The organism is Enterobacter cloacae complex sp. S1 (genome assembly GCF_014930525.1).
GTDB classification, from domain to species: domain Bacteria; phylum Pseudomonadota; class Gammaproteobacteria; order Enterobacterales; family Enterobacteriaceae; genus Enterobacter; species Enterobacter hormaechei_C.
Genome location: NZ_JADBRE010000020.1, coordinates 166,703 through 223,306 on the forward strand (window position 1 = coordinate 166,703; position 56,604 = coordinate 223,306).

General features: G+C 54.2%; 58 protein-coding genes, 3 tRNA genes and 3 pseudogenes (1 of these 64 running past the window's edge). 35 read left to right on the forward strand and 29 right to left on the reverse strand.

Translation table 11 applies throughout. From position 1 onward, the window contains the following. Window positions 1-206 precede the first annotated feature (206 nt). Window positions 207-1,550 carry an anaerobic C4-dicarboxylate transporter gene (locus tag IM290_RS14690; RefSeq protein WP_193041511.1) on the forward strand — a complete coding sequence of 448 codons (1,344 nt, stop codon included), beginning with the start codon at window positions 207-209 and terminating at the stop codon, window positions 1,548-1,550. A gap of 80 nt (window positions 1,551-1,630) precedes the next feature. On the opposite strand, the gene IM290_RS14695 is transcribed toward IM290_RS14690, so the two are convergent. Then, window positions 1,631-1,882, reverse strand: coding sequence for a DUF2766 family protein (locus IM290_RS14695; protein WP_003859683.1), 252 nt, complete (start codon window positions 1,880-1,882; stop codon window positions 1,631-1,633). A gap of 106 nt (window positions 1,883-1,988) precedes the next feature. Then, window positions 1,989-2,072 carry a stress response protein AzuC gene (gene azuC / locus IM290_RS14700; RefSeq protein ID WP_003859682.1) on the reverse strand — a complete coding sequence of 28 codons (84 nt, stop codon included), beginning with the start codon at window positions 2,070-2,072 and terminating at the stop codon, window positions 1,989-1,991. A 214-nt stretch (window positions 2,073-2,286) separates the two neighbouring features. Here azuC and IM290_RS14705 point away from each other — a divergent pair, with 214 nt between their 5' ends. Further along, window positions 2,287-3,705, forward strand: coding sequence for an MFS transporter (locus IM290_RS14705; protein ID WP_047728064.1), 1,419 nt, complete (start codon window positions 2,287-2,289; stop codon window positions 3,703-3,705). 42 nt (window positions 3,706-3,747) lie between these two features. Here IM290_RS14705 and IM290_RS14710 read toward each other — a convergent pair whose 3' ends face one another. Then, complete coding sequence (locus IM290_RS14710) at window positions 3,748-4,386, reverse strand: RpiB/LacA/LacB family sugar-phosphate isomerase (protein ID WP_003859680.1); 639 nt, start codon at window positions 4,384-4,386, stop codon at window positions 3,748-3,750. A 245-nt stretch (window positions 4,387-4,631) separates the two neighbouring features. Between IM290_RS14710 and yecR the strand changes: the two genes are divergently transcribed. Next, on the forward strand, window positions 4,632-4,970 hold the full coding sequence (gene yecR, locus IM290_RS14715; protein WP_015570249.1) for a YecR family lipoprotein: 339 nt from the start codon (window positions 4,632-4,634) through the stop codon (window positions 4,968-4,970). A gap of 200 nt (window positions 4,971-5,170) precedes the next feature. Then, window positions 5,171-5,668 carry a non-heme ferritin gene (gene ftnA / locus IM290_RS14720; protein WP_003859676.1) on the forward strand — a complete coding sequence of 166 codons (498 nt, stop codon included), beginning with the start codon at window positions 5,171-5,173 and terminating at the stop codon, window positions 5,666-5,668. 36 nt (window positions 5,669-5,704) lie between these two features. Here ftnA and IM290_RS14725 read toward each other — a convergent pair whose 3' ends face one another. Continuing rightward, a complete protein-coding gene (locus tag IM290_RS14725) occupies window positions 5,705-5,941 on the reverse strand; it encodes a YecH family metal-binding protein (protein WP_193041510.1) in 237 nt (78 codons plus the stop codon). A gap of 191 nt (window positions 5,942-6,132) precedes the next feature. On the opposite strand from IM290_RS14725, the gene tyrP reads away from it, so the two are divergent. Continuing rightward, window positions 6,133-7,344: a tyrosine transporter TyrP gene (gene tyrP, locus IM290_RS14730; RefSeq protein WP_193041509.1), complete on the forward strand. Its 1,212-nt coding sequence runs from the start codon at window positions 6,133-6,135 to the stop codon at window positions 7,342-7,344. A gap of 316 nt (window positions 7,345-7,660) precedes the next feature. Here tyrP and IM290_RS14735 read toward each other — a convergent pair whose 3' ends face one another. After that, complete coding sequence (locus IM290_RS14735; protein ID WP_003859671.1) at window positions 7,661-8,329, reverse strand: YecA family protein; 669 nt, start codon at window positions 8,327-8,329, stop codon at window positions 7,661-7,663. 411 nt (window positions 8,330-8,740) lie between these two features. On the opposite strand from IM290_RS14735, the gene IM290_RS14740 reads away from it, so the two are divergent. The 7 genes from IM290_RS14740 to IM290_RS14770 all read left to right on the forward strand — a co-directional run bounded on the left by IM290_RS14740 (window position 8,741) and on the right by IM290_RS14770 (window position 15,129). Next, a complete protein-coding gene (locus IM290_RS14740) occupies window positions 8,741-9,862 on the forward strand; it encodes a branched-chain amino acid ABC transporter substrate-binding protein (protein ID WP_192972367.1) in 1,122 nt (373 codons plus the stop codon). Between the two features lie 68 nt (window positions 9,863-9,930). Next, window positions 9,931-10,845 (forward strand): branched-chain amino acid ABC transporter permease, encoded by a 915-nt coding sequence (locus tag IM290_RS14745; RefSeq protein ID WP_003859667.1) that lies wholly within the window; start codon window positions 9,931-9,933, stop codon window positions 10,843-10,845. An 11-nt stretch (window positions 10,846-10,856) separates the two neighbouring features. Beyond that, window positions 10,857-12,131: a high-affinity branched-chain amino acid ABC transporter permease LivM gene (gene livM / locus IM290_RS14750; protein WP_193041508.1), complete on the forward strand. Its 1,275-nt coding sequence runs from the start codon at window positions 10,857-10,859 to the stop codon at window positions 12,129-12,131. Further along, a complete protein-coding gene (locus tag IM290_RS14755; RefSeq protein ID WP_193041507.1) occupies window positions 12,128-13,003 on the forward strand; it encodes an ABC transporter ATP-binding protein in 876 nt (291 codons plus the stop codon). Before livM ends, IM290_RS14755 begins: the two co-directional genes overlap by 4 nt. After that, window positions 13,000-13,716, forward strand: coding sequence for an ABC transporter ATP-binding protein (locus tag IM290_RS14760; RefSeq protein WP_017384431.1), 717 nt, complete (start codon window positions 13,000-13,002; stop codon window positions 13,714-13,716). The genes IM290_RS14755 and IM290_RS14760 overlap by 4 nt, the downstream gene beginning before the upstream one ends. A 285-nt stretch (window positions 13,717-14,001) precedes the next feature. After that, a complete protein-coding gene (locus tag IM290_RS14765) occupies window positions 14,002-14,355 on the forward strand; it encodes a DUF4156 domain-containing protein (protein WP_071993550.1) in 354 nt (117 codons plus the stop codon). 117 nt (window positions 14,356-14,472) lie between these two features. Then, complete coding sequence (locus tag IM290_RS14770) at window positions 14,473-15,129, forward strand: class I SAM-dependent methyltransferase (protein ID WP_032669608.1); 657 nt, start codon at window positions 14,473-14,475, stop codon at window positions 15,127-15,129. A 44-nt stretch (window positions 15,130-15,173) separates the two neighbouring features. On the opposite strand, the pseudogene IM290_RS14775 reads toward IM290_RS14770, so the two are convergent. Further along, window positions 15,174-15,443, reverse strand: a pseudogene (locus IM290_RS14775) (recombinase family protein); the annotation flags it as partial. A 64-nt stretch (window positions 15,444-15,507) separates the two neighbouring features. Here IM290_RS14775 and IM290_RS21650 point away from each other — a divergent pair. Together IM290_RS21650 and IM290_RS14780 are read left to right on the forward strand one after the other, a co-directional pair. Continuing rightward, window positions 15,508-15,591, forward strand: a pseudogene (locus tag IM290_RS21650) (SOS response-associated peptidase); the annotation flags it as partial. A 464-nt stretch (window positions 15,592-16,055) separates the two neighbouring features. Continuing rightward, entirely contained in the window at window positions 16,056-16,886 is an 831-nt protein-coding gene (locus IM290_RS14780; protein ID WP_032669606.1) for an alpha/beta fold hydrolase, read from the forward strand. 158 nt (window positions 16,887-17,044) lie between these two features. Here the strand turns inward: IM290_RS14780 and IM290_RS14785 are convergent, their stop codons facing one another. Continuing rightward, a complete protein-coding gene (locus IM290_RS14785) occupies window positions 17,045-17,473 on the reverse strand; it encodes a MerR family transcriptional regulator (RefSeq protein WP_193041506.1) in 429 nt (142 codons plus the stop codon). Between the two features lie 106 nt (window positions 17,474-17,579). Between IM290_RS14785 and IM290_RS14790 the strand changes: the two genes are divergently transcribed. The 3 genes from IM290_RS14790 to IM290_RS14800 all read left to right on the forward strand — a co-directional run bounded on the left by IM290_RS14790 (window position 17,580) and on the right by IM290_RS14800 (window position 20,409). After that, window positions 17,580-18,533, forward strand: coding sequence for an NAD-dependent epimerase/dehydratase family protein (locus IM290_RS14790; RefSeq protein ID WP_193041505.1), 954 nt, complete (start codon window positions 17,580-17,582; stop codon window positions 18,531-18,533). A 54-nt stretch (window positions 18,534-18,587) separates the two neighbouring features. Further along, the gene (locus IM290_RS14795) at window positions 18,588-19,277 is read left to right on the forward strand and encodes a type 1 glutamine amidotransferase domain-containing protein (RefSeq protein WP_193041504.1); all 690 of its coding nucleotides are present in this window, start codon (window positions 18,588-18,590) and stop codon (window positions 19,275-19,277) included. A gap of 154 nt (window positions 19,278-19,431) precedes the next feature. Next, on the forward strand, window positions 19,432-20,409 hold the full coding sequence (locus tag IM290_RS14800) for an NAD(P)H-quinone oxidoreductase (RefSeq protein ID WP_198421954.1): 978 nt from the start codon (window positions 19,432-19,434) through the stop codon (window positions 20,407-20,409). Between the two features lie 332 nt (window positions 20,410-20,741). Here the strand turns inward: IM290_RS14800 and IM290_RS14805 are convergent. The 6 genes from IM290_RS14805 to uvrY form a co-directional block, all read right to left on the reverse strand. Beyond that, window positions 20,742-20,828 (reverse strand) — tRNA-Leu (locus tag IM290_RS14805). An 11-nt stretch (window positions 20,829-20,839) separates the two neighbouring features. Beyond that, a tRNA-Cys gene (locus tag IM290_RS14810) sits at window positions 20,840-20,913 on the reverse strand. 51 nt (window positions 20,914-20,964) lie between these two features. After that, window positions 20,965-21,040, reverse strand: a tRNA-Gly gene (locus tag IM290_RS14815). Window positions 21,041-21,203: 163 nt separating this feature from the next. Further along, window positions 21,204-21,752, reverse strand: a complete 549-nt coding sequence (gene pgsA / locus IM290_RS14820) for a CDP-diacylglycerol--glycerol-3-phosphate 3-phosphatidyltransferase (protein ID WP_003859652.1) — start codon at window positions 21,750-21,752, stop codon at window positions 21,204-21,206. A gap of 56 nt (window positions 21,753-21,808) precedes the next feature. Then, window positions 21,809-23,641, reverse strand: coding sequence for an excinuclease ABC subunit UvrC (uvrC, locus tag IM290_RS14825; protein ID WP_017384477.1), 1,833 nt, complete (start codon window positions 23,639-23,641; stop codon window positions 21,809-21,811). Continuing rightward, window positions 23,638-24,294: a UvrY/SirA/GacA family response regulator transcription factor gene (gene uvrY / locus IM290_RS14830; RefSeq protein WP_017384478.1), complete on the reverse strand. Its 657-nt coding sequence runs from the start codon at window positions 24,292-24,294 to the stop codon at window positions 23,638-23,640. Before uvrY ends, uvrC begins: the two co-directional genes overlap by 4 nt. A gap of 464 nt (window positions 24,295-24,758) precedes the next feature. Here uvrY and IM290_RS14835 point away from each other — a divergent pair, with 464 nt between their 5' ends. Further along, window positions 24,759-24,983, forward strand: coding sequence for a DUF2594 family protein (locus tag IM290_RS14835; protein WP_003859644.1), 225 nt, complete (start codon window positions 24,759-24,761; stop codon window positions 24,981-24,983). A 64-nt stretch (window positions 24,984-25,047) separates the two neighbouring features. Here IM290_RS14835 and sdiA read toward each other — a convergent pair whose 3' ends face one another. From sdiA to IM290_RS14905, 14 genes are all read right to left on the reverse strand, one after another. Beyond that, a complete protein-coding gene (gene sdiA, locus IM290_RS14840) occupies window positions 25,048-25,770 on the reverse strand; it encodes a transcriptional regulator SdiA (protein ID WP_017384479.1) in 723 nt (240 codons plus the stop codon). Between the two features lie 223 nt (window positions 25,771-25,993). Beyond that, complete coding sequence (gene tcyN, locus IM290_RS14845) at window positions 25,994-26,746, reverse strand: L-cystine ABC transporter ATP-binding protein TcyN (protein WP_003859634.1); 753 nt, start codon at window positions 26,744-26,746, stop codon at window positions 25,994-25,996. Continuing rightward, window positions 26,743-27,411: a cystine ABC transporter permease gene (tcyL, locus tag IM290_RS14850; protein WP_003859632.1), complete on the reverse strand. Its 669-nt coding sequence runs from the start codon at window positions 27,409-27,411 to the stop codon at window positions 26,743-26,745. The genes tcyN and tcyL overlap by 4 nt, the downstream gene beginning before the upstream one ends. Window positions 27,412-27,432: 21 nt before the next feature. After that, window positions 27,433-28,419: a D-cysteine desulfhydrase gene (gene dcyD, locus IM290_RS14855; RefSeq protein ID WP_017693220.1), complete on the reverse strand. Its 987-nt coding sequence runs from the start codon at window positions 28,417-28,419 to the stop codon at window positions 27,433-27,435. Window positions 28,420-28,522: 103 nt separating this feature from the next. Next, window positions 28,523-29,323, reverse strand: a complete 801-nt coding sequence (gene tcyJ / locus IM290_RS14860; RefSeq protein ID WP_003859627.1) for a cystine ABC transporter substrate-binding protein — start codon at window positions 29,321-29,323, stop codon at window positions 28,523-28,525. 86 nt (window positions 29,324-29,409) lie between these two features. Beyond that, on the reverse strand, window positions 29,410-29,961 hold the full coding sequence (gene fliZ / locus IM290_RS14865) for a flagella biosynthesis regulatory protein FliZ (protein WP_015570235.1): 552 nt from the start codon (window positions 29,959-29,961) through the stop codon (window positions 29,410-29,412). Window positions 29,962-30,015: 54 nt separating this feature from the next. Continuing rightward, the gene (locus IM290_RS14870) at window positions 30,016-30,735 is read right to left on the reverse strand and encodes an RNA polymerase sigma factor FliA (RefSeq protein WP_003859623.1); all 720 of its coding nucleotides are present in this window, start codon (window positions 30,733-30,735) and stop codon (window positions 30,016-30,018) included. A 101-nt stretch (window positions 30,736-30,836) separates the two neighbouring features. Next, entirely contained in the window at window positions 30,837-31,961 is a 1,125-nt protein-coding gene (locus tag IM290_RS14875; RefSeq protein ID WP_193041503.1) for an FkbM family methyltransferase, read from the reverse strand. Between the two features lie 22 nt (window positions 31,962-31,983). Beyond that, complete coding sequence (locus tag IM290_RS14880) at window positions 31,984-33,099, reverse strand: Gfo/Idh/MocA family protein (protein WP_148418137.1); 1,116 nt, start codon at window positions 33,097-33,099, stop codon at window positions 31,984-31,986. 10 nt (window positions 33,100-33,109) lie between these two features. Continuing rightward, window positions 33,110-34,270 (reverse strand): acetyl-CoA carboxylase biotin carboxylase subunit family protein, encoded by a 1,161-nt coding sequence (locus IM290_RS14885; RefSeq protein ID WP_370532101.1) that lies wholly within the window; start codon window positions 34,268-34,270, stop codon window positions 33,110-33,112. A gap of 2 nt (window positions 34,271-34,272) precedes the next feature. Then, a complete protein-coding gene (locus IM290_RS14890; protein ID WP_148418139.1) occupies window positions 34,273-35,433 on the reverse strand; it encodes a DegT/DnrJ/EryC1/StrS aminotransferase family protein in 1,161 nt (386 codons plus the stop codon). A gap of 65 nt (window positions 35,434-35,498) precedes the next feature. Next, on the reverse strand, window positions 35,499-38,849 hold the full coding sequence (locus IM290_RS14895; protein WP_370532102.1) for a methyltransferase domain-containing protein: 3,351 nt from the start codon (window positions 38,847-38,849) through the stop codon (window positions 35,499-35,501). Between the two features lie 34 nt (window positions 38,850-38,883). Continuing rightward, complete coding sequence (locus tag IM290_RS14900; protein ID WP_193041501.1) at window positions 38,884-40,278, reverse strand: hypothetical protein; 1,395 nt, start codon at window positions 40,276-40,278, stop codon at window positions 38,884-38,886. 203 nt (window positions 40,279-40,481) lie between these two features. Then, a complete protein-coding gene (locus IM290_RS14905) occupies window positions 40,482-41,318 on the reverse strand; it encodes a flagellin (protein WP_047652381.1) in 837 nt (278 codons plus the stop codon). Between the two features lie 310 nt (window positions 41,319-41,628). On the opposite strand from IM290_RS14905, the gene fliD reads away from it, so the two are divergent. From fliD to amyA, 4 genes are all read left to right on the forward strand, one after another. Further along, window positions 41,629-43,047 (forward strand): flagellar filament capping protein FliD, encoded by a 1,419-nt coding sequence (fliD, locus tag IM290_RS14910; RefSeq protein ID WP_193041500.1) that lies wholly within the window; start codon window positions 41,629-41,631, stop codon window positions 43,045-43,047. Between the two features lie 13 nt (window positions 43,048-43,060). Then, window positions 43,061-43,465 (forward strand): flagellar export chaperone FliS, encoded by a 405-nt coding sequence (gene fliS / locus IM290_RS14915; RefSeq protein ID WP_148418143.1) that lies wholly within the window; start codon window positions 43,061-43,063, stop codon window positions 43,463-43,465. 5 nt (window positions 43,466-43,470) lie between these two features. Further along, window positions 43,471-43,833, forward strand: a complete 363-nt coding sequence (fliT, locus tag IM290_RS14920; RefSeq protein WP_193041499.1) for a flagella biosynthesis regulatory protein FliT — start codon at window positions 43,471-43,473, stop codon at window positions 43,831-43,833. 64 nt (window positions 43,834-43,897) lie between these two features. Then, complete coding sequence (amyA, locus tag IM290_RS14925) at window positions 43,898-45,385, forward strand: alpha-amylase (protein WP_193041498.1); 1,488 nt, start codon at window positions 43,898-43,900, stop codon at window positions 45,383-45,385. A gap of 103 nt (window positions 45,386-45,488) precedes the next feature. On the opposite strand, the gene yedD is transcribed toward amyA, so the two are convergent. Next, complete coding sequence (yedD, locus tag IM290_RS14930; protein WP_003859613.1) at window positions 45,489-45,902, reverse strand: lipoprotein YedD; 414 nt, start codon at window positions 45,900-45,902, stop codon at window positions 45,489-45,491. A gap of 75 nt (window positions 45,903-45,977) precedes the next feature. Further along, a complete protein-coding gene (gene fliE, locus IM290_RS14935) occupies window positions 45,978-46,292 on the reverse strand; it encodes a flagellar hook-basal body complex protein FliE (protein WP_003859612.1) in 315 nt (104 codons plus the stop codon). Window positions 46,293-46,520: 228 nt separating this feature from the next. Here fliE and fliF point away from each other — a divergent pair, with 228 nt between their 5' ends. The 13 genes and pseudogenes from fliF to fliR form a co-directional block, all read left to right on the forward strand. Continuing rightward, window positions 46,521-48,203, forward strand: a complete 1,683-nt coding sequence (gene fliF, locus IM290_RS14940; RefSeq protein WP_193041497.1) for a flagellar basal-body MS-ring/collar protein FliF — start codon at window positions 46,521-46,523, stop codon at window positions 48,201-48,203. Further along, entirely contained in the window at window positions 48,196-49,194 is a 999-nt protein-coding gene (gene fliG / locus IM290_RS14945; protein ID WP_003859608.1) for a flagellar motor switch protein FliG, read from the forward strand. Before fliF ends, fliG begins: the two co-directional genes overlap by 8 nt. Then, complete coding sequence (gene fliH / locus IM290_RS14950) at window positions 49,187-49,894, forward strand: flagellar assembly protein FliH (protein WP_045333365.1); 708 nt, start codon at window positions 49,187-49,189, stop codon at window positions 49,892-49,894. Before fliG ends, fliH begins: the two co-directional genes overlap by 8 nt. After that, complete coding sequence (gene fliI, locus IM290_RS14955) at window positions 49,894-51,264, forward strand: flagellar protein export ATPase FliI (RefSeq protein ID WP_017693144.1); 1,371 nt, start codon at window positions 49,894-49,896, stop codon at window positions 51,262-51,264. The genes fliH and fliI overlap by 1 nt, the downstream gene beginning before the upstream one ends. A 21-nt stretch (window positions 51,265-51,285) precedes the next feature. Beyond that, complete coding sequence (gene fliJ, locus IM290_RS14960; protein ID WP_006811155.1) at window positions 51,286-51,729, forward strand: flagellar export protein FliJ; 444 nt, start codon at window positions 51,286-51,288, stop codon at window positions 51,727-51,729. After that, window positions 51,726-52,931: a flagellar hook length control protein FliK gene (gene fliK / locus IM290_RS14965; RefSeq protein ID WP_032654117.1), complete on the forward strand. Its 1,206-nt coding sequence runs from the start codon at window positions 51,726-51,728 to the stop codon at window positions 52,929-52,931. The genes fliJ and fliK overlap by 4 nt, the downstream gene beginning before the upstream one ends. A 106-nt stretch (window positions 52,932-53,037) precedes the next feature. Continuing rightward, entirely contained in the window at window positions 53,038-53,508 is a 471-nt protein-coding gene (gene fliL, locus IM290_RS14970; protein WP_003859598.1) for a flagellar basal body-associated protein FliL, read from the forward strand. A 4-nt stretch (window positions 53,509-53,512) separates the two neighbouring features. Beyond that, complete coding sequence (fliM, locus tag IM290_RS14975) at window positions 53,513-54,517, forward strand: flagellar motor switch protein FliM (RefSeq protein WP_003859594.1); 1,005 nt, start codon at window positions 53,513-53,515, stop codon at window positions 54,515-54,517. After that, window positions 54,514-54,927: a flagellar motor switch protein FliN gene (gene fliN / locus IM290_RS14980; protein WP_003859592.1), complete on the forward strand. Its 414-nt coding sequence runs from the start codon at window positions 54,514-54,516 to the stop codon at window positions 54,925-54,927. The genes fliM and fliN overlap by 4 nt, the downstream gene beginning before the upstream one ends. Window positions 54,928-54,929: 2 nt before the next feature. Beyond that, the gene (gene fliO / locus IM290_RS14985) at window positions 54,930-55,304 is read left to right on the forward strand and encodes a flagellar biosynthetic protein FliO (RefSeq protein ID WP_015572438.1); all 375 of its coding nucleotides are present in this window, start codon (window positions 54,930-54,932) and stop codon (window positions 55,302-55,304) included. Continuing rightward, a complete protein-coding gene (gene fliP, locus IM290_RS14990; RefSeq protein ID WP_015572437.1) occupies window positions 55,304-56,041 on the forward strand; it encodes a flagellar type III secretion system pore protein FliP in 738 nt (245 codons plus the stop codon). Before fliO ends, fliP begins: the two co-directional genes overlap by 1 nt. A 10-nt stretch (window positions 56,042-56,051) precedes the next feature. Continuing rightward, a complete protein-coding gene (gene fliQ / locus IM290_RS14995) occupies window positions 56,052-56,321 on the forward strand; it encodes a flagellar biosynthesis protein FliQ (RefSeq protein WP_003859587.1) in 270 nt (89 codons plus the stop codon). Window positions 56,322-56,327: 6 nt separating this feature from the next. Continuing rightward, a pseudogene (gene fliR / locus IM290_RS15000) lies at window positions 56,328-56,604 on the forward strand (flagellar biosynthetic protein FliR); its annotated part runs 516 nt beyond the window's last position; the annotation flags it as partial.

Genomic DNA, 56,604 nt, shown 5'->3' on the forward strand with positions numbered 1-56,604 from the left:
CCGAGGCATCGCTGAAAGCCTTCAGTTATTCTGAAGGCAACGTTATCGCTTTTGCTTTCAAATTACTGGGGATCCCTCAGCCCGTCAGGGAGTGGGTACCAACTCCCTGCTTTTGCTGACATTTAACAAATCAGATCTTGCTCCCAATGAATAACCATACATCGTGTAATGATTTATTTAATTACATTCATTAACGAGGGAGCATCATGATCACCATTGAGTTTATTGTCATTATCCTCTGCCTGCTGATAGGCACCCGCTTCGGCGGGATGGGCCTGGGGCTGATAAGCGGCATCGGCCTGTTTGTTTTGAGTTTTGTCTTTGGTCTGCAACCCGGTAAACCGCCGGTTGACGTGATGCTCACGATCCTCGCCGTCATCGGCTGTGCGGCCACGCTACAGACCGCCGGTGGCCTGAATGTAATGATGCAGTTTGCAGAGCGCCTGCTGCGTAAACATCCCCAGCACATCACCCTTCTCGCACCGTTTACCACCTGGATGTTGACCTTACTGTGCGGGACCGGGCACGTCGTCTACACCATGTTTCCCATTATCGCGGATATCGCCCTGAAAAAAGGCATACGCCCGGAACGGCCGATGGCGGTGGCCTCGGTGGCATCTCAGATGGCGATCACCGCCTCCCCCGTTTCCGTGGCCGTCGTTTCGCTGGTCTCGATTCTGGGTGCGCAGCACGGTATCGGCCACGCGTGGGGGATCCTCGAAATTCTTGCGGTCTCCGTACCGGCCTCACTGTCTGGCGTCGCCATTGCGGCACTGTGGAGCTTGCGTCGCGGGAAAAACCTCGCAGACGATCCTGAATTTCTGGAAAAGCTGAAAGATCCGAAACAGCGGGAGTTTATCTATGGAGGAACGGAGACGTTGATGGATCAACGTTTCCCGAAACAGGCCTACTGGTCCACGTGGATCTTCTTCGCCGGAATTGCCGTAGTGGTCCTGCTGGGTGCGCTGCCCGAGCTGCGTCCGGCGTTTGAGATCAAAGGGAAAATGACGGCCCTGTCGATGAACCTTGTCATTCAAATGATGATGCTGATCGCCGGGGCCATCATGCTGATGACCTGCAAGGTGAATGCGTCGGCCATTTCAAACGGGGCGGTATTTAAGGCGGGGATGGTCGCGATTTTCTCGGTGTTTGGCGTGGCGTGGATGAGCGATACCTTTTTTCAGGCGCATCTCGACGAGCTGAAAATGGCGCTGGAGGGGGTGGTGAAAAGTCATCCCTGGACGTATGCCATCGTGCTGTTCCTGGTATCAAAACTGGTCAACAGCCAGGCTGCGGCCTTGACCGCGGTCGCCCCGATGGGGTTGATGCTGGGCATCGATCCGAAAATGCTGGTGGCCTTCTTCCCGGCATCCTACGGCTACTTTGTGCTGCCCACCTATCCGAGCGATCTGGCCTGTATCGGGTTCGATCGCTCCGGCACCACCCGCATCGGTAAATTCATCATCAACCACAGCTTTATTCTGCCGGGGCTGATTGGCGTCAGCTGTGCCTGCGTGGTGAGCTATCTGCTGGTGCAGACGTTCTTCTGATCCTTCTGCGGGCGACAGGCTCTGTCGCCCTTCGACGTAAAAGCAGAAAAGAGTTTCTAATTTTAAAACATCGGTTTATTTTAGTGAGACTCGCCCTGCGGTGTGAAGCGGAGTTCAATCAGCGCAATCGCTTTCTGGATCGCGCGGAGCGTAACCGGGTCCGCCGCAGCAGGATGGTTGGTGAAATCGATGTTTTTCAGTTGGGTCGACATCTTTTCGCGCACTTCTACCGGCGCGATAACGTCAATTACATCAAGGATTTGTTTGATAACCAGCTGGCAGGCGACGACGTCAGATACCAGTTCCTGATCGGCGCTCAGGTTTTGTGACATGGGGTTCTCCTTATTCAAAGGCCGCCATAGTAGCAAAACAGACGCCCTTCCATCTCCCTCTCGTCGTCCGCAGACATAAAAAAACCTGCCGAAGCAGGTTTTTTTATCAGAACATCGCACCCGGTGGGACGTCTTTAAACGTTGTGCAGTAGTTTGCCCACATGCTTTTCAGGATTTTGCGCAGTTTCATTATGTTGCTCCAGTAACGTGTTATGCAGGTGTTATTGTCAATACGCTTATAATATGACCACCATCACAAAAATCAACCATTTTGTGACTTGCGTCACGGTTATTAAACCCTCAGTGCTGCTGGTTTGTTAAAAAAAGCCATGATAAATCCGCACGTTACAGGCTTATAAATTCTAGTAAATGTTTATAAAATTTTTTGAGCGGGCAGGAAGAGAATGAGTGAAAACGTATCCGGCAAAGAAAGCCGTGGATTATCGCCTGCGGCGCTGCTGGTGGCCGGTGCTTTCTTTATGGAGTTTCTGGATGGGACGGTGATCGCCACCGCGTTGCCGGATATGGCAAAAAGCTTCGGCGACCAGGCGGTGGATCTGAATATCGGCATCAGCGCCTATCTGATCACCCTGGCCGTACTGATCCCCGCCAGCGGCTGGATCGCCGACCGCTTCGGCGCGCGAAAAGTGTTTGCCCTCGCGCTGGCGATCTTCACGCTGGCCTCGGTATTTTGCGGCCTGTCCACCACGCTCGATCAGTTCGTTGCGATGCGCGTCCTCCAGGGCATGGGTGGCGCGCTGATGGTGCCCGTAGGTCGCCTGGCCGTGCTACGCACCACGCCAAAACATCAGCTCATCACGGCAATCGCCACCCTGACGTGGCCTGCGCTGGTCGCGCCGATCATCGGCCCGCCGCTGGGTGGGTTCATTACCAGTTATGCCGACTGGCGCTGGATCTTCTTTATTAACGTGCCGCTGGGGATAATCGCCATTTTGCTGGCACTGCGCATCATTCCAGACCTGCATGAAGATACGCGCCGACCGTTTGATTTACCAGGTTTTGTTGTCACCACCCTTGCCATGGTGAGCCTGGTTTATGCGATGGAGTTGATGGGCGCAGAGCCTCTGCGAACAGGATTAACCGCCACGCTGTTTATCGTCGGTGTCGTCGCCTTAAGCCTGGCGCTGCGTCACTTTAAGCGGGCAACCTGGCCGATGATCAGGCTCGATGCGATGCAGGTGCCGACGTTTCGCGTCACCCTGTACGGCGGATCGCTGTTTCGCGCCTCCATCAGCGCGGTTCCGTTCCTGTTACCGCTGATGTTCCAGGTCGGCTTTGGCATGGACGCGTTCCATTCTGGCCTGCTGGTGCTGGCGGTTTTCGTTGGCAATCTCACCATTAAACCGGCGACGACGCCGCTGATCCGCAGCCTGGGGTTTAAGCGGCTGTTGCTGATTAACGGTGCGTTGAATGTCCTGGCGTTGCTGGCCTGCGCGTTTCTTACGCCGCAGACGCCCGCGTGGCTCATCATGCTGATCCTTTATCTGGGCGGCGTTTTCCGTTCGATTCAGTTTACAGCCATCAGTACGCTGGCTTTTGCGGATGTGCCATCGGCGCAGATGAGCTATGCCAATACCCTGTTTTCAACCGCAACGCAGCTTGCCGTGGGGCTTGGGATCACGCTCGGGGCGATTGGTATTCGTATCGGGGAAAAAGTCAGTGAGGCGATGGGGATTGCCGTTATGCCGGGAATGAGCTTCCGGCTGGCATTTGTGGCAATCGCGCTGATCTGCCTGGTGGGAATGGTTGACACGCTGCGTCTGACCAAAGATGCGGGCAGCGCGGTCTCATCGAAAAAGTAACGCTATCTGCCGGGCAGGCAACGCACCGCCCGGCAAAGTAAATCAGCCAACAATACCGCGCACGAAGGCTTCAATCTCTTTGTCCTGGCAGTTCTCGAAGAAGCACTGCTGGAAGCGCTGGCCTGATACGGCGGTTTTAACCAGCTCAGGATCGATTGCTCGCAGGGTATCCAGATAGTTTTCTTTCACCACCGCCGCTTTCACCTGGTTCAGGATCCCGGCGTTACGCACCTGCGGCTCTTTACGTTCTGGTGGATAGCCTTCGCCATTGCGTCCGGTAAACGCTTTCTCAAAGATAAAGCGTACGTTCAGTTCTGCCCCCCAGCCGAAGCCCTTCGCAAACGGCAGAGAAAGCGCGTTACCGTTGTTGATTTGCGCAAACAGGAAAGCATCCGCAGGATCGATGCAGTAACCGCAAATCACACCCGGATGGATGTTCAGGGACATCAGCGCGCCCTGCCCGGTACCGCAGCCGGTAACAACAAAATCAACGGCTTTAGCGTTAAGCAGAATGCTCGCCATGATGCCCAGGTGAATATAGGTGAGATGATGATCGTTCTCATCACTCATACCGACGTTATAGACCGGAAAACCTTTCTCATCAGCAACGGCTTTCAGCTCATTAAGGATGATGGGATTCTTAGCGGCCTGGCTGTTTTCCATCATCAGTGCAATTTTCATCTTGTCTCTCCTGAATGCATGGCGGGCGATCCCGCTGTGGATACCTTTTCAACTTAACCTTACTATTAAACAAACGCACTTTCAAATTAAGTGAAAGCTTGTTTTAAAAAACAAAGATGCGCTCACAATTTCGCGCGGTGGCCCGGCTCGTTGCACAGTGAGAGGGCAGATCCTCCGGCTATTCCAGCCATTGCGTACCATCGCGTTGGTTACAATGGCGTATTTCCCGTCACGCAGAGTGAACCATGAAACGTGTAATCATAGCCGGAACGATCCTGTTGCTCGCCGGGTGCAGTATCAACCGTCAGGCAGAAGTCAGCAGTACGGATGCCCCAAACGGAATTGTGCGCCTCGACTATGGCCAGGCCATGCTGCAAAACGCCTGGTCTGATGAGTATGTTAATAACGGTACGGCAACCAAAGCCTGTCAACATATGGGCTACGCCACTGCGTCAGCCTACGGGCAGCCAATTAAAACCTGCACCCTGATCAGCGGTTCACTCTGTCTGAACGAAAGTGTGACCATTCAGTATAAATGTCAGGGATATGCTGTTACCTCTTCCAGCCAGAATCCGTGGTATTAACCGCTACTGCCAGTCACGCTGGCAGTTTATTTAACAAGAACTAAAACAATTCTCATTAATAAATATAAATGACGGCAATGCGTTTTATTCCAATTCGTATTTTTAATAAAAAAATATTTATTTTACTTTTTGCAAATAATTAAATAACAAATTATAGTGTCGCTCATCGTGAACCAGAATTAATAAACCGGAGCTGCACCATGTTAAAAACTGAAATGATCGACAAGCTCAATGCGCAAATGAATCTTGAGCTTTTTTCTTCCCTGCTTTATCAGCAGATGAGCGCCTGGTGCAGCTATCACAGCTTTGAAGGGGCGGCCGCCTTCCTGCGTCGTCATGCCCAGGAAGAGATGACGCACATGCAGCGTCTGTTTGATTACCTGACGGACACCGGCAGCCTGCCGCGCATTGATAACGTGGCATCGCCTTTTGCCGAATACGGCTCTCTTGATGAACTGTTCCGCGCCACCTATGAGCATGAACAGCTGATCACCCAGAAAATTAATGAACTGGCTCATGCCGCCATGACCAGCCAGGATTATCCAACCTTTAATTTCCTTCAGTGGTATGTGGCTGAACAGCACGAAGAAGAGAAGCTGTTCAAATCCGTGCTGGATAAATTATCTCTGGCAGGTAAATCCGGGGAAGGTCTGTACTTCATTGATAAAGAGCTGTCGACGCTTGATACCCAGAATTAACAGAAAAGCGGTGCTGAGTTTTTAGCACCGCATTATTTAATGGCGGCAGATTTTACTTTCGTGAGTGGAAAATCCGTCTGCTGCTGGAATGAATTTTCCGCGCGCCGCCAGAAACGCCACCAGCTCCGCGGCCGTCATCTCCGAAGCTGAACAGGTATGGAAACGCGCCGCTTCGCCAAAGCGGGCATGTATCGCCTCAACCAGTCTCTCCTCCGTATAGCGCTCACCTGACTCAATCATCATATTCAGCACGTCGTGTCCGTGAATTGACATGGTTACCTCTCGCAAATAAAAAGCAGACTAAACGTTCCCTCCACGGCACGCTTTGCGCTGGCTCAGGTTACCCTTTTCTTTTTGTAAATTAATCATTACACCCTTTGTAACGGTGATTTGACGAGATGGTGCTTTTCCCTTACTCTGCGCCGCAGAATGAGTCGCGGTATGGAAGCGGTGTAGAGGAAAGCGTGAAGAACAGAACTCTGGGAAGTATTTTTATCGTCGCCGGAACGACAATTGGCGCAGGAATGTTGGCCATGCCGTTGGCTGCCGCCGGCGTCGGGTTTGGGGTTACCGTAGTGCTGCTGGGCGGTCTGTGGGCCCTGATGTGTTACACCGCGCTATTATTGCTGGAGGTTTATCAGCATGTCCCTGCCGATACTGGCTTAGGCTCCCTGGCTGCACGCTATCTTGGACGCTACGGGCAGTGGATCACCGGTTTCAGCATGATGTTCCTGATGTACGCCCTGACTGCCGCTTACATCAGCGGCGCCGGGGAGTTGATTGCGTCAAGTATCAATGACGGCTTCGGTGCGTCGCTTTCACCGGAAACAGGCGCCATTGTCTTTACGCTGATCGGTGGCGGCGTAGTTTGCGCGGGCACATCGCTGGTCGATCTGTTTAACCGTTTTTTGTTCAGCGCCAAAATTCTCTTCCTGATTGTGATGCTGGTGCTGCTTGCACCGCATGTTCACAAGGTTAACCTGCTCTCCCTCCCGCTGGAGAAAGGTCTGGCGCTTTCGGCCATCCCGGTTATTTTCACCTCCTTCGGTTTTCACGGCAGCGTGCCGAGCATTGTGAGCTATATGAACGGTGATATTCGCAAGCTGCGCCGCGTCTTTGTTATCGGCAGCGCCATTCCGTTGATTGCTTACCTGTTCTGGCAGCTGGTGACGCTGGGCAGTATTGATTCCAATACCTTTATCGGACTGATGGCAGAGCATTCTGGTCTGAATGGATTCCTGGTTGCCCTGCGTAACGTGGTGGCCTCTTCACACGTGGAGCTGGCGGTACATCTGTTTGCAGACCTGGCGCTGGCAACGTCCTTCCTCGGAGTGGCGCTTGGCCTGTTTGACTATATGGCGGATCTGTTCCAGCGTCGCAATACCGTTGCGGGACGCTTACAGACGGGGGCGATGACCTTCCTGCCGCCGCTGGCCTTCGCGCTCTTTTACCCGCGCGGGTTTGTGATGGCGCTGGGGTATGCTGGCGTGGCGTTATCGGTACTGGCCCTGCTGCTGCCTTCCCTGCTGGCGTGGAAGAGCCGCATGCAGCATCCGCAGCAGGGGTATCGCGTGGTGGGTGGTAAGCCGCTGCTGTGCGTGGTGTTTGGTTGTGGGGTGGTGATTATTCTGGTGCAGGTGCTGATTGCAGCGGGAATGCTGCCGGAAGTGGGATAACTTATTTATACATGTCCTGAGGTACTGTTCCGTTCACCTTAAGATCAACAGAATATAATTTTTTCACAGCATGTGAACGGGATAAGGGGGCCGCCGCGGCCCCCTTATCAATCCCCGCGGCCCCGCGGAAAATCGGTGCTTCGCACTGCGCTCACCTCCCGACCATCTGCCTGCGGTCGGCTCAACTCGACATCCTGTCTCGATTCGCCTCTGGCCGCCATCCATGGCGTCCAGCCCTTGTCATCTGGTCTCCGGTTCGCCGATTTTAGCGGGGACTCAACACCCGTGCCCCATTCAGGCTACAGTAATTAATGGTTTAATGCAGGCAACAGCTTTTAAACTTCTTCCCACTCCCGCACGGGCACGGATCGTTACGCCCCACCTTCGACCCGTTCACGATCGGCTTTTTCGCTTCCGGCTGCTGCGGGTTAGCCACCCAGTAGTTATACAAACGCAGCGCCGCAGGCTGAATGCTCTCGATGCTGGCCATGTACTCCTCTTCGGTCAGCGCATCCAGCTTCTCGCTGTTCTCTTCCGTCCCGTGCAGGGCAATCACCGCCAGGTCCGCTTCCAGCGCTTCCGGCAGGGATGACCAGTCCGTCAGCGCCACGCCGCGCATGTAACCATAGCACCACTCTTCCACCACGGTATAGCTCTGACCGTCAACGTCGTTATAGCCAAACAGCGGTTCAAACTGATCCGGGTATTCGCTCAAACGCTCGGCAATATCGTTCATGTGCTTAAAGCAGAGATCGATAAAACGGTTCATCTCACGATCGTTTTTCCAGCGCGGAATATATTTCTCACCACCCCAGACCGCCACCAGCCAGGTGTCGGGCTCCACCACAACGGGACCGGAAAGTACTGCGGTAAGCATGCCGTCCAGTTCGGACACGTCAATCACGGATGCATCGTCGTGACCGTAAGAGATTAATGTCTCTTCCAGCCACGCCATCTCGCTTTCATTTAATGGGCCTTCAGCCATTGCTGATACTCCTGATAAAAAAAACGATCCTGACATATATCGCCGCGCGTGCCTATCTGAAGTTTAGGTCTTTCTTGCTGCAAAAACGTGCAAATCGTGACCGTTGCACAACTTATGGGCTTTGTTGTTAAGGAGATGTGATCTCCGCTGTAAATTCATCTCATCCCGCAAAGGCGCATAAAACGGCGCTCTATACTCAACGTGTTGTGACCCGGTCAAGGGATTAACCATTCTGGCAACCTTTTTGCTTAATGTTCTGCGCGCTTCGCGGTGCGTGGGATCCTCGCCGTATTAAGCATGAGATTGCTTCTAAAGTGCATTTTGTTCTCGCTCTTGTTTTTGGATTTACGATGCCATCAGGCGTTCGGGTTTATACCTGGTGCAAAAACCTCTTTGCTAAGGAACATAATAATGTCGCTGAAATTTACCAAAACTCCCCTCTCCCTGGTGCTGGCCGGTTGTCTGGTGATGGCCTTTTCCGCGCAGGCCGATATCGTCATCGGCGTGGCCGGGCCGTTCACAGGCCCGAACGCAACCTATGGCGATCAATACTGGCATGGCGCTACGCAGGCGGCGGAAGACATTAACGCCGCTGGCGGGATCAACGGTGAGAAAATCAAACTGGTTCAGGGCGACGACGCCTGCGAGCCCAAACAGGCCGTCGCCGTTGCCAACCGCTTAGTCGATCAGGATAAGGTGAAAGCGGTCGTCGGCCACTTCTGCTCCTCGTCGACCATGCCCGCCTCCGAGGTCTATAGCGATGCCGGGATCCTCTCCATCACCCCCGGCTCAACGAACCCGCTTATTACCGAACGTGGCATGAGCGATATATTTCGCATGTGCGGACGTGACGACCAGCAGGGCCAGGTCGCTAGCGATTTCATTCTTGATAAGCTGAAAGCCAAACGGGTGGTCATCATCCACGATAAAGACACCTACGGCCAGGGACTGGCGGACGCCACTAAGGCGGCGCTGGCGAAACGCGGCGTGAAGGAGGTGATGTACGAAGGGTTATCCCGCGGGGAGAAAGACTTCAACGCGCTGGTGACCAAAATCGGCGCACAAAAACCGGACGTGGTGTTCTTCGGAGGCTGTCACCCGGAAGCAGGCCCGCTGGTTCGCCAGATGCGTGAACAGGGCGTGCAGGCGAAGTTCTTCTCGGGAGACTGTATCGTCAATGAAGAGATGGTCACCGCCGCCGGTGGGGCGCAGTACACCAACGGTATTTACATGACCTTCGGTAAAGATCCGCGCCTGATCCCGGACGGAAAAGCCGTCATCGAGAAATTCCGCACCGGTAAATTTGAACCTGAAGGATATACCCTCTACGCCTACGCGTCTGTGCAGGCTATCGCGGCGGCATTCAAGGCCACGAAAGGGACGGATTCCGCAAAAGCCAGCGAGTGGCTGAAGGCCAACCCTGTCGACACGGTAATGGGTAAAAAAGCCTGGGACAGCAAAGGTGACCTCAAAGTCTCTGACTACGTGGTCTACCAGTGGGATGACAAAGGCAAATATAAAGAAGTGCCATAACGGGACGGAATCTGCTCAGCGCCGGCAGGTCTGACTGTCGGCGTAACCCTTTATTCAGGTGCGCGACCATGAGTACATTCTTCCTGCAACAATTAATTAATGGCTTAACGCTGGGTTCGGTCTACGGTCTTATCGCCATCGGCTACACCATGGTGTACGGCATCATCGGTATGATCAATTTCGCCCACGGCGAAGTGTATATGATCTCCGCCTATCTCTCGGCCATTGGCCTGGCCCTGCTGGCGTTTTTTGGACTCCACTCCTTTCCGCTGCTGATCCTGGGGACGCTGGTTTTCACCATCGTGGTCACCGGCGTTTATGGCTGGACGATTGAGCGCATCGCCTATAAGCCGCTACGCAACTCGACGCGTCTGGCGCCGCTGATTTCGGCCATCGGGATGTCGTTGATACTGCAAAACTACGTCCAGCTCAGCCAGGGCCCGCGCCAGCAGGGCGTGCCCACCATGCTGGATGGCGTGCTGCGTTTTCACCTTGGCGAAGGGTTTGTCCAGATAACCTATACCAAAGTCTTTATTCTCATCGCCTCGTTCGCGGGCATGCTGGTGCTGACCTGGATTATCAACCGTACCCGCTTAGGACGCATGTGCCGTGCGGTGCAGCAGGATCGTAAGATGGCCTCCATTCTGGGTATCAACACCGACAGAATTATTTCGCTGGTGTTTGTTATCGGCGCAGCCATGGCCGGGCTGGCGGGCGTGCTGATCACCATGAATTACGGCACCTTTGATTTTTACGTCGGGTTCGTTATCGGCATCAAGGCCTTTACTGCGGCGGTGCTGGGTGGCATCGGCTCTCTGCCCGGTGCGATGCTTGGCGGGCTGATTCTGGGCGTCGCAGAAGCGCAATTCTCCGGGATGGTGAACTCGGATTATAAAGACGTGTTCTCGTTTGGATTGCTGGTCTTAATTCTGATCTTCCGTCCTCAGGGGCTGCTGGGCCGCCCTGTCGTGGCTAAAGTGTAAGGAATAACGCGATGACCTCTGACGGTTTTTCCCTGAAGCGCTGCATTCTGGACTCGATTTTTTCCGGAATGATCGCCCTGATTATTTTCGGCCCGATTGCGGGCGTGATACTGGATGGTTACAGCTTTACCTTTGACGGCCAGCGGCTGGCGTGGATTGTTGGCACGGTGATGGTGGGACGCTTTTTGCTGAGCGCCTTTTCAGCTACGGCGGCCGGAAGACGTTTACAGGCGCGGTTTGAATCCGACAATGCGGGGGTGTATGTCCGGCCGCCGGCGTATAAGAGCCGCATGCGCTGGATCATTCCGCTGATTGTCACGCTGGCGATCTGCTTCCCGTTTGTGGCCACTAAATACGTTCTGACGGTTGCCATTCTCGGACTGATCTACGTCCTGCTCGGTCTTGGGCTGAATATTGTTGTTGGCCTGGCAGGGCTGCTGGATCTGGGTTATGTCGCCTTCTATGCCATTGGCGCTTACGGGCTGGCGCTCGGGTATCAGTATCTTGGACTTGGGTTCTGGAGCATGCTGCCGCTGGCGGCGCTGATGGCCGCGGGCGCGGGCGCTCTGCTCGGCTTTCCGGTGCTGCGCATGCACGGGGATTATCTCGCCATCGTCACGCTCGGGTTTGGCGAGATCATCCGCCTGGTGCTGAACAACTGGCTCACCTTCACCGGCGGGCCTAACGGCGTTTCAGCCCCTGCCCCGACCTTTTTTGGCCTGGAGTTTGGCCGACGCGCCAAAGAAGGCGGCGTCCCCTTCCATGAGTTCTTCGGCCTGGCCTATAACCCCAACTTGAAGTTTATCTTCATCTATGCGGTGCTTTTCCTGGTAGTCATGCTGGTGCTATACATTAAACACCGGCTGACCCGAATGCCCATTGGACGGGCGTGGGAAGCGCTCCGTGAGGATGAGATTGCCTGCCGTTCCATGGGGCTGAATCACGTTCTGGTCAAACTCTCGGCCTTCACCCTGGGCGCATCGACGGCAGGTATCGCCGGGGTGTTTTTTGCCACCTACCAGGGGTTTGTTAACCCGACCTCTTTCACCTTTTTTGAATCGGCCCTGATCCTCGCCATTGTGGTCCTGGGCGGGATGGGCTCCACCGTCGGCGTCGTACTGGCCGCCTTTGTGCTGACCGTCACGCCGGAACTGCTGCGCAGCTTTGCGGAATATCGCGTGCTGCTGTTTGGCATGCTGATGGTGGTGATGATGATCTGGCGTCCTCGCGGTCTGATCCGCATCAACCGCAGCGGATTTGCCGTGCGTAAAGGAGTGGCGCCATGAACGCAACGATTTTACATGTAGAACATCTGATGATGCACTTCGGCGGGATCAAGGCCTTAAACGACGTCAGTCTTGAGGTGCAGCGCGGCTCCATTACCGCACTCATTGGGCCTAACGGCGCGGGAAAAACGACCGTCTTTAACTGCCTGACCGGTTTCTACCGGGCCTCCGGCGGCAACATTCTGTTCAATGCACGAAATAAAACCACCAATGTCATTCAGGTGCTCGGCCAGAAATTCCAGCCGGACGACTGGCTCAACCCGGCGCAGCTTGGTCAACGCCTGTTCTATAAGATGTTTGGCGGCACGCATCTGGTGAACCGCGCGGGTCTTGCGCGCACGTTTCAGAACATTCGCCTGTTCCGCGAGATGTCCGTTGTGGAAAACCTGCTGGTGGCACAGCACATGCGCGTCAACCGCAATCTGCTGGCGGGGGTGCTGAACACCCCTGCGTATCGTCGCTCAGAGAACGATGCGCTGGACCGGGCGTTTTACTGGCTGGAGGTGGTGGATCTGGTGGATTGCGCGAACCGTCTGGCCGGGGAAATGTCCTATGGCCAGCAACGACGCCTCGAAATCGCCCGCGCCATGTGTACCGGCCCGGAGATGATTTGTCTCGATGAACCTGCTGCCGGCCTCAACCCGGTGGAAACGCACAAGCTGAGTGAGATCATCCGGTTCCTGCGCGACCACCATGACATCACGGTTTTGCTGATCGAGCATGATATGGGGATGGTGATGGGCATTTCAGATGACATCATTGTGCTCGATCATGGCGATGTGATTGCCAGAGGTAAACCGGCTGAGATCCAGCACAATGAAAAAGTGATTGCCGCGTATCTGGGCACCGACGAAAGCGAGGTAAATCTGTGAGCGAACCGATGCTTCAGTTTCAGGATGTGGATGTTTTCTACGGGGTGATCCAGGCCTTGAAGCAGGTTTCGCTTGAGGTTAACAAAGGGGAAACCGTGGCCCTGATTGGCGCTAACGGCGCGGGGAAGTCAACATTACTGATGTCTGTGTTTGGTCAGCCCCGGATCCGCAACGGGCAGATCCTCTTCTGCGGCGAGGATATCAGCCACAAATCTACCCACTATGTTGCCACCGGCGGCATCGCGCAGGCACCTGAGGGGCGACGCATTTTCCCGGATATGTCTGTAGAAGAGAACCTGCTGATGGGGACAATCCCCGTCGGCAATCAGCATGCAGCGGAAGATATGCAAAGCATGTTCGACCTCTTCCCCCGCCTCAAGGAGCGACGTAACCAGCGGGCGATGACGCTCTCCGGCGGTGAACAGCAGATGCTGGCTATCGCCCGCGCGCTGATGAGCCGTCCCAAACTTCTGCTGCTGGATGAACCCAGCCTCGGCCTCGCGCCAATTGTGGTTAAACAGATTTTCCAGACGCTGCGCGAACTGGCCCGTAACGGAATGACGATTTTTCTGGTCGAGCAGAATGCGCACCACGCGCTGAAGTTGTCCGACCGCGGCTATGTGATGGTTAACGGGCAGATTCGGTTAAGCGGCAGCGGCGAGGCGTTGCTGAAGGATCCGGAGGTGAGGAAGGCGTATCTGGGTGGAGTGTGAAACGAAAAGGCTATAGTGAGAAAAACTCACAGTAATCCGACATGTGGCTGGTATCCGATTCGCCCACAGTTCTTCAGCTTGGTCTTTAGCATATCTCCACTATGCTCGCTGGCTGCACGGGCATGAACAACCACCAGTCAACCACGCCACACTGTTGCACAGAGCGTGGTATGGCATTTGATAACTTCAGAGTCCATCAACTTTTAGTTGATTATTGAGCGACCGTTGAAGTAAACCGTTTAATATACTGCGTACCATTATCCTTTACCTGTTTAGAGTAGTTTCATGAAGAAAATAGCATTTATCATCCCATTGCTGTTAACTGCTTGCAGCGCTAATCAGCTTGATTCAAGGGCGCAATCTGTGCGTGTTACTAACGGCGATCCAAAAGGTGATTGCACTTTCCTCGGGACAGTTACAGGTGAGCAAGGTAATTTTCTCACCGGTGGCTGGACTTCAAATGCCAATCTGGAAACTGGCGCTTTAAATTCACTACGCAATAATACGGCAAAGTTAGGTGGAAACGCAGTTTCCCTTATAACTAACCGGGCTGGTAACAGCGGTTACTACGATGGTAACGGTGGCGGTTCACAAGAAACTAACGTTGTTATCACCGGTAGCGCGTGGCGCTGCAATTAAATCTATATGCCGCAGTGTACCGACGTATCAGTATGGTGTCTTGCGGCCCTTATTTCCTTGTAATTGTTAAGAATTATTGATTTAATTCACTCTGCAAACTGTTACAAGGTGAAATTAATGAATAAAATAACTAATGAAGGGGCTAAAGTCTACACGCCATTTACGCTGAATCTTTATGACTGGTGGGTTCTCAGCATTTCCAATAATTATGCATGGCGTTGCCCGACAAAGAAGTACCTGCTTCCTCACTTTTTACAACATTTAAGTTTGAACCATCTTGATATCGGAGTCGGGACCGGATATTACCTCAGAAGTATCCCCGCTAACTGCAACATTTCTCTTATGGATCTAAATTCTGCCAGCCTGAGTGCTGCATCAGCAAAGGTTGGGGAAGCGAGAATCCAGAGTAAAATTATACACGATGTTTTTGAATGTTATCCTGAATCACTCCGTGATAAATTTGATTCTATATCCATGTTTTATCTTCTTCATTGCCTTCCGGGAAGTATGTCAGACAAAGGCACCGTCATTGAAAACGCCAAAATGGCTTTGACTAAAGATGGCGTTCTTTACGGTGCAACCATCCTGGGTGATGGAGTAATACATAATGGTTTTGGAAAGAAGCTAATGACTGTTTACAACCGAAAAGGTATCTTTTCAAATACCCATGACTCTGAGGATGAATTGAGAAAAATACTTTCAAGGCATTTTGTTAATGTTGAAGTCATCGTTAAAGGAGTTGTAGCTCTTTACACTGCTTACAGCAAGAGATAACCAAAACTCGCCATTCCATATTATGGGATGGCGTTTTCTTCATGCTATCTGGCCGGAAACTTTTTATACAGAGTGCACACCGCAACGTCGTAAATAATTGCCACCTGCTTACTGTCCACTCCGTTTGCGACCAACCTGCCTGAGCCCATTGCTCTGGAGTAAATTTCGGACATCTGCCACCTATTCACCTTTATCACGGGCTGCCGCCAGTCCTGCCCGGGTGCGTTCAACGTTCCACTCCCTTTCTATCTCGGCCAGGACTGACATCATGTAAAAATGAAACGCCCCACTGAGCTGGAAGTGTCGATGCTGTCCATTACATAGTTAGTGGAGGCTTGTTTTGCACAAGCTTAAACTCGTGAAGAGTATCCGGTATACCTGACCGACGAAGCTGAACGTAACATCGCATACGATCCGGAACCGATTTGTGTGTACAACGCTGCCCCCGAAACAAAAGTATTATAACGCGACGAGCAGCTGCATCTCGATCTGGTGTTGCGAGGCTACGCACATGGATGGTGGTACTATTACGAGGAGTAGTTGCAACATCCGCCCTGGCACGGAGCAGACCAACCAGCTGGTTGACAGGTCCGCAGTGTGCGAATTGCAGACTTAGTGAGATAACAAGTCCTGCTTTTTAAAGTCAAAATCATGGCTCGAGTCCACCGTGAGCTCTCCTTCCTGTGATTCCAGAGTCAGCAATCCCCTCCTCTCCCTGAGAAGTTTTTTTTGTATCCTACACTAAAAGCCCTCAAACAATCTCATAACCCTCATTGACCTTCAAGTTGACTTTAAACCTATACTACAGTTACGGTTGAATCAAGGCCGGTAACAGGATCGGTACTTATCAGTTAGTTCTGCCCTTTACGAAGAGTTGAGCAGGATAAGCACTGCCCAATGACAGTTTATCTGAGTGGAGAAGTGACATGGGTTATGTAACAACTCGCGATGGCGTTGAAATCTTCTACAAGGACTGGGGTCCAAAGGATGGTCAAGTTATTTTTTTCCATCACGGCTGGCCTCTGAGTAGCGATGACTGGGACGCCCAGATGTTATTCTTCGTAAATAAAGGCTTCCGCGTTGTGGCACATGACAGACGTGGGCATGGTCGTTCGGAACAGGTGTGGGATGGCCACGACATGGATCATTATGCAGATGATGTTGCAGCCGTTGTGGAACATCTCAATGTACAGGGCGCAATGCATGTTGGCCATTCAACCGGCGGTGGCGAAGTTGTACGTTATATTGCCAGACATGGTGAAGATAAAGTTTCAAAAGCCGTGTTAATCAGTGCCGTACCGCCATTGATGGTGAAAACCGACAATAATCCACAGGGAACGCCCAAATCAGTATTTGATGATCTGCAAGCGCAACTGGCTGCTAATCGCGCCCAGTTCTATTACGACGTTCCTGCTGGACCTTTTTATGGATTTAACCGCTCCGGTTCGGCTCCTTCCGAAGCTGTTATTTATAACTGGTGGCGACAGGGTATGATGGGGAGCGCCAAAGCGCATTACGATGGGATCGTTGCTTTTTCGCAAACCGACTTTACTGAAGACCTGAAAGGAATATCCATCCCTGTACTGGTGATTCATGGCGATGACGATCAGGTTGTCCCTTATGATGATTCCGGTAAGTTGTCGGCTGAACTGGTCAAAAATGGGAAACTCAATACTTATAAAGGAGCTCCCCACGGCATACCCACTACACACGCTGATCAGGTTAACGCAGATCTTCTTGCATTTATAAACAGTTAACCTGGCTGATAAAATATCTAAATTCTTTACTCCGTTACCGGTATTTTGTACCGGTGACGGAGTCATCATGGTTGTGTACAAGGGAGCCGTGTCTTACAAATCAGGCTTTGTTAATTAACTCTTCATACTGAAACAGACCTGGCACAATGTCTGCCAGATTACTTAATAGAATGAAGAACCGGCGCATCAACCTGCATCAGCGTCATAACCCGCAACATATTTTCCTGGCATGAAATACCCTCCGGCCTGTTTTCGATGCCACTGATTAAATTCAGTATCATGGTCTGATTTTCCCTCAGTTGCTGCTGTAGGAGTCGGATCTCCTCAACCCTGGATTCAAGAGAAGCAACTAATCCTTCATGGTTCCAGCTTCCTTTCCCCTGAGGTAATACCTGACGGATTTGCTCAAGCGTGAACCCAAATCTTTGTGCCCGGTCAATAAGCATGAGTATCAATGCGGTCTCAGGCGGATAATGGCGATAGCCATTATCCTGTCGGGGAGGAGCACTGATCAGGCCTTCCGCCTCGTAATAACGTATGCGGGAAGGTGTTAGACCCGTCGCTTTTGCCAGATCTCCTATCTTCATTTCATCTCCGGTGAATTTCTTGACATTAAAGTTAACTTTAATCTTATACTTTTAAAAAAGTCAATGTCCCGGTACATCAGCCAAAAATTGTATGAAGAGGAAATAAATGCAAACGATTCTGGGAGCAAGCGGACAGATTGCCCGGGAACTTGCCCGCGAGTTAACACATTCCTTCAGTGCTGACCTAAGGCTTGTCAGCCGCAATCCGCATAAGGTCAATGACACTGATACCCTTATGTCAGCTGATTTGCTTGATGGCAGTCAGACCCTGAATGCGGTAAAAGGTAGCCGCATTGTGTATTTTGCAGCAGGCCTACCACCGGATTCCTCCCTCTGGGAGAAGCAATTTCCGGTGATGCTTCAGAATGCACTGAATGCCACCCGGCAAGTAGGGGCTCATTTTGTCTATTTTGACAATACGTATATGTACCCTCAGGACAGCAGACGACAGACGGAAGACATGCCGTTTCAGCCATCTGGGAGAAAAGGGCGTGTCCGGGCAATGATGGCGAACATGGTGCTAGAGGAGATGCTGCGGGGTGAGATTCCTGTACTCATTGGTCGTGCCCCTGAATTTTATGGGCCCGGGAAAACCCAAAGTTTTACAAATGCTCTGGTTTTAGACAGGCTTAAAGCAGGAAAAAAACCACTCGTCCCATTGCGTGATGACACATTACGAACGCTCATCTGGACCCCCGATGCCAGCAGGGCTTTAGCGCTGCTGGGTAATACTCCAGATGCTTATGGCCAGACCTGGCATCTGCCCTGCTGCGAAGAACCAATTACATATGCGCAATTTGTTTCTCAGGCATGCAGTGTTTTTGGAATAGAGACCTCATGGTCTGTTCTCAATAAAATCCCCTTATACATCGCAGGTATATTTTCTAAAGGGCCGCGAGAATTGCGAGAGCTCCTTCCGCGCTATGAAGCAGATAATCTTTTTGATTCTTCAAAATTTAAGTCACGTTTCCCGGACTTTCGTATAACAACTTATCGGCAGGGCCTGGAAAATTTATACACTGAATGGAAAGCAACATCTGCGTTAAATAAAGATGACTAACCACTCTGGCTGGTTGTTAACAACAATCTCTGACAAACACCAGAAGGTTCTAGCATGATTCGGTCTATATTACATGTTGTTACCAATGTATCTCATTATGACGACCCGGAGCATAAAACCGGGCTTTGGCTGTCAGAGCTCACTCATGCGTACGATATTTTTGCAGCTCACGGCTTCAGACAAATAATCGTGAGTCCAGCAGGTGGCCCGTCCCCCTTAGAACCCCGATCCCTCAAGTGGCCATTTTTAGATAATTCTGCTCGGAACTGGCTTAGTGATCCTTCCAGAATGGAACTTCTTGAGAATACTCTCAGTCCTGAGCAAATCGACTCCTCTGAATATGACGCAATTTATTTCACTGGTGGTCATGCTGTTATGTGGGATTTTCCAGAAAATGTTAGGCTTCAGCAAATTACGCGGGATATTCATGAACAGAGAGGCATTGTGTCCTCTGTTTGCCATGGTTATTGCGGTCTGTTGAATACCCGCTTATCTGATGGTGAGCTTCTCGTTAAGTCCCGTAGAATCACTGGCTTTTCATGGACAGAGGAAATTCTAGCGGGTATCTCCCGTGAGATGCCATACAACGCGCAGCAGGAGATGAAGCAAAGGGGAGCCAGATATGAGAAGGCTTTGCTACCATTTACCCCCAACGTTGTCGTTGACGGGCGACTGATCACAGGACAGAACCCATTTTCAGCGAAGCTGACAGCCATGCGCGTGGTGTCATTTCTCGATTATTGACGCCAGAATTAGACTGAGATTCACGATTGCGAATCCCCCGTTTTTATAAAAAGCCTCAAATTGATTCGGAGCAATTTTGAATGATGTCTGTAGCTGGTAGTTACTGATGTTAAGTTCTGAACTCAACCTCTTGAACGTTAACAGGATAGATGAGATGAAATTGATTGAGATAACAAAACCAGGCGGCCCTGAAGTGCTTAAAGTAAGCCAGGGCAAAATACCGGAATGTGGTGAGAACGAGGTTCTCATTTCAGTAAAAGCCGCAGGGGTAAATCGTCCTGATATTATGCAGAGGGAAGGGAAATATCCTATGCCGGAGGGTGTTACCCCTGTCCCTGGACTAGAAGTTGCTGGGATCGTACATGCAATTGGGAAAAACGTTACTCACTTTTCAGTCGGAGATCGTGTTTGTGCGCTCACCAATGGTGGCGGATATGCTGAATTTTGTGCCGTTCCGGTCAGTCAGGTGTTGCCTGCGCCAAATAACTTAAGCCTTACGGAAGCCGCTGCACTTCCTGAAACATACTTTACTGTATGGGCCAATCTTTTTGCTCTGGGGAAAGTGAAACCTGGAGATGTTGTACTAATCCATGGTGCCGCAAGCGGTATTGGGACAACCGCCCTCGCCTTATGCTCTGCCATGAATATTAAATTATTCGGTACCGTAGGAAGTGATGAGCAAGTTCTCGCTCTGAAAAAGTACGGGGAGATGATTAACTTCAGGACACAGAATTTTGAAGAAGAGATCCTGGGCAGAACTGACGGGAAAGGGGTTGATGTTATTCTTGACATTGTCGGTGCCTCATATTTCAACAAAAATCTGCATATTCTGAAAAAAGACGGACGCCTCGTGCTGATTGGTTTTATGGGGGGAAGGGTTGTTAAGGAGTTTGATATTCAGGAGCTCATCCTTAAAAGAGCCCTGGTAACAGGCTCAACGATGAGGAGTCGGAATAACGCGGAAAAAGGAGAAATAGCCCAACAGCTGATACAAAATGTATGGCCTTTAATCGAATCAGGAAAGTGTAAACCTGTCATACACCGGGTTGTTAAATTTGAAGATGTCCGGACAGCACATGAATTACTTGAGGCCGGAAACCACATAGGTAAAGTCATTCTTACCCTTGAATAAATGGACATCCCCGCATTTAGTGCGATGAGTTTAGCGGGCGTGAGTATATCCATTCACGCCCGGGAGGATTATACAATCCTCAGCGGTCCCGTCCCGGGAAGTTGCATTATAAGATTGGAACCCATTAACATTGCAGGTGTATAGGCACCTCCTGCAACCTGATTCACCATCAGGAACTCAACCACGGTTAGTCGGGGGGCAGTAATGCCCTCTGTTTGTGGCGAAGCCGAATGGCGAAAGAATGGCGAATGGCGAAAATTAGGCAATAAAAAACCACCTTTCGGTGGTTTACACGACACTGCTTATTGCTTTGATTATTCTGCATTTTCCCATGGTAGCCGGAGTGGGACTTGAACCCACACAGCGCGAACGCCGAGGGATTTTAAATCCCTTGTGTCTACCGATTCCACCATCCGGCCAGGGAAGAAAGTGGAGGCGCGTTCCGGAGTCGAACCGGACTAGACGGATTTGCAATCCGCTACATAACCGCTTTGCTAACGCGCCTTAAATCTGTTGTCTTTCGACCTGCACCCGCAAACTGCCGATGCATTAATCTGGAGCGGGAAACGAGACTCGAACTCGCGACCCCGACCTTGGCAAGGTCGTGCTCTACCAACTGAGCTATTCCCGCATGTCATCAAGTAACTATTTAACTACTTCCTAACCACTTGATTTCATTATCGTCCGGCTAACTGTGCCGCCGTTCGATGCGTTGCATTCTACTGATATGACGTTTTGAGTCAACGTTATTTTTTGCATCTCAGGATCGTTTGCTGAAAATTAAGCCGAAACGATCACTGTTCAAGCAAATCACCGCGCGCAGCGTTCAAATATTGCAGCATTGACCACAGCGTCAGCACCGCCGCAACCCACAGCAGACCAATGCCGGCCCACTCTACCCAGGCATTCGGACGCCACAGCATCCATACCAGCGCCGCCATCTGTGCGGTGGTTTTAACTTTACCGATCCAGGACACCGCCACGCTGCTGCGTTTACCCAGCTCCGCCATCCACTCGCGCAGGGCAGAGATAATAATCTCACGGCCAATCATGGTCGCGGCAGGCAGCGTTACCCACCAGGTATGATAATGTTCCGCCACCAGCACCATCGCGATTGCCACCATCACCTTATCCGCAACCGGATCGAGGAACGCGCCAAAGCGGGTACTCTGGTTCCAGCGACGCGCCAGATAACCGTCAAACCAGTCCGTCACGGCAGCGATCAGGAAAATAAGCGCACAGGCAAAAGGCGCCCAGACGACCGGCAGGTAAAAGGCCAGGACGAAGAACGGAATGAGCACAACGCGAAAGAGAGTGAGCAACGTAGGGATATTAAATCGCATGATGACGGTAACTGTCTGTTGTCAGTAAAATTTAGCTCTATGTTGCTACAGAGCCCTCAATGTTTCAACGAGTAGTAGATCTTTTCTGCCAGCCCTTGCGAAATACCCGGCACTTTTGCAATTTCTTCCATACTGGCGTTGAGTAATCCTTGCAATCCGCCCATATACTTCAACAGCATCTGGCGACGTTTTGGCCCGACGCCTTCAATCGTCTCAAGGGTACTGGTATTTTTCACTTTCGCCCGTTTTTTACGGTGCCCACTGATGGCATGATCGTGCGACTCATCGCGGATATGCTGGATCACGTGCAGCGCAGGGGAATCCGGCGGCAGGCTAAAGCCCTCGCCTTCCGGCTCAAAGAACAGCGTTTCCAGGCCAGCCTTACGATCTGCCCCTTTCGCTACCCCTAGCAGCAGCGGATGGTTCTTATCCCACTCCACGTCGAGCGATTCAAATACCGCCTTCGCCTGCCCCAACTGCCCTTTCCCGCCGTCGATAAGGATAACGTCCGGGATTTTGCTCTCTTCAATCGCTTTACCATAGCGACGGCGCAGCACCTGGTTCATGGCGGCATAATCGTCACCGGGCGTAATGCCGGTGATGTTATAGCGACGATACTCTGCCCGCAGCGGACCGTTGGCATCAAAGACCACACACGACGCCACGGTCTGCTCACCCATCGTATGGCTGATGTCGAAGCATTCCATGCGTTTCACTTCCGGCAGCTTAAGCAGCGTAGCAAGCGCGGTTAAACGCTGGCTGACGGTCGACTGCTGGGACAGTTTGGTGGTCAGCGCCGTGGCGGCATTGGTTCGCGCCAGCTTCAGATAACGCGCGCGATCGCCGCGCGGTTTCGTCTGAACATTCACCCGGCGGCCTGCCAGCTCTGAAAGCGACTCCGCCAGCAGGGTTTTATCATCGAGCGTGAAGTCGAGCAGGATCTCCGAGGGCAGCGTACGCATCTGGCTGCCCTGCAAATAAAACTGGCCGACGAAGGTCTCCACCACTTCACCCAGCTCAGTGCCGCCCGGCACTTTCGGGAAGTAGCTGCGGCTGCCGAGCACTTTGCCCTGACGAATAAAAAGCACATGAACGCAGGCCAGACCGGCGTCAAAGGCTACGCCGATAACATCGAGGTCGTCGCCCGTATTGGAAACAAACTGCTTCTCGGTCACCCTGCGCACCGCCTGAATCTGGTCGCGGATGCGTGCGGCCTCCTCAAATTCCAGCGCCGCGCTGGCTTTTTCCATACGGGCAATCAGTTGCGTCAGCACCTGATCGTCTTTCCCGGCTAAAAACAGGCGGACATATTCCACCTGCTGCGCGTACTCTTCTTCGCTCACCAGCCCTTCAACGCACGGCCCCAGGCAGCGGCCAATCTGATATTGCAGGCATGGCCGGGAGCGGTTGCGATAAACGCTATTTTCGCACTGGCGAACAGGAAAGATTTTTTGCAAAAGCGCCAGCGTTTCCCGCACGGCATAACCGTTCGGGAACGGGCCGAAATATTCACCTTTCGCATGCTTAGCGCCACGATGCATCGCCAGCCGCGGGTGGGTGTCGCCGCTCAGGAAGATAAACGGATAGGATTTGTCATCGCGCAGCAGAACGTTGTAGCGCGGCTGATACAACTTAATGTAGTTGTGCTCAAGGAGCAGCGCTTCCGTTTCCGTATGCGTTACGGTGACATCAATGTTGTGTATAAGTGCGACCAGCGCTTCGGTTTTACGGGAGGCAAGGTTGCTGCGGAAATAGCTGGAAAGGCGTTTCTTCAGATCTTTCGCCTTACCGACATAGATAACCGTACCGCCAGCATCGTACATACGGTAGACGCCTGGCTGGCTGGTGACGGTTTTCAGAAATGCTTTTGAATCGAACGCTTCACTCACTGACTTATTAACGACTCCGCATTGCACAAACCATGGCGAATGGCCAGGTGAGTCAGTTCGACATCACCGTGAATGTTCAGTTTACTGAACATTCGATAGCGATAGCTGTTGACCGTTTTCGGGCTGAGATTCAGCTGCTCTGAGATCTCATTCACCTTCTGACCTTTAGTGATCATCAGCATAATCTGCAATTCGCGCTCAGACAAACTGGCAAACGGAGATTCCGTTTTTTCCGGTTCAATCTGACTCAGAGCCATCTGTTGAGCAATATCAGAAGCGATGTAGCGCTGCCCGGCGTGTACGGTGCGGATCGCATTGACAACTTCCTGCGGCGCGGCGCCTTTACTGAGATACCCGGCAGCACCCGCCTGCATAACCCTGGCAGGCAGCGGATTTTCGGTATGGACGGTCAGCATGATGACTTTGGTATCAACGAACATGCGCGCGATTTTGCGCGTGGCTTCAAGCCCGCCAATACCGGGCATGTTCATATCCATCAGCACCACGTCTGCGGAGTTAGCGCGACACCATTTGACGGCATCTTCGCCACAGCACGCCTCGCCGGCAACTTTAATACCCTTTATATCTTCAAGAATGCGTCGTATCCCTGCGCGCACCAGTTCGTGGTCATCAACAAGAAGGACGTTGATCAAAGGAAATGTCTCCAGAATAGGGATAACGCTACTGACTGCTAATTGGGTTTATATTAACGGTTTTCCATGCAAGATTAAAACGCTAAAAAATCGGCTATTCGATTCTGGTCTCGTTTTTGGAAATTAAGCTGTACAGTAAGTGGAAAGAAAACCCTTGCCCGCCGGGCTTTTACCGCTATTTTTTAGCATCGACATTCGAAAAGTTACTAAAACAGTTGTTAACTCAAACGAAAAAGAGCGCGCGATTTTTTGTAACAACAATTAACGAATGGCGAACCGGGGATAAACATTTAATTGTCGCTAACATATTGGACAGAGTACCTTCATAATCCGCGCCGCCCAATAATCACTGCGCGATAAGTATAAAAAACAACCACTGCATTTTTTGCCGTAGCTTGTGGTATACTCCGCCGCCTTAACTTTCATCGTCGCGCTCATGCGCTGTTTTATAATGAGGAAAATAAATGAGCACACCTGAATTTGCCACTGCCGAGAATAACCAGGAACTGGCACAGGAAGTAAACTGCCTGAAGTCGCTGCTGACGCTTATGCTACAGGCGATGGGCCAGGCTGATGCTGGTCGTGTGATCATTAAAATGGAAAAACAGATCGCGCAGATGGAAGACCAGGCGGAATCCGCTGTTTTTGCCAATACGGTTAAGCAAATTAAACAAGCCTACCGCCAGTAACAAAAACGGCTGGATGCAAAGCATTCAGCCGTCTTCTCGTCTGACACGCAGAACGTGATATCAGTCAGATAAGCCCCGTCGCCGCGGCATAACACGCTATCTGGATCTTATTCGGTGCGTTGAATTTCTTCTGCATATTCTTTTGATGGAAATTGACGGTATTTTCCGAGATGGAGAGAATGATGGCGATTTCTGCCGACGTCTTCCCTTCTGCGGTCCACTTCAGAATTTCCCGCTCACGCTTGCTGAATTTCATTTCAGGCGGCATCACCGTCTCATGTTCAAAGCGCAACAGTGTAGTGAGCGCCATCTGGACGAGCATTTGTAAACGCAGCTCAACTTCTTCACTGGATATCGAGTGTGCCTGTAAGCTGGTACATGACACGGAGAGGAAACCGAGCGCATGATTTGGCATCATCAGACACTGCGTTATTCCCTTGCGTAAACCGTGGTCCCGCGCGCCGTCCCATAATTGCTGGGCATCCGTGAATAATTCATCCGTCCAGGGCAAATGTCCCTGAATGAAATTCTCCGGCTTCAGCACCGGGTCAATGGCGAAATAATTCTCGGACTGATATTGCGCCATCCATTGTTGCGGATAACTGGAATGGACGGAGGTTCGCGGGCGGGTAAATGGCACAGGGTGTCGAACACAAAGCGCATAATAATCGAATTCAAGCGCCTGCGTTTGTCGCTGAAGTTCCTGATATACCTCTTCGGCACAGGTCATTTCCTGAAACCGGAGGAAGCATTCCCGTCGCCAGGTGAAAAAGTCTATATCCCTCATACTTACTGAATGAAGCCTCTGATAAAGATAATCATTATTATGGTGAATATAACCTAACACATAAAGCATGATTATTTATATAAAATATCGGCCACAGGCAGATTATCTTTAATTTGGCGATGGCTTATCCACATCAGGCGGAATAAAAAAGCAACAGAACGGAGTTTAAGGGAGGATAATTTGCTCCAGAAGCGGCATCTGGAGCAAATTGAACGCTAAAATGCTACTGCATTAAGAATTTTTCAAGGAACTGACGGGTACGGGGCTGCTGCGGATTGGCAAACAGCGCTTTAGCCGGCCCCTGCTCAACTATTCTCCCCTGATCCATGAAAATAGCCCGATCGGCAACGTCGCGAGCGAAGCTCATTTCATGCGTCACAATCACCATCGTGCGTTTCTCCTGCGCCAGCTGTCGGATCGTGTTCAGTACTTCCCCGACCAGCTCAGGATCGAGCGCGGACGTGGGTTCGTCAAACAGGATCACATCCGGGCGCATCGCCAGCGCGCGCGCAATGGCGACACGCTGCTGCTGCCCGCCAGATAAGCGACGCGGATAGCTCGTCTCCTTCCCTGCCAGCCCAACCTTCGCCAGCAGCTCGCGGGCGCGGACCGTCGCGTCTTCCTTAGGTTCCCCCTTGACGATGACCGGCCCTTCAATAATGTTTTCCAGCACCGTGCGGTGCGGAAAGAGATTAAAGCTCTGGAACACGAAGCCGACATGCTGGCGCAGGCGGCGAATCAGCCCTTTTTGCTGGCTGATGGGTTTCCCGGTATCAATGGTGATATCACCCACGCGGATCGTCCCGCCTTCGGGCTGCTCCAGTAAATTGATGCTGCGCAGCAGCGTGGTTTTGCCTGACCCGCTCGGGCCAATAATTGCTACCACTTCGCCCTGCTCAACCTCAAGATCAATGCCATGCAGCACCGTTTGTCCATGGAATTTTTTCACCAGGTTTTTAACGTCAATTGCACTCATTTTGGATCACGCTCCTGGCGGTTAAGCTGGTTTTCAAAATAGTTTTGCAGAGCGGACAGCACCGTCGCCATCACCCAGTAAATCAGCGAGGCCGCCAGATACATGGTAAACACTTCCAGCGTGCGCGAGGTGATCAGCTGCGCCTGACGGAACAGCTCCGGCACCTGAATGGTCGCCGCAAGCGAGGTGTCTTTCACGAGGCTGATAAAGCTGTTGCTCAGCGGCGGTAACGCCACGCGCGCCGCCTGGGGCAGGATCGCCCGGCGCAGCGTCTGCCACGGGGTCATCCCGATACTGGCAGCCGCTTCCCACTGTCCTTTATCGATGGACGAGATCGCCGCACGCAGCGTTTCAGAGGTGTACGCCGCCGTATTCAGCGACAGGCCAATCATCGCCGCCGGGATCGGATCCAGCTCGATACCGAACTGTGGCAGCCCGTAGTAAATCATAAACAGCTGGGCGATAAGCGGCGTTCCGCGGAACACGGAGATGTAAAACCGCGCCAGCCACCGCACCGGCCAGATGTTCGACATGCGCATCAGTGCCAGCACAAACCCGAGCACCAGCCCGAAGAACATCCCGCCGATACTGAGCTGTAAAGTAAACACCGCGCCCTTAAGCAAGAACGGCAGCGAATCAATAACCAGTTGAATACTTTCTTGCATTATTATTTTTCTACCTGATTTTTAGACATGAGGATGATAGGCAAACAGCGCAGGCGCCCCGCCAGTATGAACAAACAAAATGGGTCCTTCATCCTTAAAGCGCTTGCGGGCGATGCCGTCGATCAGGCCCGCCATTGCCTTGCCGGTATAGACCGGGTCGAGCAGAATACCTTCGAGACGGGCCAGCAGCTTAACCGCCTCCATCCCTTCATCATTGGGGGTGCCATAGCCCGGCGCGAAATAGTCATCCCACAGCAGTATTTCCGCCTTCGCCTGAAGCGCAAGCTGTTCAGCCACCGCCTGTTGCAGGGTGACGACTTTCGGCTTCTGGTCCGCAACGCTTCTGGAAACCGTCACGCCAATCAGCTCGACCTCCGGCATCAGTTGCTCAAGCCCGACCGCTAAACCAGCATGGGTCCCCGCACTGCCGGACGCCACCACCACCGAGGATAAACTCACCGCGCCTTCGCACTGCTGAGCGATTTCCAGCGCGCTCTCAACATAGCCGAGGGCACCCAGCGCATTCGAGCCGCCAACCGGGATCACGTACGGACGAAAACCCTGCGCTTCCAGACGCGTCGCCAGCTCGTCGAGCTGTGCAGCCGGGTCGGTCAACGCGTCGACCATTTCAACCTGCACGTTGAACAGATCCAGCAGCAAACGGTTACCGTTAGTCAGGTAATTCTCTGCCTGCGTCCCGATCGGGTTCTCCAGCAGGGCAACGCAGTGGAGTCCCAGCTTCGCCGCCACTGCCGCCGTCTGGCGAACGTGGTTAGACTGAATTGCCCCGGCGGTGATCAGCGTGTCCGCGCCTTCGCGCAGGGCATCGGCGGCGAGAAATTCCAGCTTGCGCAGCTTATTTCCGCCCATCGCCATGGGCGTCACATCGTCACGCTTAATGAATATATCGCGCCCCAGATAGTCAGAAAATCGCGGCAGATACTCCAGCGGCGTGGGTGCGCCGATAAATTCCAGACGAGGAAAGCGCGTTAAATTCTGTAGTGACATGGTTCCTCCGGTCACGCAAACAATTGTTATTTCATTATGCACGCAGACGCGCGAGAAATAAAAAAGGCGCTTTTAAAAGCGCCTTTTTTTGTCAGTCAGAGACTTATTTCGTCACGTCTGCGCCGAACCACTTCTCAGAAAGCGCCTTCAGGCTGCCGTCTTTCTGCATCTCAGCAATGGCGCCGTCGATGGCTTTCAGCAGATCCTCGTTACCTTTACGCACCGCCACGCCGGACTCCTGACGGGAGAACGCATCACCCGCGACAGCCAGGGTATTGTTGGTTTTCTTCACCAGATCCAGCGCTGCCAGGCGGTCCACCAGAATGGCGTCAATACGGCCTACGCGTAGATCCTGGTATTTCGTCGGGTCATCATCGTAGGTACGGATGTCCACGCCCTGCACGTTCTGGCGCAGCCACTCTTCGTAGTTGGTGCCCAGACCGACGCCGACTTTCTTACCTTTCAGATCCGCTGCGGATTTGATGCTGCCTTCGTTACCTTTCTTCACCAGCGCCTGAATACCGGACACGGTGTACGGCGTGGAGAAGTCATACTTCTTCTTACGCTCGTCAGAAATGGTTACCTGGTTAATCACCACGTCAATACGTTTGGAATCCAGTGACGCCAGCATCCCGTCCCATTTGGTGGGTTTCAGGGAGGCTTTAACGCCGAGGTGTTTTGCCAGCTCCTGCGCAAACTCCACTTCAAAACCGGTCAGTTTACCGTCGTCGCCCTGGAAGCTGAACGGAGGATAGGTTCCTTCCAGCCCAACCAGCAGCGTGCCGCGCTCTTTAACTTTGTTGAGCAGATTCTCTGCCGCGAACGTTTTCACGCTCATCCCCGCGACCAGCGCAACGGCCATCATCCCCATCAGCGCCTGACGACCCAGAAGTGCTAATTTCATAAGTACCCCGATACAGTGGAATTTTTGAGTAGTGTAGAGAAATCGCCTGCAACGTCAAAGGCGGCTGCGCTACATCTTATTCTTTTTTAATATATATCAGAAGTTGTTCCGGCGCGGACTTTCTGCTTTATGACGCCCGGCATCTGGACTTTATATTGCGCGTACTTTCGCAGCGCGATGCGGTAATTATTGGTACTGGTGGCGGGCAACCAGGGTTCCAGATTTTCATCCAGGTATCCGGTCGTCAGCAGATCGCGGGAGATATTTTGCATGGTCAAATGCTGACCCAGGCGGCGCAGGCGAACCACGTATTCACGCACGGTGCCGTGACTCATCTCCGTTTGTTCAAACAGGAATTGCTTGAAGCCGATAATATCGAAGAAGTCGCTTTGCTCTTTGCAATGGAGATCGCCACAGAAACGGCAAAGCGCTACCCACTCTTTTTGCTCTTCAAGCCAGGCGGCTTCATCCATCAGCGTGTCGAGGCGGGAAATCGCAATCTTGTTCACGATTTCACCGCGACGAACCAGCGTGATGCGGTCGAGTAATTTTTTACAGTGGGCGCAATGCGTCTGGCTGTGTTTAAAGTCTTTCAGGTAGCGGCTTAAAGGCCGTCTTTTAGATTGCTGCACCGTCATGATAACTCCTGGTTGTCAATACGTTGTGCGGCATTTCCAAGGCGAATGACTCACCTATAACTTACCCAGTTTTGTGCGCAGGCGTTTAATGGCCTGGCTGTGCAGCTGGCTCACCCGTGACTCGCCCACCTCCAGCACGGCGCCAATCTCTTTGAGATTGAGCTCTTCCTGGTAATAGAGGGTTAACACCAGTTGCTCACGTTCCGGTAAAGCTTCAATCGCTTCCATCACGCGCTGGCGTAAATTCCCTTCCAGTAAATGGTGTAACGGGTTTTCTTGCTGGTGTTCATCGGTCACCAGCTCGATGCTATCGCCATGCTCTTCGCGCCACTCATCATAAGAGAAGAGTTGGCTGTTATTGGTATCGAGCAACATCTGGCGATACTCTTCAACAGGAATGCCCAGACGCTCCGCTACTTCGGTTTCCGTCGCGTTGCGCCCCAGCTCCTGTTCCAGCTGCCCCATCGCATGCGCCACTTCGCGCGCGTTGCGGCGAACGCTGCGCGGCACCCAGTCGCGGCTGCGCAGCTCGTCCAGCATCGCACCACGAATACGCTGCACTGCGTAAGTCGTAAATGCCGTTCCTTGCAGAGCGTCGTACCGGTCAACTGCATTCAATAACCCGATACCGCCCGCCTGTAGCAGATCGTCCAGTTCCACGCTCGCCGGCAAACGCACCTGGAGGCGCAATGCTTCGTGACGCACCAGCGGAACATAACGCTGCCACAGCGAGTGTTTATCCATTACACCTTCAGCGGTATAGAGTGAATTCACGATAAACAGCCCTGCGTTAGTTGAGTTATCGGCATGATTATCCGATTCTGGAGGGTAATCAATTGGATGAATAATGGGTGAAATGGGGGGTTATTTGCCTATTACTTTATAATCCTCGACGCTGGCACAGCATATAAAACCAGTTCAAAAGCCAGTTCCGGATGGTGGCCGCGAAGATAAAAGGCGTAATCTGCGCTGAGTGACTGAATATATTGCGGAATAGTCAGCAGATCTTCCGGTTTATGATAAAGGCTAATTGCCAGCAGCGGCTGCCAGGTCCGAATAGTCTCAGCGGCGCCCTCCAGTGCTTTAAGCTCCGCCCCTTCGACATCCATTTTTATAAATGTGGCTTTACTGCCCTGGAGGATATTATCGATGCTGTCCAGCTCAATGGTGACGGTATTGCTGCTTTGCTCCACAAGGCGTGAAGAGAGGGCATTTCCCGACTGAAAAGAGAGAACGATTTTATTATCCCACACCCCTTTTTGCACCGGCTGGCAGAATGGCCACCGACGCGTATTGTCACAAAGCTGAGCATAATTACCGGCATCCGGTTCGAAACCGACAATTTTTTCCGGCATCGCGACCTGCTGGCGCTCCACTTCCTGCATAAACGCGCCGATGCTGTCGCCATTGTAGGCACCGCAATCGATGAAGACTTCGTTATCCTGTAGACGGAGAACATCGGCAGGGAAATAGTGAGCTGGCTCGTAGATCGTCTGGTAATAGCCACGCGTTGCGCTCAGACGCTGCTTCAGGAATGCGACCAGCGTTTCTCTTGAGCGTTCGTCTGCCAGGACTGCATAGACCTCTTCGAGGACGTCGCTATGCCCGGCGCAAAACGACGGGGTATACCATAGACGGGTGCTGACGCCGATAAACGCGGGATCGTATACCAGCACGTTGGCACCACCGCGACGTAATTCGTACTGCAACGCTTCGCTTACGTACTGTAGCGCCACGATACAGTTAAATTCGCCGGGCTGTTCAATGAGATCTTCAATCGGCACCACCGGCAGGCCGTGGAAGGTCATGCCCTCGGTCAGGTACTGTCGGTTTAATGCCACCTTATCGAGAGGCATATTTTCCCGGAACATAAATTCCGCGGTCATCTGCCCGAGGCAGCCTGCGCCGTACAGCACCAGCGGAAGACCGCTGGCATGCATAGCGCGGATGCTTTCAACGAAGTGATTATCGTAGCCCTGTATTTGTTCCAGTAATGTCATGTGGTCCTCAGCTAAACCTTTGTTAACGATGCAAATCGACTTTCGCAGACGTCACCGCGCTCTGCTGCGCTTTTTCGAGAAACTCCAGGCCGCGAACGGCGGTATCGCAGCTGAGGCTGTATCCTGTAGGCTCACCGCGTAAGCTGGCGGCGATGTCGGCGTAATAGTTAGCAAACGCCTCAATAAAGCCGGCGGGATGCCCTGCCTTAAAACGACAATAGCGCGGCTGATTAGCCACCCTGTTATCTCCCGCCGTGCGGTCGATAAGCCGCACGTTGCCGTGTTCATCGGCAAGACGGAGATATTCGGGTTCCATCTGCAGCCACTCCGCGCTGCCCAGCGATCCATAGATGCGGATGCGCAGGCCGTTGCGGTAACCGAGCGCCGCTTTGCCATACCAGTAGTTGCAAACCATATCGTCGCCATAGCGGGACACCAGGTTCACCGTATCGACAACGTCCGATACGCGCGCAAAGGTGCTGTTGATCGCATAGACATCTTCGGCTTGCCTGTCCGTCAGAAACTCCACCAGCTGGTGAACATGGACACCAAGGTCGAGCGAAACGGTGGGAATGTCCCCGTCAACGCGTCGCCATTCCTGAGGCTGCGGCACGCTGCCATCCTCACGGCTGCGAATAAACCCTTCCTGCGGCATTTCGACCATGACGTGCTGAATTTTGCCCAGCTCGCCGTTGAGCAGGCGCTCGCGCAGTTCGCGAACCATGGGATAACCGGTGTAGTTATAGGTGACGTACAGTTGCCCTTTCATGTCCGCCACGCGCCGGGCGATATCCCGCGCGTCGCCCGCGCTGGCAACCAACGCTTTTTCACTGATAACCGGCAGCCCGTACTCCAGAGCGGCCATGATAATTTCACGGTGGGCCGGCGTAGGCGTCAGGATAACCACGGCATCCAGCCGCGCGTGCTGTTCTTCCAGCAGGGTAACCGCGCTGGTGTAGATGGACTCGTCGTTAAGCCCCCAGGCCCGCCCCGTCTGCTGGTTCAGGGACACATCGCGGCTAAAGCAGCCCGCCGTGAGCTGGAAATGTCCATCCATTTGGCTGGCGATTTTGTGGGTCAAGCCGATGGCGGAATTGATCCCACCGCCGATAAATCCGAGTGACAGCGGCCTGTTCATAATCCGGTCCTTACAACGTAGTAAAAGAGAAATAGTTTTTTAGCTGCGGCGTGTGGCGCGCCATGGCAGTAAGTTCGGTAAACTCCGCAAATACCAGCCCGGCGCGATCCCCGGGGGCAGGCCCGAGTTCATCGCCCGGCTGTTTAAGCGGGACAGCCTGCATGACCGTGGCCGGCAGCAAGGCGTAGCTAAAGCCGAAGAAACGGCTTTGCCGTTCGCTGGAGACCGTATGGCGCGCAATGTAGCGCTGGCGCGCCGGTCGCCGGTGCGCAAACGCGCTCTGCTCACCGATAAAGGGGGCGACAAATTCGCGGCAATAATCTATGCCCGTTGAGAACTCAATCAGCTTCGAGTAGAGATCGCCGGGGCAGCGGCGGGTAACCTCAATCAGCCAAAATGCCTCTTCGTCAGCGATAAGCTGGGTATGCAACAAACCGTCTACCAGATTCAAATCACTGACGATGGCCTGCATGCACTCGCTGATGCGGTCGCGCATCGGCTCGCTGAGGTTGACGCTCAGGCAGCTGCTATTCACCTGCCACGGGTAGACCGTGCAGTACTCATCGACAAAAAATTCGCAGACGATTTGCCCACCGCGGATAAAGGCGGAGTGGCTGTACAGGGCCCCCTGGCAGAACATTTCAATGACGCACTCCCCTCCTGCCGATGCCGCACGGGCGATATTTACCGCCTCATCCAGCTCTGACGGCTGATGAATCAGTGAAATCCCCTTTCCGCTGTAGGCATCAACGGGTTTAACCAGCAGCGGAAACGCCATAGCGCGCGCCTCATGAAGGCTGCCGGCGGCCTGCGGGATAGGGTATCCCCGGGCGCTGGCCCATTTCCTGAAACGGTCCTTAAGAAAGAGAAGATCGCTGACGTCGGGCTCGTCGAAGCCTGGAAGGCCCAGCGCCTGCGCGACCCGACAGCCAGATAGGTAAGAGACGTCGGTTACGCCCGGGGAAAGCGCGGTAATGTTTTCAGTACGGGCAATCGCCAGCACGGCGTCGCTGTCGGCATAATTTTGCACGCAGGCCGCGTCAGCATATTTCATCCCCGCGTCCTGGGCTTTTCCGCTACAGGCGAGCGTGCGAAAACCCGCCGCCTTAATGGCCTGCTGCAAGGGCAGTGAGGCAAAGCCCGCGTCAAGGATCATGGCAGTACGCGTCATCGTCATACCGCCAGCGCCGTGAGTATTGTTGACTCGTCAGACGGTAACCGCCCGGGCAGCGCGGCGCGCTTCAGGGCATTCACCACCCGATCCTGATCCTGTGACGTTAATCCCGGATAAACAGGCAGGCACAGCACCTTGTCGGCGATAGCGTTCGCCACAGGCAGATGCTCTTCCGCCGAGGTTGGGAAACCTCTGTACATGGCAAAGGAGCTGATCAGCGGATAGAAATAGCGGCGCGTCAGAATATTATCTGCCTTGAATAGCGCATAGACTTCGTCGCGGCTTCTGCCAAATTCCGGCTCAATGAGCACCGGAAAATAGGCGTGATTCCAGCTCACATCGTCTGGCACGTCGACGAACGTTAATCCTTCCAGCCCCTCCAGGAGGTCGCAATAGCGTTGATGGAGCGCCTTGCGCTCCTCCAGGGCTTTATCGATATGCTTAAGCTGAAGCAGGCCAAACGCGGCTTCCACTTCATTCATTTTGGCGTTAATCCCCGGGGCCACGATGCGGGTTTCACCAGCAAAGCCAAAATTCTTGAGATAGTCGATGCGCTGCTTGGTTTTCAGATCCTGGGATATAATCGCCCCGCCCTCAAAGGTATTAAAGACTTTGGTGGCATGGAAGCTGAGTATCGATAAATCGCCGTGGTTTAAAATACTGACATCATTTTTACGCACGTTAAAGGCGTGTGCGGCATCATAAATAACCCGCAAACCGTAAACGTCCGCAATTTTCTGGATTTTATCGATGTCGCAAGGAATACCGTAACAGTGGACAGGTAAAATTGCCGTGGTATGCGGCGTAATTAATTCTTCGATACGATCCGGATTAATATTATAGGTTCGGGGATCGATATCAGCGAAGACGGGCGTTAAGCCATTCCACAGCAGGCTATGCGAGGTTGCAACAAAGGAATAAGGCGTGGTGATCACCTCGCCGCTCAGACGCAGTGCCTGAAACGCCGTCAGCAAGGCCAGCGTACCGTTAGCAAACAGCGACAGGTGCTTTACGCCAAGATATTCCGCCAGCGCTTCTTCAAGCTGCTGGTGAAAAGGCCCGCCGTTCGTCAGGGTCTTGTTTTGCCATATTTGCTCCAGATAGGGGATAAACTCTTCCAGAGGAGGCAAAAAAGGACTGGTTACGTAAATTTCACTCATAGCGTACCTCGGTATTGATACCGGCAAATTTTTTCCAGACGGCCTGCGTTATTAGCGATGTTCATTTATGCGCGCTCTTCAGCAATGAGGAAGGCATGCGGTTTTTCTCCACGGCAATAGATCCCCCACGCTTCGCGCAGCGCCCGTTCAAAGTTTTCAGCAACGTTAAAATCGGGTACATGGTCGACCGGGATCCGCTCCCGCATCCCCTGACGTATTTCAGCCAGCTCGGGAATACGTTTACTCCAGCCGGTGGCCATGGAAATATAATCGGCTTCATCTGCCGCAATAAACTGCTCCAGCCCGTAAGAACGCATAATATCGACGCCCTGCTGGCAAGGTATGGTTGGGCCATTCATCGTCAATGTCGGCACGCCCATCCACGCCCCGTGATGCGTGGTCGTTCCGCCGCTGTAGGGGAATGCATCGAGCAAAATATCAATTTCATGATGCAGGGCCAGGTACTCGTCCAGTTCGACCAGCCCTCTGAAAAGCAGCCGGTCCTGAGAAATACCACGCTGCCTGAGACGTTTTGTCATGGCCGCGATCATTTCGGCGTCGGTCATGTTACCTATCAACAAGCGCCCCTCAGGATAGCCCTGTAAAATAGCGGCCCATGCGTCCAGAACCTGGTCGTTTATTTTTTTAGAACGGTTAAAGCTGGCAAACGTAATATAGCCGTTGCGAAGCGCGGGCAATGGGTTAATGTCCGGGCTTCGCGGATGGGGCTGGAAGCTCTTACGCGTTGCGACGAACATCGCGTTTTCCACCAGCTGTTCTTCAAGCGCCGGCGACTGCGCCAGGCTCGATGAAAGCAGAATATAATCCATCTCCTTCATACCGGTCGTGCCGGGATAGCCTATCCAGGTTATCTGGATCGGGGCCGGACGCAGGGCGAAGACCGGTAGCCGGTTGTAGGCGGTATGGCCCGATAAATCGAACAGAATATCGATTTCGTCTTCCGCTATCAGCTTCGCCAGCTCGATATCGCTGATGGCATCCACCTGGCGCCACAGGGTAGCGCTCTCGCGAAGGTGGCAGTAAACGTCATCCTCCTCGAGGAAAAGGGTGTTATAGGCAACCAAATCATATTGTTCACGATTGATGGCGTCCCAGTAAGGCAGCAGGAAATTGGCCACGGGGTGCTTGCGCAAATCACCGGAAACAAAGCCGAGCCGGAGCCTGCGCTGAGGCTCCCGGGAATTGCCGAGCGCAAGCTTAACCCCGCTCTCCTTAGCCCAGGCTGAAGCGCGACGACCAAATTCCAGATGCCTTTCCAGCAGTTCATCCGCCTTCACGCTGGCGTCGTGACTCATCACGAAGAGTAAATTGCTGAAGTAACCAAAATTGTAGTTACTGAGCTCGACGGCCTTTTCCATGAAATAGCGCGCCTCGGCCATTTTATGATTGTCACTCAGGACGATGCCGGTAAGACCAAGCGAGCTGGGGCCAGGGTGCTGGAAGCGCATAATTTCCCTGCAGCATTTTTCTGCCAGCGACATATCGCCATACGCATGATGCAGCGACGCCAGGCTGAGCCAGTAGTCAATATTCTTATTGTTGAGGCGAAGTAAGGTGCGGACGATCTGCCGGGATCCGTAAAATTCACGCTTACGCTGGAGCACCGTGGCAAGATCGTAATAGATATCAAGGCTGGAGAAATAATATCCCATCAGCCTGCAGAGCGAGGCCAGAGCCTCGTCCCAGGCCGAGGTCAATACGCACGTTTTTGAGTAGCAGCGAAGCACGTGAATATTGTCGGGGTTTTTCTCCATTAATTCGCGGGCGTATTCCCGCGCCTCTTTGGAGCGCCCTTTTTGAATAAGGCCGTTCGCCCGCTCGTAAATCGCATCGACGGCCGGATCGGCTAATTCGGGTTCGGCATTGCCTTTCAGCAGCATTCCGCCCTGCGCCCACTCGACGCTCAATAACAACAGCAGAGAAAGTTGCGATTTCAGCACGTCGAGCATGCCCGCTCGCAGGAAACGCTGGAGCTGTTTTTTCCAGGCCTCCGGCGAGCCCGTAAGCAACCCTTTAACCTTCAGCGCCGAGTAGTGTTCCCAGTTCGCCTGCCCTGCCCTGTTCATATCAAACCGCAGGTAATGCCACTCGTCGGGAGTCAATGAGACCCACTCTCCCCACAGGTTCATGAGGGGGATATTCTCTGCAGGACGCCCGGAGGGCAGTCGCCCCACCGGCACCAGCTCATCATGCCGCGCGGCGTTGTATGCGCTGGGGGCGGCGCTCCAGAAGAAGCCATCAGCGCAGGTCATAAACAGCGTTTTCAGGGCTTCCCATACCGTCTGCTGGTAATCCTCCTGAGTTTCAGGGGCACGGCAGTTAAGCACCAGCTGTTCGAAGCTTAAGGACATCGGCCAGGCGTTACCCAGCAGTTCCATGATGCGGATAATAATGGCGTTGTCGGTACGAATGATTCGGCCGTTATTATTTCTGAATTCGTGCGGCGCTTTTGCGGGATCCACGTCCACCGGCACAAAGCTGCCGGCCCAGTGCAGGTTTTTTAGCTGGTCAAGATCCGGTTCGGCAGGAGGCGAGATCGCGTTCAGATGACAAAGCAGGGTGAAGCGTTCTTCTCGCTGCACGGCGTAGTCAAGATACTGCTGTGCCATCGTTCTGCTGGCACCGTCGCTGACGGCCTCCAGCAGCCGTGCCGTTGTCGGGTTATAGTAGCCTCCCAGCTCCGACTGCGGCAGTACGTCACCCAGATACTGCAAGCCCATCTGTTCGGCCTGCGCGCTGAAGTCAGCAAGCGTACAGGCTCCGTCGGTCGGGCTTAAGTAGGCCAGAACCAGCGCGTTGTCGTCCATTTCTTCAGCAAGCCGGACTTCATTCCTGAGCGGGCCCTCCTCCAGCGTTAACAGCATAAAGCTGAGCATGGCGCGGGCGGATGCCAGCAGGTCGCTTCCCTCTTCTGCTCGTTCAAGATGAAACCGTAACGCTTCTCCCAGCGTCAGGCGCGCAGAACTGCCGGGCAGTACGGACCATTTTATGGCGATAACGCCGCTGGCCGATAAATGCGCGTGACACCACTTCAGCAAGGCTTCCCGCTCGCTTTTCCCCAGAAAAGCAAAGGTCTGGTGAATAATGATGTAATCAAACTCGCCGGGATCGGCAGCCAGTAAATCCCCTAACCCCGCGGCAAAGAGCTCAACGTTCTGACATCCTAATTCTGCGGCATGCTGCTGCCCTTTCTGGATAGCCTCTTCATCAATATCCACGCCAATGGCGATACTCTCGGGATACGCCCAGGCATGCATTATCAGGCGCGTTGCCGATCCGCAGCCCATCTCAAGGACGCGGGCAAACGCGGGCAGCGGCGCAGCCAGGTGATTAAGCCGCGCAGAGGCATGGAGGGACTCAGGGCTAACCCGATAGTAGGGATACAGTGTCGTCACGTTTATTCCAGATTCTCGTTATTACAGGCCAGGTTCAGCGCTGGTACTGGCGGATGAGCGCCGATTTATAGGCCTGACATGGCCCTTCTTCCTTTATCGTCACCCAGCTGAACGCCTCTTCACCCGCCTCGCTGTCCAGCATTACGCGACGCTCGGCTCGCGTGATGGCGCGATGGTCCTCTGGCGACAGGCAGTCCAGACAGGAAAAGAGTGCGACCTGCTCCAGGCCCGGCGCGTAGTTGCCGCTGGCGAGGTTATCGTCGATAAAGTGCGCCACCCGGTCGAGATAGCGCTGCGCGACGCCGCCGGGTCTGGCGTAGATGAAACCGGCAAAGACCTCCTCCCAGAAAGGAGCGGCTTCGGTCTGTAACAGCAGCAGCGGCGCGTCGGGCTCCGTCCAGGGCTTGCGCACCAGCACATTCGTGTTTATGGCAATAACGGGCGTATTGAAGGTCGCCAGTGCATGGCGCAGGAAAACGATACGACGGGCAGCGCTGACTACCGACGCGTCCGCGTTACTGGCTATTTTTTCATGGCTGGCAGAGAGGTTAAGTTCAGGAAGCTGTTCCCGAAGCGCCGTCAGGCTTGCTTTAACCGCATCGCTACCGTTAAAAAGATGCAGGTGAACATCCAGCACGTCGCGGTTGGTGTCATACAGGGAGTACAGCATCGGTACGGCGTGTTCGAAATACTCCTCGCTATCGCAGGTTAACAACACCGTCGTTTTACTGGCTGAGTTTTTTTCAATCCAGTTTTCAAAGGCTCCCGCCTTCACCACGCCTTCACTTGCGTTCAGCGATCGGAAATCGATGTAAGAATCCGGAATGCCCCCGAGCCTGTAGATCCCACAGGCGATCATCAGCAGGGCCATGGGATCTTCGCCAATCAACGACGCATCCGCGGTCAGCGCCTGGATCACCACCATCGCCTGGTTGAAGTCGTTTTCCATTAAACAGATCAGCAGCAGGATTTTCAGTACCGGAGCCGAGCTGCTTACCAGCGAAAGATTATTGTTTATCAAAAATAGCGCTGAACTGATTTCGTTCACCCGGAATAACAGCTGAATGGCGGCGACAAGATAATTACTATTGCTGTCGGCTTTTAGGGCCGAGACGATATATTCGGTAAGCCGGGCGCGCTGGTCTGCGGATAATACCTCTCCTTCGCCAGTGCGGGCGTCATTCAGCGCGCCGTTGGCCAGCACGATCGCGCACAGCATATTTTTTAAGGCCGCATCTTTTTCCGCCTCCAGCCCCGTTTCTGCCGCACGGATCGTCGGCTCGAGGGCGGTAATATTGGCGCTCTTAAAACTGAAGATTTCCGCCGCGATGTTTGCGGGCATAACGTCGGCTTCCGGGAGATCGATAAACCGGGTAAAGACATCCCGATAAAACTGACGCATAGCCCGGCTACGTGCGAATTCACTCATCTTATAACTCATCGGTAAACTGTCGTCAGACGACCGGAAAAAGAGATTTTAGGCAGAGTACCACTGCGCTACGGGGGGTGATGGCGGGAAAACGCTGCTAAATGCAGCCTTATTTTGCAGATTACGCGCGGGTATTTTTAAGGATAAATAGTGAAAAAAAAGGCTGCTGTTTCCAGCAACCTTTTTTACATATTTTGCGGCTATTAACGCAGCAGGGACAGCATCGCCTGTGGAACCTGGTTTGCCTGAGACAGCACGGAAGTACCAGCCTGCTGCAGGATCTGCGCGCGAGACATGTTAGAAACTTCAGTTGCGTAGTCAGCGTCCTGGATACGGGACTGAGCAGCAGACAGGTTAGTGATAGAGTTGTTCAGGTTGTTGATGGTAGATTCGAAACGGTTCTGAATCGCACCCATGTTTGAACGAGCGGTATCAATTTTAGAGATAGCGTTGTCTGCGGCGGTGATGAACGCTTTAGCAGTGCTGTTGTCGGTGATAGTACCGGTCAGGCCAGTGTCGAGGCTGGTTGCTTTAGCATTGATCAGTGCGCCAGTGGTGATAGCGATGCTATCAGTAGCGCCAGTACCCGCGCCAACCTGGATGTTCAGGGAAGCAGTCTGGCTACCGTCCAGCAGTTTTTTGCCGTTGAAGTTAGCAGCGCCAGCGATACGGTCGATTTCACCCAGCCGCTGAGTGATTTCAGTGCTGATTGAGGTGTAGTCAGTGGTGCCGTTAGTATCGTTCGCAGCCTGAACAGCCAGCTCACGGATACGCTGTAAGTTGGAGTTGATCTCGTTCAGGTTACCTTCAGCGGTCTGAACCAGAGAGATACCGTCGTTAGCGTTACGTGCAGCCTGAGTCATCCCTTTGATCTGAGAATTCATACGGTTGGCAATCGCCTGACCAGCAGCGTCATCTTTAGAGCTGTTGATACGCAGACCGGAAGACAGACGCTCGATAGCGGTGCCCAGAGAAGACTGAGATTTGTTCAGGTTGTTCTGAGTGGTCAGGGACAACAGGTTAGTATTGATAACTGCCATAATTTTAATTCCTTCAAAAATGGTTTCTAGGGTCGGTGCCTAACACTCACGGCGTCTCTCACCGTCAACAAGGTTATCGACGCCCTGGCAGCAGACTTTAGAAAATATCGAAGAAAATATTTAATTCATTGTTTTATAAGGTTTTATTTACATTAAACCGGCGCCAGCACTAATTTAAGCATGCAAAATGACGATGCCTGATGCTGCCTGTATGCACGCTTTTTAAGCGATAAATTTTTTTGGCTCGCCGTAAACTTTTTGCCAGCCTGGCCGATAAACGACTGAAACATCCATTGAGAAGGAATATTACATGGCGACAATCAGTAATCTCGGGGTGGGCATGCCCGGCCTGCAGGATCTGTACGATAAGCTCCAGGCTGCAGAAGAGACAAAATTAACGGCCATTGCCAAACAGAAAACGACTTACGACGCGCAAATTACCGGTTACGGCAAACTGCAAAGCGCCCTGACGACCCTGCAAACCGCAGCTGCCAAGCTGGCAAAAACGGATACCTGGAACTCCACGTCAATTAGCAGCACCAACACCGCGTTCTCGGCGGTCAGTACCTCCAGCGCCAACGTTGGCGATGTCACCGTAAACGTCAGCAAGATTGCGAAAGGCCAGGTTCTGACGACCGCGCCCGGCACCATTGACAGCAATACAAAGCAGTTAGGCGGCACAACCGGTTCCAACAGCCGAACCATTACCATCACCCAGGCCGGAGCCGACAGCAAGCCGCTGACGGTTACGCTTGCCGATGGCGACACGTCGCTGAACGGGATTGCGAAAGCCATTAACGCGGCCAACGGCGGCGTATCGGCAAGCGTGGTGAAGGCCGACGACGGCGACTATCGCCTGATGCTGACCTCCAAAACCACGGGTACCGATTCCGATATGACCGTAACGGTAACCGGGGACGATACGCTGAATGCCGTCATCGGCAGCGGCGCGCTTAACGAGCAGGTGAAGTCGCAGAATGCCGTCGTTAACGTGAACGGTATCCAAATTGTTCGCCAGAGCAATACCATCACTGACGCCCTGCCCGGGGTTACGTTAACCCTGAAAGCGCCGAGCACGGCAGATGAAACCCTGACGGTAGCGCGCTCGACAGACGATAACAAAAAAGCCATTACGGAATGGGTTACTGCCTACAACGCGCTGCAGTCCACCATTGCCTCGCTGACCAAGTATGAGCCGCCTGCGGTGGGTGCAACCGCCCAGTCGTCGAACAACGGCGTACTCATGGGTGACAGTACTATCCGCGGAGTACAATCCGATCTGCGTGCTTTATTGACCAATGTGCAGAGCGGCTCTTATGCCATCATGGCGCAGCTTGGTATTACGCAGGACCCGGTTAAAGGTGCAGATGGCGCAATTGGCAACCTGAAGATCGATGATAAAAAATTAACCAAAATCCTCACGGAAGATCCTGCTGGCGTGCAGGCCTATTATGTGGGTGACGGCAAAACGACCGGTTTCGCCACGCAGATGAATAACAAGCTGACCGATATGCTGAGCACCTCTGTCGGTAAAGAGGGCGTTATTCAGAATGCGAAGGACGGTATCAACGCCACGCTTAAGTCCATCGGTAAACGTTACGACGCGATGGAGCTGTCCATCGAAGCCACGATGGCGCGCTATAAAAAGCAGTTTAACGATTTGGATAAGCTGGTCACCAAATTCAACAGTACGGCCACTTATTTGAACCAACAGTTCAGCAGTAAGTAAGAAAGGAACCGATATGTATAGCAAATCTGGTGTACAAGCCTATCAGCAGGTAGGTCTTGAATCTGCTGTCTTGAGTGCCAGCCCGCACCAGTTGGTTGTCATGTTATTCGACGGTATCCATAGCGCGCTTATACGGGCGCGCCTTTTCCTTGAGCAAGGGGATATTCCCGCTAAGGGCGAGGCCCTGTCTAAGGCCATTAATATTATCGAAAATGGCCTGAAGGCAGGGTTAAATATGGATGTGGGGGGAGAACTTCCCCACAACCTTTCTGCGCTTTATGACTATATGGTACGCCGTCTGTTACATGCAAACCTGCGCAATGACATTGAGGCTATTACCGAGGTCGAGGCTCTTCTGCTCAATATTTCCGACGCCTGGAAGCAAATCGGCCCGGGTTATTCTCCCAAGCAGGATTAACTGTAATGAAAGACTCCAGCTTATCCCTAAAAAAGTGGCATGCTCTTTATGCGCTTAGCAATACCATGCTAGGCCTTGCTCAATCCGGGAAATGGGATGAGCTAATCGATCGGGAGGTTGCCTACGTTTCGCTGGTTGAAGAGATCAGCACGACCCCTTTTCCGCCTGACAGCAAGTACATTCAGGACCAGGCGATGGTCATCCTGAATCAGGTGCTTCAGAATGAACTCATTCTTAAAGAGTTGCTTCAGGAAAGAATGAGCGAGCTGAGCGGTCTTATTGCCCAAACCAATAAGCAAAAAAACGTCAACGTCACCTACGGCAGGCTTTCGGGCAACATATTATTTCCCGGAGAGATGAATCACTAATACACGTTAGCGATTCTTGATCCATACTCCAGAAGTCAGCCAAACGGCTTCTGGAGCACGGACGATGAAAAACCCCACCCTGTTACAATGTTTTCACTGGTATTACCCTGCTGGCGGTGAACTGTGGCGAGAAGTCACGGCATTAGCCCCCAACCTGAACGAAATCGGCATCAATATGGTCTGGTTACCGCCGGCATATAAGGGGGCATCCGGCGGCTATTCCGTCGGGTATGACTCTTATGACCTTTTCGACCTCGGTGAGTTTGACCAGAAAGGCAGCGTCGCCACCAAATACGGCGATAAAGCCCAGCTGCTGGAGGCCATCAACGCCTTAAAAAGCAACCAGATTGCGGTGCTTCTGGACGTGGTGGTCAACCATAAAATGGGGGCCGATGAAAAGGAACCCGTCCGCGTGCAGCGCGTGGATGCTCAGGATCGCACCCAAATCAGCGATGAGATCATCGAATGCGAAGCCTGGACGCGCTACACCTTCCCCGTTCGGGCCGGGCAGTATTCGCAGTTCATCTGGGATTACAAATGCTTCAGCGGTATCGACCACATTGAAAACCCCAATGAGGACGGTATCTTCAAAATCGTGAACGACTACACCGGCGAAGGCTGGAACGATCAGGTCGACGACGAGATGGGCAATTTCGATTACCTGATGGGTGAAAATATCGATTTTCGCAACCATGCGGTGACGGAGGAGATCAAATACTGGGCGCGCTGGGTGATGGAGCAAACCCACTGCGACGGCTTCCGCCTGGACGCGGTAAAACACATCCCGGCCTGGTTCTACAAAGAGTGGATTGAGCACGTCCAGGAGGTGGCCCCACAGCCGCTGTTTATCGTGGCGGAATACTGGTCTCACGAAGTGGATAAATTGCAGCACTACATCAATCAGGTGGACGGTAAAACCATGCTGTTTGATGCGCCACTGCAAATGAAATTTCACGAAGCCTCACGCCAGGGACGCGACTACGATATGAGCCAGATTTTCACCGGTACGCTGGTGGAAGCCGATCCGTTCCATGCCGTGACGCTGGTAGCCAACCACGATACCCAACCCTTGCAGGCGCTGGAAGCCCCGGTTGAAGCCTGGTTCAAACCGCTGGCCTACGCGCTCATCCTGCTGCGTGAAAACGGCGTGCCGAGCGTATTCTACCCGGATCTTTTTAGCGCCAGCTATGACGACACCGGCGGGGATGGCGAGACGTATCACATCGATATGCCGGTGATTGAACAGCTCCACGAGCTGATCCTCGCCCGGCAGCGTTTTGCCCACGGCGTGCAGACGCTGTTTTTCGATCATCCAAACTGCATTGCGTTCAGCCGCAGCGGGACTGAGGAGCACCCGGGCTGTGTGGTGGTGCTGTCGAATGGTGATGACGGCGAGAAGACCATCTGCCTCGGGGAGAATTACGGCAATAAGACCTGGCGTGATTTTTTAGGCAACCGCGAGGAAACCGTGACCACGGCGGCAGATGGCGAAGGGACGTTCTTCTGTAACGGGGGAAGCGTCAGCGTCTGGGTGATTGAGGACGCGCTGTAGTGCTGGAACAGTGCGGTCTGATGCCCTCACCCCGACCCTCTCCCACCGGGAGAGGGAGCAAACCCTAAAAAACGGCAATATGATTGCCGTTTTGCTTTTACCGCTACGGAAGCTTACTCTCCAGCGGATTCTTGCTCAGGTAATCTGCGCATTCCACCGTTGGACGGTCAACCTTGTACAGTTCCATACCGTCATACTCCAGCGCCGCCCCATCACGCTCCAGCGGATAGACATCCAGCTTACGCGTCACGTTATAATAATCATCTGAACGCAGCATGATCTTACCCGGCACCGCGATAACGCGCTGCCACTGACGGCAATCCAGCGTATCCCCCTCTGGCGTCACCACCAGCGTGGCGATCGCTTCCGGGCTCACCATCGCGCTCTGCGGCCCTTTCGACTGCCAGTAACCTGCCAGTTGCGAAGGTACCGGGTGCTTAATCACTTCCTGATAGTTATCTACCTGAACACATCCCGCTAACGTCAGCATCGCAGCCACAATTGCTACTTTTTTCATCATCTTTCCTGCATGCGAAGAAAAAAATATTGTGGCATTAAAGCCATCAGGCTGCCAGCGTAAGATAGGTATTGATTAAACCTGCATCCCCATCACTTCCTGGTATGCCGACACCAGCTTGTTACGCACCTGCAACCCCATCTGCAATGACACCGACGCTTTTTGCAGATCGGCCATCACATCGTTGAGCGCCACGCCGGGTTCGCCAAGGGTAAATCTCTCAGCCTGGGTACGGGCCGCGTTTTGCTTGTCGCTGATCCGGTCCAGCGCCGCATGCAGTTGACCGGCGAAGCTAACGCCCGGCGGCTGGTCAGCCACGCTCTGATTACGGGCGGTCATCGCCGTTGCCTGTAACTGACTGAGTACCCCTTCAATGCCCTGTATAGCCATGACTCTCCCCTGGATGGTTTTTTACGAGGTCAAGACTAACAGCTTGTCAATAAGATAATGGCGGTAAATAGCGTTAAAAAACCAGGTTATTTGACGCATAGAAAATCCCGAATCATCAAATAATGGCAGGGCCATCAGTATGGAACTTTTGTCGTGTTTGCCGACCCGGGAGTCAGTTTTGTTTCTCTACACGAATAACGTAAACCACCAGGATTTAAGAGGTGCGCAATGAGTGCGACAGCAGCATCGACAGCGCCACAGAATAAATCACTCGAGTGGATGAACCGCCTTCGCGCCAACCCTAAGATCCCGTTGATTGTGGCAGGCGCTGCCGCCATTGCGATCGTTGTCGCGATGGTCTTATGGGCAAAAAGCCCGGATTACCGCACGCTCTACAGCAACCTTTCCGACCAGGATGGCGGTGCCATCGTCACCCAGTTAACCCAGATGAACATCCCGTATCGCTTTGCCGATAACGGTGGTGCGCTTGAAGTACCGGCAGATAAAGTGCACGAGCTTCGCCTGCGTCTCGCCCAGCAGGGGCTGCCAAAAGGCGGCGCGGTTGGGTTTGAACTGCTGGATCAGGAAAAATTCGGCATCAGTCAGTTCAGCGAGCAGGTTAACTATCAGCGCGCGCTGGAAGGTGAGCTGGCCCGTACGATTGAAACCTTAGGCCCGGTGAAAAGTGCCCGCGTGCACCTGGCGATGCCTAAGCCGTCCCTGTTTGTCCGTGAACAAAAGTCCCCTTCGGCCTCTGTGACCGTTAACCTCGAACCTGGCCGTGCGCTGGATGAAGGGCAGATCAGCGCCGTCACGCACCTGGTCTCCAGTGCGGTGGCCGGCCTGCCGCCGGGTAACGTTACGCTGGTGGATCAGAGTGGTCATCTGCTGACGCAGTCCAACACCGCCGGGCGCGATCTCAACGACGCTCAGCTGAAATACGCCGCGGATGTGGAAGGCCGTCTCCAGCGTCGCATCGAAGCGATTCTGGGCCCGGTGGTCGGCAGCAGCAACGTACACGCGCAGGTCACAGCGCAGATTGATTTCTCGAATAAAGAACAGACCGAAGAGCAGTACGCCCCGAACGGGGATGCCTCCCGCGCCGTGTTACGCTCGCGTCAGATCAATGAGACGGAACAGGTCGGCGGACAGTATCCTGGCGGTGTGCCGGGCGCGCTCTCTAACCAGCCTGCGCCTGCCAACGCCGCGCCAATCTCCACCCCGCCGGCAAACCCGCAGAACGGTCAGCAAACGAATCAGCAGACGACCTCGGCCGCGAACAGTACCGGCCCGCGTAACAGCAGCCGTAACGAAACGACCAACTACGAAGTCGACCGGACTATCCGCCATACCAAACTGAACACGGGCGATATTCAGCGTCTCTCTGTTGCCGTGGTGGTGAACTACAAAACGCTGCCGGACGGTAAACCGCTGCCGCTCACGGCGGAGCAGATGAAGCAGATCGAAGATTTAACCCGCGAAGCGATGGGCTTCTCTGAAAAACGTGGCGATACCCTCAACGTTGTGAACTCACCGTTCAACCCGGTGGATGAGACCGGTGGCGAACTGCCGTTCTGGCAACAGCAGGCGTTCTTCGATCAGCTGATGTCCGCAGGCCGCTGGCTGCTGGTGCTGATTGTCGCGTGGCTGCTGTGGCGTAAGGGCGTTCGTCCTCAGCTACAGCGCCGTGCTGAAGCCGAGAAAGCCGCGCTGGAACAGAAGAACGCGCGTCCGGACGAGGAAGAAGCGGTTGAAGTGCGTCTCAGCAAAGATGAACAGATGCAGCAGCGCCGTGCTAACCAGCGTATGGGCGCAGAGGTGATGAGCCAGCGCATTCGCGAAATGTCAGATAACGATCCGCGCGTCGTCGCGCTGGTCATCCGTGGTTGGATGGGTAACGAACATGAGTAATACGCTTACAGGCACCGATAAGAGCGTCATCCTGCTGATGACCATTGGCGAAGATCGCGCGGCGGAAGTGTTTAAACACCTCTCCCAGCGAGAAGTGCAGATCCTCAGCGCGGCGATGGCCAACGTGCGCCAGATCTCCAACAAGCAGCTGACAGAAGTGCTGGCGGAGTTTGAGCAGGAAGCCGAGCAGTTTGCCGCACTCAACGTCAACGCCAACGAATACCTGCGCTCCGTGCTGGTTAAGGCGCTGGGCGAAGAGCGCGCCGCCAGCCTGCTGGAAGATATTCTCGAAACGCGCGACACCGCCAGCGGGATCGAAACGCTCAACTTTATGGAGCCGCAAAGCGCCGCCGATCTTATTCGCGACGAGCACCCGCAGATTATCGCCACCATTCTGGTCCACCTCAAACGGGGTCAGGCGGCCGATATTCTGGCGCTGTTTGACGAGCGCCTGCGCCACGACGTGATGCTGCGTATCGCCACCTTCGGCGGCGTCCAGCCAGCCGCGCTGGCGGAGCTGACCGAAGTGCTGAACAACCTGCTCGACGGCCAGAACCTCAAGCGCAGCAAAATGGGCGGCGTGAGAACGGCAGCGGAAATCATCAACCTGATGAAAACGCAGCAGGAAGAGGCGGTTATTACGGCGGTACGCGAGTTCGACGGCGAGCTGGCGCAGAAAATTATCGACGAGATGTTCCTGTTCGAAAACCTGGTCGAAGTGGACGACCGCAGTATCCAGCGCCTGCTTCAGGAGGTGGACTCCGAATCGCTGCTTATCGCCCTCAAAGGCGCCGAGCAGCCGCTGCGCGAGAAATTCCTGCGCAACATGTCCCAGCGTGCGGCCGATATCCTGCGCGACGACCTGGCCAACCGTGGCCCGGTGCGTTTGTCTCAGGTGGAAAACGAACAGAAAGCGATCCTGCTTATTGTTCGTCGTCTGGCAGAAACCGGCGAGATGGTGATTGGCAGCGGAGACGACACCTATGTCTGATGAACTGTCGTGGAAGCGCTGGACGCCTGACGACCTCTCCCCTCCCACCGCAGAGTTCACCCCTGCCGTTGTGTCGTCCGACGAGGGCGACGCCGGGGCGGGCATCCCCGAGCTGAGTGAAGAGGAACAGCGCGCCCAGATGCTGGCCCAGATGCAAATGCAGGCGCACGAGCAGGGCTTCAACGCCGGGATGAACGAAGGCCGTCAGACCGGGCACGCACAGGGTTATCAGGAAGGGCTGGCGAAAGGTTTAGAGCAGGGCATTGAGCAGGCGCGCCAGCAGCAGGCGCCGCTGCATGCCCGCATGCAGCAGCTGGTGAGCGAGTTTCAGCACACGCTGGATGCGCTCGACAGCGTGATTGCCTCGCGCCTGATGCAGATGGCGCTGGAGGCGGCCCGTCAGGTGATCGGCCAGACGCCGGTAGTGGATAACGCCGCGCTGATTAAGCAGATCCAGGCCCTGCTCCAGCAGGAGCCGCTGTTCAGCGGCAAACCGCAGCTGCGCGTTCATCCTGATGATTTGCAGCGCGTGGAAGAGAGCCTCGGCGCGACGCTTAGCCTGCACGGCTGGCGGCTGCGCGGCGATCCGTCGCTCCATCACGGAGGCTGTAAGGTCTCGGCGGATGAGGGCGATCTGGATGCCAGCGTCGCGACCCGCTGGCAGGAACTGTGCCGCCTGGCGGCACCGGGAGTCGTCTGATGACCGCTCGCCTTACGCGCTGGCTTAACACGCTCGATAATTTTGAAACGAAGATGGCGCAGCTGCCATCCGTTCGTCGTTATGGACGCCTGACGCGCGCCACCGGTCTGGTCCTGGAAGCCACGGGGCTGCAACTTCCGCTCGGCGCCACCTGCGTGATTGAGCGGCAGGACGGGGGGGAGACGCGTGAAGTGGAAAGCGAAGTGGTCGGGTTCAACGGTCAGCGCCTGTTTCTGATGCCCCTTGAAGAAGTGGAAGGGATTTTGCCCGGCGCCCGCGTCTACGCGAAAAACATCAGCGGTGACGGCCTGCAAAGCGGCAAGCAGCTGCCGCTCGGTCCGGCGCTGCTGGGCCGCGTGCTGGACGGAAGCGGCAAACCGCTCGATGGCCTGCCCTCCCCTGATACCACCGAAACCGGCGCGCTGATCACCCAACCCTTCAACCCGCTGCAACGCACCCCAATCGAGCACGTACTGGATACCGGCGTGCGGCCGATTAACGCCCTGCTCACCGTGGGACGCGGCCAGCGTATGGGGCTGTTTGCCGGCTCCGGCGTGGGTAAATCGGTCCTGCTCGGCATGATGGCGCGTTATACCCAGGCGGACGTTATCGTGGTTGGCCTGATTGGTGAGCGTGGTCGCGAAGTCAAAGATTTCATCGAAAACATTCTGGGTGCGGAGGGCCGCGCCCGCTCGGTGGTGATCGCCGCGCCTGCGGACGTGTCGCCGCTACTGCGTATGCAGGGTGCCGCCTACGCCACGCGTATTGCGGAAGATTTCCGCGACCGGGGCCAGCACGTGCTGCTGATTATGGACTCCCTGACCCGCTACGCGATGGCGCAGCGTGAGATTGCGCTGGCCATCGGCGAGCCGCCCGCGACCAAAGGCTACCCGCCGTCGGTCTTCGCCAAGCTCCCGGCGTTGGTTGAGCGCGCGGGGAACGGCATCAGCGGCGGCGGCTCCATCACCGCGTTCTATACGGTACTGACCGAAGGCGATGACCAGCAGGACCCGATTGCCGACTCCGCGCGCGCGATCCTCGACGGCCATATCGTGCTGTCGCGCCGTCTGGCCGAAGCCGGGCACTATCCGGCAATTGATATTGAAGCCTCGATCAGCCGTGCGATGACGGCCTTGATCACCGAGCAACACTACGCCCGCGTGCGTAACTTCAAACAACTGCTCTCCAGCTTCCAGCGCAACCGCGATCTGGTAAGCGTCGGGGCGTACGCCAAAGGCAGCGACCCGATGCTCGATAAAGCGATTGCCCTGTGGCCGCAGCTGGAGGCATTTCTGCAACAGGGTATTTTTGAACGCGCCGACTGGGAAGATTCCCTCCAGGCACTGGAGCTGATTTTCCCGCAGGTGTAACACAGGTGGAGGGCGAAGGTCATGGCGCAGAACAGCGCGTTATCAACGCTGAAAGATCTGGCTGAAAAAGAAGTTGATGATGCCGCATTGCAGCTTGGCGCAATGCGACGCGGGTGCCAGCAGGCTGAAGAACAGTTGAAGATGTTAATCGACTATCAGCATGAATATCGCACCAACCTTAACACCGACATGACGCAGGGCATTGGTAGCCAGCGCTGGATTAACTATCAGCAGTTTATCCAGACGCTGGAAAAGGCGATTGAGCAGCATCGCCAGCAGCTTAACCAGTGGACGCAAAAAGTCGATACCGCGCTGAATTTCTGGCGCGAGAAAAAACAGCGGTTGCAGGCCTGGCAAACCTTACAGGACCGGCAGATTGCAGCCTCGACCCTGGCGGAAAACCGTCTGGATCAGAAAAAAATGGATGAGTTTGCCCAGCGCGCATCAATGAGGAAACCAGAATGATCACACTGCAACAACTGCTGATGACCGACAGCGACCCGTCCGGCGGCACGCTGACCGGGAAAGGCGCTGAGGGCGCGCAAGATTTTCTTTCTCTGCTGGCGGGCGCGCTGACCGAGACCACCGGCAAAGGCAAAGATGCCCCGCTGACGCTGGCGGATCTGAAAGCGGCGGGCAACAAGCTGTCGACAGCGGCAAAGGAAAAAAACGGTGATACCACGCTCCAGGCCAAAATCGCCGAGCTGCTCTCCCGTCAGGAGACCCTGACTGGTGAAGATACCGCCGTCTCCCTGCAAAGCCTCGTCTCCGGCCTGAAACCCGCCGCGAATACGGATGCGCTGAAGGCGCTGACCCAGCCGGAGGCGAAAACAAACAGCGAGACCACGACTGAAGAAGAGGAGCTGGCCGGGTTAAGCGCGCTGATGGCGATGTTACCGCACCAGCAGACCACCACCCCGGTAGCGACGCAGCCTGCGAGCACAGGGGAGATCGCCCCCCGAGCTGCCCTCCCCTCTACGCTAGCCCAGACGGACAACGGCCAGCATCAGCCGCTTAGCCATGCGTTAACGGGTCAGGAAAAAATGCCGGTTCAGGACAGCGACACATCGCTGCCCGCCACGGCAGCCGTTACGCCAGCCGTCGCAGAGAAGCAGGACGTAGCGAGCGCGGCGTCGTCTGCCGCCAGCCCAACCGCGACGCTGGCGCCGATCGTCAGTCACCTGGCGCCTTCACAGCCTGCCGCTACCGTTGCGACAGCGCCGGTGTTAAGCCAGCCGCTGGGCACGCACGAATGGCAGCAGAATCTGAGCCAGCACATCACCCTGTTCACAAAGCAGGGACAGCAGACCGCAGAGCTGCGTCTGCACCCGGAGGATCTGGGTCAGGTGCAAATTTCGCTTAAGCTGGATGACAACCAGGCGCAGTTGCAGATGGTTTCGCCCCACAGCCACGTCCGCGCGGCGCTGGAAGCGGCCCTGCCGATCCTGCGCACGCAGCTTGCGGAAAACGGCATTCAGCTTTCCCAAAGCAGCGTCAGCAGCGAGGGCTTTGCCGGGCAACAGCAGTCCTCATCCGGGCAGCAACAGCACACTTCGCGTTCCGGCCAGCATGGCGGGTTTAACGATGAGAGTGAAGAGTTATTGCCTGCCCCTGCCGCCCTGCAATCCGCCGCACGCGGCAGCCGTGCCGTAGACATCTTTGCCTAAACGCCAGAGGTAACGTGATTATCCCCGTCTTTTCCACGCTTTGACCTAAGCCGGACACGGGATAATCACCGTATTAAGCTGTACCGAAACAGGAAGCTCGTATCAGATGACAGACTCCGCTATCACCAAAAAAAGCAAGCGTTCCATCTGGATCCCGCTGCTGGTGTTGATTACCCTCGCGGCCTGCGCCACCGCAGGCTACAGTTACTGGCGTATGCAGCAAGAACCCTCCAGCGCGGCCGCCAAAGCTGAAGCGCCGCCTCCACCGGCGCCGGTCTTCTACCCGCTGGATACGTTCACCGTGAACCTGGGCGATGCGGATCGCGTGCTTTACGTGGGTATTACGCTGCGTCTGAAAGATGAAGCGACCCGTGCACGCCTGAACGACTACCTGCCAGAAGTGCGTAGCCGTCTGCTGCTGCTGTTTTCTCGTCAGGATGCCTCCGCGCTCGCCACCGATGTGGGCAAGCAAAAGCTGGTCGATGCCATTAAACAGACGCTGGCGACCCCGCTGGTAAACGGCCAACCTAAGCAGGAAGTCACTGACGTTCTGTATACAGCCTTCATTCTGCGGTAACGACATGGGCGACAGTATTCTTTCTCAGGCAGAAATCGATGCGCTGCTCAACGGCGACAGCGATAAAAGTGACGAACCGAAGCCGGGTCTGACCGGCGACGATAATATTCGTCCCTACGATCCCAATACCCAGCGTCGCGTGGTGCGCGAGCGTTTACAGGCGCTGGAGATCATCAACGAACGTTTCGCACGTCAGTTCCGTATGGGGTTGTTTAACCTGCTGCGTCGTAGCCCGGATATCACCGTCGGTGCGATCCGCATTCAGCCGTATCATGAGTTTGCCCGCAACCTGCCGGTGCCAACCAACCTTAACCTGATCCATCTGAAACCGCTGCGCGGTACCGGTCTGGTTGTGTTCTCGCCAAGCCTGGTGTTCATCGCGGTGGATAACCTGTTCGGTGGCGATGGCCGTTTCCCGACCAAAGTGGAAGGCCGCGAGTTTACCCATACCGAACAGCGTGTGATTAACCGCATGCTGAAGCTGGCGCTGGAATCCTACAGCGACGCGTGGAAAGCGATTAACCCGCTGGAAGTCGAGTACGTGCGTTCCGAGATGCAGGTGAAGTTTACCAACATCACCACCTCCCCGAATGACATCGTCGTGAACACCCCGTTCCACGTCGAGATCGGCAACCTGACGGGCGAGTTCAACATCTGCCTGCCGTTCAGCATGATTGAACCGCTGCGCGAACTGCTTGTGAACCCGCCGCTGGAGAACTCACGTCACGAAGATCAGAACTGGCGTGAAAACCTGGTGCGTCAGGTGCAGCATTCGCAGCTGGAGCTGGTGGCCAACTTCGCCGACATCTCCATGCGGTTATCGCAGATCCTGAAATTACAACCCGGCGACGTTTTGCCGATAGATAAACCTGACCGCATTATTGCCCATGTGGATGGCGTACCCGTGCTGACAAGCCAGTACGGCACGATTAACGGCCAGTATGCGTTACGCGTTGAGCACTTGATCAACCCGATTTTGAATTCGCTGAATGAGGAACAGCCCAAATGAGTGACATGAACAATCCGTCCGATGAAAACAGCGGAGCACTGGACGATCTGTGGGCTGACGCGTTAAACGAGCAGAAAACGACGCCGACGAAAAGCGCGGCAGACGCGGTCTTTCAGCAGTTAGGCGGCGGCGACGTCAGCGGCACGTTGCAGGACATCGACCTGATTATGGACATTCCGGTCAAGCTGACCGTTGAGCTGGGTCGCACCCGCATGACCATTAAAGAGCTGCTGCGCCTGACGCAGGGTTCCGTGGTGGCGCTTGACGGTTTAGCGGGTGAGCCGCTGGATATTCTGATCAACGGCTACCTGATTGCACAGGGCGAGGTAGTGGTGGTGGCCGATAAATACGGCGTACGTATCACCGACATCATTACCCCTTCCGAACGCATGCGTCGTCTGAGTCGTTAAGTATGAAAACCCAGGCAACACTGTCCGCGCCCTCCGCCGTACCCGGCTCACCGCTGCTCCAGGTGAGCGGCGCGCTGTTCGGTATTATTGCCTTTATCCTTATCGCCGCCTGGCTGGCAAAGCGTTTCGGTCTGGCGGGGAAAACGGCCGGTACCCGCGGGTTGAAGGTCAGCGCCAGCACCCCGCTAGGACCGCGCGAGCGCGTGGTCATTGTGGAGGTGGAAGATGCACGACTGGTGCTGGGCGTGACCGCCTCCAGCATTAACGTCCTTCACACGCTCCCCCCTGCGCCTGTCACGGTGGAGGCTAACGCCCAGGCCCCTGCGGATTTCCAGTCCGTAATGAAGAGTTTGCTCAAGCGTCCCGGGAGATCCTGATGCGCCGTTTGTTATTCCTTACGCTGACAGGCCTGGGCCTGTTCGCGCCCTCTGTGTATGCGCAACTGCCGGGGCTGGTTTCCACGCCGCTGGCGAACGGGGGGCAAAGCTGGTCCCTGTCCGTGCAGACGCTGGTATTCATCACCTCGCTGACCTTTATCCCGGCGATCCTGCTAATGATGACCAGCTTCACCCGCATCATCATTGTGTTTGGCCTGCTGCGCAACGCGCTCGGCACGCCGTCCGCGCCGCCCAATCAGGTGCTGCTGGGTTTAGCCCTGTTCCTGACCTTTTTCATTATGTCGCCGGTGATCGACAAGATTTACACCGAGGCCTACCAGCCGTTCAGCGAAGATAAAATTTCCATGCAGGTTGCCCTGGAAAAGGGGGCACAGCCATTACGTGAATTTATGCTTCGCCAGACGCGCGAAGCGGATCTGGCCCTGTTTGCCCGTCTCGCTAACACCGGTGAGTTACAGGGGCCGGAAGCGGTGCCGATGCGTATTCTGCTCCCGGCGTATGTGACCAGTGAGCTGAAAACGGCGTTCCAGATCGGCTTCACCATTTTCATTCCGTTCCTGATTATTGACCTGGTGATCGCCAGCGTCCTGATGGCGCTCGGGATGATGATGGTCCCGCCCGCAACCATTGCCCTGCCCTTTAAGATTATGCTGTTCGTGCTGGTCGACGGCTGGCAGCTGCTGGTCAGCTCGCTGGCGCAGAGTTTCTACAGTTGAGGAGCGCGCAATGACGCCTGAGTCGGTCATGATGATGGGCACGGAGGCGATGAAAGTCGCGATTGCCGTCGCCGCGCCCCTGCTGCTGGTTGCGCTGGTCACCGGTCTGATTATCAGTATTCTCCAGGCCGCCACGCAGATTAACGAAATGACCCTGTCGTTCATCCCGAAGATCATTGCCGTCTTCGTGGCGATTATCGTTGCCGGGCCATGGATGCTCAATTTGCTGCTGGACTATATGCGCAACCTGTTCACCAATCTGCCTTACATCATCGGCTGACGGACGATGCTGCATTTCACCAGCGATCAGTTTGTTCAGTGGCTCGGGATCTATTTCTGGCCGATGCTGCGCATCATGGCGCTGATCTCCACCGCCCCCATACTCAGTGAAAAGTCGGTGCCTAAACGCGTCAAAATTGGGCTGGGCATGGTTATCACCATTATCGTTGCCCCTTCCCTGCCAGCCGTGGATATCCCGATCTTTTCCCCGAATGCGATCTGGATTGCTCTGCAACAGGTGATGATTGGCGTGGCGGTCGGGTTTACGATGCAGCTCGCCTTCG

Coding starts and splice junctions, on each gene's coding strand:
- IM290_RS14690 (WP_193041511.1), top strand. CDS start 207: ATGATCACCATTGAGTTTATTGTCATTATCCTCTGCCTGCTGATAGGC.
- IM290_RS14695 (WP_003859683.1), bottom strand. CDS start 1,882: ATGTCACAAAACCTGAGCGCCGATCAGGAACTGGTATCTGACGTCGTC.
- azuC (WP_003859682.1), bottom strand. CDS start 2,072: ATGAAACTGCGCAAAATCCTGAAAAGCATGTGGGCAAACTACTGCACA.
- IM290_RS14705 (WP_047728064.1), top strand. CDS start 2,287: ATGAGTGAAAACGTATCCGGCAAAGAAAGCCGTGGATTATCGCCTGCG.
- IM290_RS14710 (WP_003859680.1), bottom strand. CDS start 4,386: ATGAAAATTGCACTGATGATGGAAAACAGCCAGGCCGCTAAGAATCCC.
- yecR (WP_015570249.1), top strand. CDS start 4,632: ATGAAACGTGTAATCATAGCCGGAACGATCCTGTTGCTCGCCGGGTGC.
- ftnA (WP_003859676.1), top strand. CDS start 5,171: ATGTTAAAAACTGAAATGATCGACAAGCTCAATGCGCAAATGAATCTT.
- IM290_RS14725 (WP_193041510.1), bottom strand. CDS start 5,941: ATGTCAATTCACGGACACGACGTGCTGAATATGATGATTGAGTCAGGT.
- IM290_RS14735 (WP_003859671.1), bottom strand. CDS start 8,329: ATGGCTGAAGGCCCATTAAATGAAAGCGAGATGGCGTGGCTGGAAGAG.
- IM290_RS14740 (WP_192972367.1), top strand. CDS start 8,741: ATGTCGCTGAAATTTACCAAAACTCCCCTCTCCCTGGTGCTGGCCGGT.
- IM290_RS14745 (WP_003859667.1), top strand. CDS start 9,931: ATGAGTACATTCTTCCTGCAACAATTAATTAATGGCTTAACGCTGGGT.
- livM (WP_193041508.1), top strand. CDS start 10,857: ATGACCTCTGACGGTTTTTCCCTGAAGCGCTGCATTCTGGACTCGATT.
- IM290_RS14755 (WP_193041507.1), top strand. CDS start 12,128: ATGAACGCAACGATTTTACATGTAGAACATCTGATGATGCACTTCGGC.
- IM290_RS14765 (WP_071993550.1), top strand. CDS start 14,002: ATGAAGAAAATAGCATTTATCATCCCATTGCTGTTAACTGCTTGCAGC.
- IM290_RS14770 (WP_032669608.1), top strand. CDS start 14,473: ATGAATAAAATAACTAATGAAGGGGCTAAAGTCTACACGCCATTTACG.
- IM290_RS14780 (WP_032669606.1), top strand. CDS start 16,056: ATGGGTTATGTAACAACTCGCGATGGCGTTGAAATCTTCTACAAGGAC.
- IM290_RS14785 (WP_193041506.1), bottom strand. CDS start 17,473: ATGAAGATAGGAGATCTGGCAAAAGCGACGGGTCTAACACCTTCCCGC.
- IM290_RS14790 (WP_193041505.1), top strand. CDS start 17,580: ATGCAAACGATTCTGGGAGCAAGCGGACAGATTGCCCGGGAACTTGCC.
- IM290_RS14795 (WP_193041504.1), top strand. CDS start 18,588: ATGATTCGGTCTATATTACATGTTGTTACCAATGTATCTCATTATGAC.
- IM290_RS14800 (WP_198421954.1), top strand. CDS start 19,432: ATGAAATTGATTGAGATAACAAAACCAGGCGGCCCTGAAGTGCTTAAA.
- pgsA (WP_003859652.1), bottom strand. CDS start 21,752: ATGCGATTTAATATCCCTACGTTGCTCACTCTCTTTCGCGTTGTGCTC.
- IM290_RS14835 (WP_003859644.1), top strand. CDS start 24,759: ATGAGCACACCTGAATTTGCCACTGCCGAGAATAACCAGGAACTGGCA.
- sdiA (WP_017384479.1), bottom strand. CDS start 25,770: ATGAGGGATATAGACTTTTTCACCTGGCGACGGGAATGCTTCCTCCGG.
- tcyN (WP_003859634.1), bottom strand. CDS start 26,746: ATGAGTGCAATTGACGTTAAAAACCTGGTGAAAAAATTCCATGGACAA.
- tcyL (WP_003859632.1), bottom strand. CDS start 27,411: ATGCAAGAAAGTATTCAACTGGTTATTGATTCGCTGCCGTTCTTGCTT.
- dcyD (WP_017693220.1), bottom strand. CDS start 28,419: ATGTCACTACAGAATTTAACGCGCTTTCCTCGTCTGGAATTTATCGGC.
- tcyJ (WP_003859627.1), bottom strand. CDS start 29,323: ATGAAATTAGCACTTCTGGGTCGTCAGGCGCTGATGGGGATGATGGCC.
- fliZ (WP_015570235.1), bottom strand. CDS start 29,961: ATGACGGTGCAGCAATCTAAAAGACGGCCTTTAAGCCGCTACCTGAAA.
- IM290_RS14875 (WP_193041503.1), bottom strand. CDS start 31,961: ATGACATTACTGGAACAAATACAGGGCTACGATAATCACTTCGTTGAA.
- IM290_RS14880 (WP_148418137.1), bottom strand. CDS start 33,099: ATGAACAGGCCGCTGTCACTCGGATTTATCGGCGGTGGGATCAATTCC.
- IM290_RS14885 (WP_370532101.1), bottom strand. CDS start 34,270: ATGACGCGTACTGCCATGATCCTTGACGCGGGCTTTGCCTCACTGCCC.
- IM290_RS14890 (WP_148418139.1), bottom strand. CDS start 35,433: ATGAGTGAAATTTACGTAACCAGTCCTTTTTTGCCTCCTCTGGAAGAG.
- IM290_RS14900 (WP_193041501.1), bottom strand. CDS start 40,278: ATGAGTGAATTCGCACGTAGCCGGGCTATGCGTCAGTTTTATCGGGAT.
- IM290_RS14905 (WP_047652381.1), bottom strand. CDS start 41,318: ATGGCAGTTATCAATACTAACCTGTTGTCCCTGACCACTCAGAACAAC.
- fliD (WP_193041500.1), top strand. CDS start 41,629: ATGGCGACAATCAGTAATCTCGGGGTGGGCATGCCCGGCCTGCAGGAT.
- fliS (WP_148418143.1), top strand. CDS start 43,061: ATGTATAGCAAATCTGGTGTACAAGCCTATCAGCAGGTAGGTCTTGAA.
- fliT (WP_193041499.1), top strand. CDS start 43,471: ATGAAAGACTCCAGCTTATCCCTAAAAAAGTGGCATGCTCTTTATGCG.
- amyA (WP_193041498.1), top strand. CDS start 43,898: ATGAAAAACCCCACCCTGTTACAATGTTTTCACTGGTATTACCCTGCT.
- yedD (WP_003859613.1), bottom strand. CDS start 45,902: ATGAAAAAAGTAGCAATTGTGGCTGCGATGCTGACGTTAGCGGGATGT.
- fliE (WP_003859612.1), bottom strand. CDS start 46,292: ATGGCTATACAGGGCATTGAAGGGGTACTCAGTCAGTTACAGGCAACG.
- fliF (WP_193041497.1), top strand. CDS start 46,521: ATGAGTGCGACAGCAGCATCGACAGCGCCACAGAATAAATCACTCGAG.
- fliG (WP_003859608.1), top strand. CDS start 48,196: ATGAGTAATACGCTTACAGGCACCGATAAGAGCGTCATCCTGCTGATG.
- fliH (WP_045333365.1), top strand. CDS start 49,187: ATGTCTGATGAACTGTCGTGGAAGCGCTGGACGCCTGACGACCTCTCC.
- fliI (WP_017693144.1), top strand. CDS start 49,894: ATGACCGCTCGCCTTACGCGCTGGCTTAACACGCTCGATAATTTTGAA.
- fliJ (WP_006811155.1), top strand. CDS start 51,286: ATGGCGCAGAACAGCGCGTTATCAACGCTGAAAGATCTGGCTGAAAAA.
- fliK (WP_032654117.1), top strand. CDS start 51,726: ATGATCACACTGCAACAACTGCTGATGACCGACAGCGACCCGTCCGGC.
- fliL (WP_003859598.1), top strand. CDS start 53,038: ATGACAGACTCCGCTATCACCAAAAAAAGCAAGCGTTCCATCTGGATC.
- fliM (WP_003859594.1), top strand. CDS start 53,513: ATGGGCGACAGTATTCTTTCTCAGGCAGAAATCGATGCGCTGCTCAAC.
- fliN (WP_003859592.1), top strand. CDS start 54,514: ATGAGTGACATGAACAATCCGTCCGATGAAAACAGCGGAGCACTGGAC.
- fliO (WP_015572438.1), top strand. CDS start 54,930: ATGAAAACCCAGGCAACACTGTCCGCGCCCTCCGCCGTACCCGGCTCA.
- fliP (WP_015572437.1), top strand. CDS start 55,304: ATGCGCCGTTTGTTATTCCTTACGCTGACAGGCCTGGGCCTGTTCGCG.
- fliQ (WP_003859587.1), top strand. CDS start 56,052: ATGACGCCTGAGTCGGTCATGATGATGGGCACGGAGGCGATGAAAGTC.